Origin of the sequence: Streptomyces barkulensis (assembly GCF_002843305.1) — a bacterium.
Taxonomy (GTDB): domain Bacteria; phylum Actinomycetota; class Actinomycetes; order Streptomycetales; family Streptomycetaceae; genus Streptomyces; species Streptomyces barkulensis.
Map to the genome: position 1 here is coordinate 1 of NZ_PGSG01000030.1, position 56,285 is coordinate 56,285.

The following is a 56,285-nucleotide window of genomic DNA, read 5'->3' on the forward strand; positions in this document are numbered from 1 at the left end:
GGATCTGCACTGTTCACCTCGGCCCGGGTCAGAGCGGCCGGTTCTGCTGCTCGATGTACTGCTTCACGATGCTGAGCGGCGCGCCGCCGACGGACCCGGCGAAGTACGAGCCGGACCACAGGCGCTGTGCCCGCCAGTAGTGGCGGACGAGGTCGGGGAACTCCTGGCGGAGCCTGCGGGAGGACACGCCTTTGAGGGAGTTCACCAGCCTGGACACGGCAACCTTCGGCGGGAAGTTCACGAGGAGATGGACGTGGTTGTTCTCGCCGTTGAACTCGACCAGCTCGGCCTCGAAGTCCTCGCACACGGCCCGCATGATCTCCTCGCACCGCGTCAAGTGCCGGTCAACGAAGACGGAGTGCCGGTACTTCGTCACGAAAACCAAGTGGACATGCATGCGGAAGACGCAGTGACGACCAGTACGAACGTTCTCATCGATACCCATAAACCAACTGTGTACCATGATCCGCATGCAGCTTCGGTACAGCTTCCGCTTGTACCCGAGCGTCGGTCAGCGCATGGCGTTGGCGAGGGCGTTCGGGTGTGCGCGGGTGGTCTACAACGACGCGCTTCGCGCTCGGGAGACCGCCCGCAGCGAGGGGCTGCCGTTCCCGAAGACCGGCGACCTGTCGAAGGCGCTGATCACCGAGGCGAAGAGCACCCCGGAGCGGGCGTGGCTCGGCGAGGTGTCGGCGGTCGTTCTCCAGCAGTCGCTGCGCGACCTGGAGGCCGCGTACCGGAACTTCTTCGACGGCCTGAAGGGCAAGCGCCCGCGCATGGGCGCGCCCCGGTACAAGTCGAAGAGGGACACCCGGCAGTCGGTCCGGTTCACGGCGAACGCCCGCTGGTCGATCACCCCGGGCGGCAGGCTGCGTCTGCCGAAGATCGGCGACGTCAAGGTGAAGTGGTCCCGCTCCCTGCCGTCGACGCCGTCCACGGTGACCGTGGTCAAGGACGCGGCAGGCCGGTACTTCGCGTCCTTCGTCGTGGAGACCGGCCCGGAGGAAGTCCTGCCCCAGGTCGCGCCCGAGGTGGGCATCGATCTCGGGCTCGGACACTTCGCGGTCCTCTCCGACGGGACGAAGATCGACAGCCCGCGCTTCCTGCGCCGGGCCGAAAAACGCCTGAAGAAGGCGCAGCGCTCCCTCTCCCGCAAGGAGAAGGGCAGCAAGAACCGGGACAAGGCCAGGATCCGCGTCGCACGGGCACACGCCCGTGTCGCGGACGCGCGCCGCGAGTTCCACCACCAGCTCTCCACACAGCTGATCCGCGACAACCAAGCGGTCGCCGTGGAGGACCTGGCGGTGAAGGGACTCGCGCGCACGCGCCTGGCCAAGTCCGTGCACGACGCCGGATGGTCGGCGTTCGTGAGCATGCTGGAGTACAAGGCCGCCCGGTACGGACGTACCTTCGTGAAGATCGGCCGGTTCGAGCCGACCTCCCGGGTGTGCTCCGTGTGCGGCGTCAAGGACGGCCCCAAGCCCCTCCACATCCGAGAGTGGACCTGCCAGGCGTGCGGGGCGGTCCTGGACCGGGACATCAACGCGGCGGTCAACGTCGCCAAGGCCGCCGGACTGGCGGCATCAGCCTGTGGAGCGCAGGTAAGACCGGGACTCGTCCCGGCACCGCGCGGCGAAGCAGGAACCCACTCGACACCGCAGCCACAGGCGGCGCGGTAGGCGGGAATCGCCGTCCTTCAGGGCGGCGAGGATGTCAATGCGCATCCTCAAGATCAGCGAGGAGGCCGGGGAGGTCGCCGAGGCCGTGCACGGAGCGATGGGCTCCAACCCCCGCAAGGGGCACAGCCACACCTGGGACGACGTGCGGAAGGAACTGTGCGACGTGGCCCTCACCGCGATGGTCGCGCTGCGCACCCTCACTCCGGACGCGCAGAAGGTCTTCCGCGAGAACCTGGAGCGCGTCGCCACACGGGATGCGCCCCGCTGACCAACGCTTGTACGGCCCGGCCACACCGTCGCGGGGGCCGGCAGCGGATCGTCCTCCCCGCCCCGCCGGGAATCCGCCCGCCGCAGGTCCCGCAGGAGCGAGACCCTTCACCAGTGGTCTTTCCCGCACGCAGCGCTGCCCGGACTTCCAAGCGTGAGGAACCGGCCGCCCCGCTGTCCCCCGAGAACACGGGACCAGCGGGGCGGGTGAACCGGCGAGGCCGGACGGCGGGCTCAGAAGGCGTCGGTGGGGACGTAGGCGCCCCACACCTCCCGCAGGGTGTTGCAGACCTCGCCGACGGTGGCGCGGGCCCGCAGCGCCTCCTTCATCGGGTAGAGCACGTTGTCGCTGCCCTCGGCGGCCTTGCGCAGCTCGGCCAGCGCCCCGTCCACGGCCGCCTGGTCGCGCTCGGCGCGCAGCCGCGCCAGCCGCTCGGCCTGCTGGGCCTCGATGGCCGGGTCCACCCGCAGCGGCTCGTACGGCTCCTCCTCGTCGAGCTGGAACCGGTTGACGCCGACGACGACCCGCTCGCCGGAGTCGGTCTCCTGGGCGATGGCGTACGCGCTGCGCTCGATCTCGCCCTTCTGGTAGCCGTGTTCGATGGCGTTGACCGCGCCGCCCAGCTCCTCGACCTTGCCCATCAGCTCCAACGCGGCGGCCTCGACCTCGTCGGTCATCGACTCCACCACGTACGACCCGGCGAAGGGGTCGACGGTGGCGGTCACGTCCGTCTCGTAGGCCAGCACCTGCTGGGTGCGCAGCGCCAGGCGGGCGGACTTGTCGGTGGGCAGCGCGATGGCCTCGTCGTAGGAGTTGGTGTGCAGCGACTGGGTGCCGCCCAGCACCGCGCCCAGGCCCTGGACGGCCACGCGCACCAGGTTCACCTCGGGCTGCTGCGCGGTGAGCTGCACGCCCGCGGTCTGGGTGTGGAAGCGCAGCATCATCGACTTGGGGTTCTTGGCCCCGAACTCCTCCTTCATCACCCGCGCCCAGATCCGGCGGGCGGCGCGGAACTTGGCCACCTCCTCCAGGATCGTGGTGCGCGCGACGAAGAAGAACGACAGCCTGGGGGCGAAGTCGTCCACGTCCATCCCGGCCGCCACGGCCGTGCGCACGTACTCGATGCCGTCGGCGAGGGTGAAGGCGATCTCCTGCGCGGGCGTCGCCCCGGCCTCGGCCATGTGGTAGCCGGAGATGGAGATGGTGTTCCAGCGCGGGATCTCGGCCCGGCAGTACTTGAAGATGTCCGCGATCAGCCGCAGCGAGGGCTTGGGCGGGAAGATGTAGGTGCCGCGGGCGATGTACTCCTTGAGCACGTCGTTCTGGATGGTGCCCGTCAGCTTCTGCGAGGGCACGCCCTGCTCCTCGGCCACCAGCTGGTAGAGCAGCAGCAGCACGGCGGCGGGGGCGTTGATGGTCATCGAGGTGGAGACCTCGCCCAGCGGGATGCCGCCGAACAGCACCCGCATGTCGTCGATCGAGTCGATCGCCACGCCGACCTTGCCGACCTCGCCGTGGGCGATGGGGGCGTCGGAGTCGTGGCCCATCTGGGTCGGCAGGTCGAAGGCGACCGACAGGCCCATGGTGCCGTTGGCGATCAGCTGCTTGTAGCGGGCGTTGGACTCCACCGCCGTGCCGAAGCCGGCGTACTGGCGCATCGTCCACGGCCGCCCGGTGTACATCGTCGGGTACACGCCCCGCGTGTACGGGTACGAACCGGGCTCGCCCAGCTTCGTCTCCGGGTCCCAGTCCCGGAGTGAGTCGGGTCCGTAGACCGGCTCGATCGGCAGTCCGCTCTCGCTGAGCCGGTCCTTGCCGGTCCCGCGGCCAGTCTCGCGTGCCATGTTCGGTGCCTCCCGCTTCGTCGCCCTGTCCGATACGGACTGTAGCGATCGGCGGGAGAGCGGTGGGAGAGCCACAGCCTGGGACCTTGCTCACAAACGAGCGGGGTGGTGCGCGGAAGGGCCCGCGCGGGTGCCGTGCGCGGAACCGCCGGGGGGTGGTCCGGCGTCCCCGGTTCGGGCAGTCTGGCTGCCGGGAATCCACACAGGTGGGGAAAACCGGTGAAGGCCCGGCTGATTGGAGGGGGTTTCGATGTCCTGGGGGGAGTCCGTGCGGCGCGGGCCGGCGGGCCGTGCCGCGCTCGCCGCGGCGGCCGCGGTGCTGCTGGGGACGGGGTGCACGGCACAGCAGACGGACACACAGGCGCGGTCGCCCGCGGCGGTCACGGCACCGCCGCCCGCACCGTCCGTGACGCGGAGCACACCCGCGCCCGACCCGACGCCGTCGGCGAGCGAGGAGGGGGAACGGCGCACCTCGGCGCCACCCAACACGCCGACGGCGTCCGCCTCGCGGCCCTCGGCGCCGCCCGATACGCCGTCGGCGTCCACCGCGCCGCCCGCGCCGGCGCCGATGATGCGGGAGGGCGCGCGGGGCGGGAAGGTCCGCGAACTCCAGGCGCGGCTGCGCCAGGCCGGACACTTCGACCTCAACCCGACCGGCTACTACGGCCCGGTCACCACCGCGTCCGTGTCCGCCTTCCAGAAGCGGCGGGGTCTGACGGCGGACGGCCGGGTCACCCGGGCCACCTGGAACGATCTGACGGCGCGGACGAGGACCCCCACCCGGGCGGAGCTGTACCCGCCCACCACCCGGCCGGTGTCCGACCCCGATCCCAGGTGCCTGACGGGCCGGGCGCTGTGCATCAGCAAGGAGAGCCGGACGCTGGCCTGGATGATCGACGGGAAGATCGTCTCCGCCATGGACGTGCGCTTCGGCTCGGAGCTCACCCCGACCCGCGAGGGCGAGTTCGGCGTCACCTTCAAGAGCCGGGACCACCACTCCACGCTCTACGACACCCCGATGCCGTACGCGATGTTCTTCAGCGGCGGCCAGGCGGTGCACTACTCCGCGGACTTCGCCGCCAACGGCTACAACGGAGCCTCGCACGGCTGTGTCAACGTACGGGACAGGAAGAAGGTCGCCGCGCTCTTCGAGCAGGTGAGGGTGGGCGAGAAGGTGATCGTCTACTGACGCCCCCGGCGCCCTCGGGAAGCGGGGCGCGGGCCGGTGTGAAGAGGCGCGGGCGGGGCCGGGGGAACGTGCCCCGCCCGCGCTACGCGCATCCCGCAGGTACGGGGGGAACCTTGGGTGGCGCGCTCGCCGATGACCAGTCGGCTTGTTCTGTACTGCGTCCGTGGGCCGGAAAGTGTCACACCCGCCGGGCGGCGGGCTCCGGTGAGGCCGGTCACACGGTCGCCGGTGCGCCTTGAGGGGGCACCGGCCCGGTGGGGTTCAGGAGGCGGGACCGGCCGTCGCGGCGCCCCCGGAGGAGGCCGGAGCGTCCGGGAGCCGTCCGGGGTAGGCGGGGTCGGCGGGGTCCGTGGGGTCGGCGGGAGCGTCGGGGGCCGCGGGGTCGGTCGTCCCGTTCTCGGCGGGGAAGGCGTCGCCGTCCTCCTCGCCGGGCAGCGTGTCGCCGCTCTCCTCGGGGATGGCGTCCCCGCCCTCGATGCCGTCCCCGCTGCCGCCCTGGCCGCCGTCCGTGGCGGGGCGCTCGGAGTCGCCCGTGCCGGAGGAACCACCGGAGGAACCGCCCGACCCGCCGGACGCCCCGCCCGAGGCGGACCCGTCACCCGTACCGCCGCCGGCCGCCGCACCGGACCGGCCGCAGTAGCCGTCCACCTTCTCCGGGCCTCCCGCGGCCCGCTCCAGTTCGGTGCGTTCGCGCCGGCCCAGCTCACCGCCCAGCAGCTTCTCGCACAGTTCCCGCAGACGCGCTTCCGCCTGGGGCTGCCCGGCGTCGGCGTCCTGGGCCCGGTCGCCCGCGCCGTCCGTCTCCGGGGCCGGCGAGCCGCTCTCCGCCGACCGCCCGCCGGGGCCGGTGCCGGCCGGATCGCCGTCGCCCGGGGCTCCCTGGCCGCCGCGCTCCTCGTCCCCTCCTCCGCCGTGCTCCCGTCCGCCGTCCCTCTCCGGCCGGCCGGAGAGGGAGCCGGCGGTGCCGGTCGGCGGCGGGAGGAGTCCGTCCGGTCCGGCGGACACGCTCGCCGACGGGACGGGCGAGCCGTTCCCTCCCCCGAACGGTGCGGGCAGCATTCCGCTGCCGGCCGCGATGGCGACCCCGCCGAGCACCCCGCCGAGCGCCAGCCCGGCGATGCCCACCCGCAGGGGGCGGCCCAGCGACCGCAGCCGGGTCCGGCGCCCGGCGGCACCGGACCCGGCTCCGGGCCGTGCGCGGGCTGCCCGGAAGGCCGCCAGCGCGGCGGCCTCCCCGGGCAGCTCACCGTCGTCACGCGCGCCGGAGGCGGCGGCGCGACCTGCTGTGGCGGCAGCGGTCGCGGGGACGGCGGCGAGTCTGTCGAGGGCCTCGGCCAGCGCCGACGCGCCCGGTTCGCCCGCGGACGGCGAGGGGTGGGCCGACCGTCCGCGCAGCAGACGCTCCGCGGTCTCCTCGTCCAGCCAGCTGTACCGGTCGTCGGCCCTCACGTTTCCCTCAGCGTCCGTCTGGCCTTTTCCGTCACACTCCGTGCGGTTCCGGCCCTGGGTGCGGGCACCCCGTCACCGGCCCCTTCCTCCCCCTCCAGCAGTTCCGCCAGCTTCCGCAGACCCCGGTGCGCGGCGGTGCGCACCGCGCCCGGCCTCTTGCCCAGCACCTGCGCGGCCCCCTTGGCGTCGAGGCCGACGACGACCCGGAGCACGACGGCCTCGGCCTGGTCGCGCGGCAGCCGGGAGATCAGGGCCATGGTGTGACCGGTGCCGATCGACTCCAGGGCCTCGTCGAAGGTGTCGGATCCGGCGGGCAGCACCGCCAGTTCGTTGTCGTCGTCGACCGGACTGGAGACGGGCCGCCGCCCCCGCGCCCGGATGTGGTCGAGCGCGCGGTTGCGGGCGATCCGCGCCGTCCAGCCGCGGAAGCGGTCGGCGTCCCCGTCGAACCGGTCGATGTCCCGGGCGATCTGCAGCCACGCCTCGGAGGCGACGTCCTCCGCGTCCGCGTCCGGGACCAGCGTCCGCACGTATCCCAGCAGGCGGGGATGCACGGCGCGGTAGACGGTACGGAAGGCGCATTCGTCCCCCTCCCGCGCCGCCCGCACCGCTGCGGTGAGTTCCGCGTCTTCCCCCTGCACGCCTTAGTCCTGCCCCACTTCGCGATGTAGCGCTCGCCCGCGCCCCTGGCCGGGCGCGGTCCCGCCGTGATGCTTCGATCTGCGTCGATGCGAAGCAGAACGCTACGACCTAGTGTGCGCTCCCGTCCATGCGGACGGGTCGGTAGTTACCGAGTTGAAGGCGGCGGGAAGGACGCGCGAACGGGCGGCGAAGGAGGGGCGGAGGGATTGTGGGCGGACGAGGAGAGCGGGGAGTAACAGTTTTCGGCCTTCCGGCGCTGAGGTGTGTGACGGACCTCGCTCGGCGCGGCGGTCCGTACTCGACGACGGCCGGGGTCTCTCCTGTGGGGGGTGGCGACCCCGGCCGTCTTCGCACCCCGGCCCGGTCACGGGCCCGTCCTGTAACGGTTGAGTACCCGCGTGTTTCCCGGAGTGACACCTCCTCTACGGTGAGCGCTTACCGAAGGGTCCCGTGACGGACGCGGGGCGAGCGAGTCTTTGGACGAACGATCCAGACGACAAGGGGCGGGACTTGAGTCCGCGAAGAACACGAGCGCGCAGAACATTGAGTCTGAAGAGGCGGACCTGGCTGACCCTGGGGGCCGTCGCGGTGGGCGGAGCCGGTGTGGTGACCGTCGCCGTGGCCAATCCGCCCGAGGACAGGGGCAACCCCGCGACCGCGTCGCCGGTCAAGGTGTACTCCGTGAGCCTGAAGACCAGGGGCGAGGGGCACAGCGGTGTGACCCGCCGCGACACCAAGCCGTTCAGCCTGCTGGGCATCTCCTGGCCCCGGGCGACCGCGGAGATCGGCGGCCGGGCCGAGGTGCGCACCCGCGACATCGAGACCGGCCGGTGGACGCCGTGGCAGGAACTGGACCTGGACATCCACGTCCCCGAGGGCGAGGAGGGCCGGGAGGCCACGGCCCGCGGCGCTACCGCGCCCCGCTGGGTCGGCCCCTCCGACGGCGTCGAGGCCCGGGTGGTCTCCGCCGACGGGCAGACCAGTGACGAGTTCCCCGCCGGGATGCGGCTGGACCTGGTCGACCCGGGCGTGACGCCGCGCGAGGCGAAGGAGGCGAACGCGGCCGACCTCGGCCCGGCGGCCTTCGAGACGGCCGTGGACACGGGCATACGGCCCGCCGCCTACGTCGCCGAGGACCCGGCGCCCACCGCCACCGCGAGCGACCCGGCCGGCGCCTCGGCCTCACCCGCCGAGCCGGAGCCCACGGGGGCGGAGTCCACCGCTCCGGGCACCACCGAGCCCACCGCCACCGAACCGGAGCCCACCGGGCCGGGCGCCTCCGAGAGCCCGACGGCCAGCCCGTCGCCGGAGCCGACCGTGCCGACCGCGCCCGAGTCCACGGTCACCCGGCCGCCGATCGTCTCGCGCGCCGCCTGGGGCGCCGACGAGTCCATGGTCGAGGAGCCGTCGGCGTACCTGGAGGACGGCATCCAGGCGGCCTTCGTCCACCACACGGCGCTCGAGGACATCAACTACACCTGCTCCGACTCGGCCGCGATCGTGCGCTCGCTGATGACGTTCCACGTCAAGAGCAACGGCTGGAACGACCTGGGCTACAACTTCCTGGTCGACAAGTGCGGCACGATCTTCGAGGGCCGGCACGGCGGCGCCGACCTGCCCGTGGTGGGCGCGCACACCTACGGCTTCAACAGCTACTCCACCGGCATCGCGGTGATCGGCAACTACGCCGCGGGCGACGTGCCCACCCCCGACGTGACCGGCGCCGTCGCCAGGATCGCCGCCTGGAAGCTCGGCCAGTACGGCGTGGACCCCACCGGCAGGGTGACTCTCACCGCCATGGGGAACACCGGCGTGTGGGAGGAGGGTGAGCAGGCCACCCTGCGCACCATCTCCGGCCACCGCGACGGCTACAACACCGTGTGTCCGGGCCAGACGCTGTACGAGGAGCTGCCGGAGATCCGGCGCTTCGCCGCGAGCCCGGCCGCGAGCTCCGCGACTCCCACCGCCGACTTCAACCGCGACGGCATGGGCGACATGGCCGTGGGCACCCCCCGCGCCGCCGTGGGCGGCGATGCCGAGGCCGGCACCGTCAGCGTGGCGCCCGGTGGTGTGGACGGCCCGGTGGCCGCCGCCAGGATCACCCTCTCCCAGTCCAGCCCGGGTGTCCCCGGCGCCTCCGAGACCGGTGACAACTGGGGCAAGGCGGTCGCGTACGGCGACGTCAACGGCGACGGGCACGCCGACCTGGCGATCGGCGCGCCCGGCGAGGACGACACGGCGGGCAACTCCGACTCCGGTGCGGTGACCGTCCTGTACGGTCCCGGCTTCACCGAGGCCAAGTGGCTGGATGTGGCCGAAGCGGACCGCACCGAGGGGGCCCGGTTCGGCTCGACCGTCGCCGTCGGCGACTTCGACAGCGACGGCACCGCCGACGTCTTCACCGCGTCCGCCGACGGCCCGGCCGGCTGGTGGGCGTTCGACGTCGCCGGCGGCACCGTGCGCAAGGGCGCTCTGAAGACCGGCACCACCGGCGCCATCGACTCCCTGGCCTCCACCACCGGCGACTTCAACCGCGACGGCTACGCGGATGTGGTACTCAACCACCGGGACTCCGGCGGCACCGGCCGGCTCACGCTCCTCAACGGGTCGGCCGACGGCCTGACCTACGTGGGCATGTCGTCCGTCAAGGGCGGCCGTTCGGTCGCCGCGGCCGACATCGACGGCGACGCGTACGCGGACCTGATCGTCGGCCAGCCGTACGCGGCCGAGTCCAACGGCTTCCGCGGCGGCCAGATCACCGTGCTGCCCGGTTCGCCGGACGGGCCGACCACCACCGGCCGGAAGGTGATCCACCAGGACACCCCCGGTGTTCCGGGAGGCGCCGAGGCCGGCGACGCCATGGGCTGGTCGGTCTCGGCGGGCGACGTCGACGGCGACGGGCACGCCGACGTCTTCGCCGGCCTGCCCTTCGAGGACCTCACCCGCGACGGCGCGAGCCGCAAGAACGCGGGCATGTCGATCCTGCTGTACGGCACCTCCTCGGGGCTGAGCACCTCCGGTGCCCTGAGCCTCCATCAGGACGCCTCCGGTGTCCGCGGGGTCTCCGAGACCGACGACCGGCTCGGTGCGGGCGTCCTGCTCGCCGACATGTCCGGCTGGGGGCGGGCGGACCTGGCCGTCGGCGCTCCGGGGGAGAACTCCTTCGACGGGACGATCCTCCAGTTCGACGCCGGCAGCCGGGGCGTCTCCACCTCGGGCGCCGTCTACTACAGCCGCTCCGACATGGGTACGCCCTCGGGCGCCTGGCTGGGCTATCCGCTGGCTCCCTGAGCGAACCGGCGGTGCGCCGCCGGTGAACGGCGGTCGCCGAACGGCCGCCGGGCGGCCGCCCGGCGGCCCCGGCAGAGACAGGGGGAGAGGGACCGGACGGGGGACTTCCGTCCGGTCCCTTCCGCCTTCCTCCGGACGGGGCGGGGGTGTTCGCCTTCGCCCCGCACCGGATCCGCACGGGCGCAGCCCGCGTGGAACCGCCGTGTCGACGCGCCGCGCGGGAGCGTGGAAGGATCCCGTCCGTGAGTGATGCGGCGGATGGCGGCGACCGGCTCCACCCTGAGCACCCCGGGGATCTGAACGCTGCGGTTCTCGGTGTGCGGCGGGGCGACGAGGCCGCCTTCCGCGCCGTCTACCGCCGCCTCAACCCCGAACTCCTGCGCTACGCGACCGTCATCGTCGGCCAGGACGCGGAGGACGTCGTGGCCGAGACGTGGTTACAGATAGCCCGGGACGTGCTGCGCTTCGAGGGGGACGGCGCGTCCTTCCGCCGCTTCGCCCTCGCCGTCACACGGAACCGGGCCCGGGACGTCCTGCGTCGCAGGAGGAGGCGGGTACAGGAGATCGCCGTACCGACCGACGAGCTGCCCGAGCCGCGCGCGTCCGGCGCCCCCGGCGGGGAGGCCGCCCCGGACACCGCGGAGGTGGCCGGGGCGGAGCTGTCGACACGTGAGATCGTCTCCCTCATCGGAACCCTGCCCGTTCCACAGGCCGAGGCGGTACTTCTGAGAGTGGTTCTGGACCTGGACACGAAGAGCACGGCCGAGATCCTCGGCAAGCGGCCGGGGGCGGTGGCGATGGCGCTGTCACGCGGTCTGAGGAAACTGGCCCGGATGGTGGAACGGCCCGAGGCAACGGCGGTACGGAGGTGAACGACCCGATGCGGGACGGGGAGGAAGGCGCCCGTGTGACCGAGGCCGCGCTGCGCCGTCTGATCGCGGAGGGCTCCCGGTCCGGCCCCGGCCCCCGGGGCTCCGGCGACCCGCCCTCGGACGACAGCCTGCGCGCCCTCGCGGCCGTGCTCGGCGCCGCGGTGCCGGCGGTGCCGCCGCCGGGATCCGGTGTGCTCAAGGGCGAGGAGGAGGCCCTGGCCGCCTTCCGGGCGGCCCGCGAGGAGCGGGCGGCCGCCGCCACCGGAGCGGCGGCCGGTCTGCGGGGCCGCCTGGCCCGGCTGACACGGCGTCTGGGCCGGACGCGCACGGGTGCGCTCGGCGTGGTCGCGGCCGCCGTCCTCGGCAGCGGGGTGGCGGTGGCCTCCGGCGGGGTCCCGTTCCTGCCCGGGGGCGGCCCCGGCGGCTCGCCCGGAGCCTCCCGGGCGCCGGACACCGCCTCCGCTCCTCCCGTCCCCGCGTCCCCCAAGGCCCCCACGACCGGGGAGGCCGACCCGGCCCGGCCGCACCATGACGGCTTCGGGCCCGGCGCCGTACCCCCCTCCAAGGCGTCGCCGCGGATCGTCGCGCTGTGCCGGGCCCAGCGGCAAAACCCCGGCGGTGGGATCGGCCCGGACAGCCCGGACGGTGCCGGACGGAAGTCACTGGCCGCCGCCGCGGGCGGACGCGACCGGGTCGACGCGTACTGCGCCGCGGTCCTGGAGGGCCCGGCGGCACGGCCCTCGCCCGCCGACGGCGGCCGGGGCGACGGCAACGGCGGCGGGAACGGGAACGGCGGCGGGAACCCGGACGGGAACGCCGCGACGCCGGACATCCCGAACCGGGCCACCGGCGACAGCGGCGGCAACGGCGGCAACGGCGAGACCGGCAACGGCCAGGAGAACGCCAACCCCCGGAACCCCGGCAGCGGCAACGGCGACACCGGCGGCAACCCGGGCAACCGGAACGCCGGCGGCGCCGACGGCCGGGGCGGCACCGGCCGGAGCGGCGAGCGCCCCGGCAACGGCCCCGGCAGCGGCGGGGGAAGCGGTGGCCGGGACTCCGGGAACCCCGGCAACGGCGACAGCGGCGGCACCGGCGGCCGGGGCGACGGAGCCGGGAACGGAGCCGGCGGTACCCGGGCCGAAGCCGCACAGGACCGCGGCACCCCCGCGGACCGCCCCGCGCCCGCCCCGCCGGGGGGCACCGTCCGCTGACCGCGCCCGGGGCGCTCCGTTCACCGGGCGGAGCACCCCGTAGGGTCGGGCCATGGATCTCCGACTGCCCAGGCCCCGCGGACGGCTGGTCGCGGCGGCCGCCGCCGTCGCCGTCCTCGTGGGGGGCGGTGTGTGGGCGGCCCTCCCGGACGACGCCCCCGCCGTACGCCACACCGAGTACAGGCTCACCCTGCCCGAATCGCCGGACGACGTCGGCGACGGTGGCGGCGGGAACGGCGGGGACGGCGGGGACACCGTCCGGATCGACACCTCCTACTTCACCGCCGGCGACCCCGGCACCCGCCGCCCCGCGGTCCTGCTGGGCCACGGCTTCGGCGGCAGCAAGGCCGATCTGCGCGGCCAGGCCGAGGAACTGGCCCGCTCCGGCTACGCGGTGCTGACCTGGTCGGCCCGCGGCTTCGGCGCCTCCACCGGCCGGATCGGGATGAACGACCCCGACCGCGAGGTCGCCGACGTCAGCGCCCTGATCGACTGGCTGGCGAAGCGGCCCGAGGTCCGTCTCGACGGCGAGGGCGATCCCCGGGTGGGCGTGGCGGGCGCCTCCTACGGCGGCGCGGTCTCGCTGCTGGCCGCCGGGTACGACGAGCGGGTCGACGCCGTCGCTCCGCGCATCACCTACTGGGACCTGTCACAGGCCCTCTTCCCGGACGGCGTCTTCAAGGAGCTGTGGACCGGGATCTTCTTCACCACCGGCTCCACCGTCGCGGGCGACGGCGCCCCCACCGCCGGCCCGGTCTCCGAGCGGGCGGGCTGCGGCCGGTTCACCACGGAGCTGTGCGAGATGTACGAGCGGGTCGCCGTCGCCGGGGAACCGGACCAGGAGGCGCGCGAGCTGCTGCGCGAGCGCAGTCCGGTGGCGGTCGCCGACCGGATCGACGTACCGGCGCTGATCGTCCAGGGCCGCTCCGACTCCCTCTTCCCACTCGGCCACGCCGACGCCATGGCGAAGGCGATCCGTTCCAACGGCGCGCCGGTGGCGGTGGAGTGGATCGCGGGCGGCCACGACGGCGGCCCGTCCGAGGACGAGCGGCTGGACGACCGCACCCGTGCCTGGTTCGACCGCCACCTCAAGGACGAGAAGGGGACGGACACCGGCCCGGCCTTCCGCGTCACCCGCACCGGCGGCATGGACACCACCGACGGCGAGACACGGCTGCGGGCCGCCACCGCCGAGCGCTACCCCGGTCTGGCCTCCGGCGGCCGGACCGTGGAGCTGCGGGGGCGCGGGCAGACCTTCGCCAACCCGGCCGGCGGCGGCCCGCCCGCCGTCTCCGCCGTCCCCGGTCTGAGCGCCGCGGGCGGGGGGCTGTCGGATCTGGGGATCGGCCTGTCGGTGGACTACCCCGGCCAGCACGCCCGCTTCGAGTCGGCGCCGCTTCCCGAGGCCGTCCAGGTCACCGGCGCGCCCTCGGTGCGGGTGGAGGTCACGTCCTCCTCCGGGGAGGCGGTGCTGTTCGCCAAGGTCTACGACGTGGGCCCCGACGGACGCCAGGTGCTGCCCTCCCAGCTCGTGGCGCCGCTGCGGGTCACCGGGGCCGGGGAGGGCCGGAGCGTGGAGGTGCGGCTGCCTGCGATCGACCACCGTTTCGAGGCCGGGCACCGTATGCGGGTGGTGTTCTCCGCCACCGATCTGGCCTACGCCTCGCCGGTCGAGCCCGCCGCCTACACCGTCTCCCTCGCGGAGGACGGGCTGAGCGTGCCGACCGCGCCCGGCCTGTCCGTCGAGGCGGCGGGCACCCCGTGGTGGGTGTGGGGCATGCCGGCGGCCGGCGCGGCCGCGGCGGCGGCGCTGCTGCTGACCGGACGCCGCCGCAGGACCGCGCCGGCCACGTCCGCCGCGCCGCCCGCGCCCGCTCCCTCCGCCGAGCCCGGCACACCCGGCGCCTCCGCCGAGCCCTCCGCCGAGCCCGCCGCCCCGCGGACGGGCCCCGCGCGCGAGGACGTCCCGCTGGAGATCACCGGCCTGTCCAAGCGGTACGCGGGCTCGGCCGACCGTTACGCGGTGCGCGATCTGTCCTTCCGGGTGGAGCGCGGCCAGGTGCTCGGCCTGCTCGGGCCCAACGGCGCGGGCAAGACCACCACCCTGCGGATGCTGATGGGCCTGATCACTCCCGACAGCGGTGAGATCAGGGTCTTCGGCCATGTGATCCGCCCGGGCGCGCCCGTGCTGTCGCGGGTCGGCGCGTTCGTCGAGGGCGCGGGCTTCCTGCCGCATCTGTCGGGCCGGGCCAATCTGGAGCTGTACTGGCGGGCCACCGGCCGCCCCGAGGGGGACGCGCACACCGAGGAGGCTCTGGAGATCGCCGGGCTCGGCGACGCCCTGGAGCGCGCGGTGCGCACCTACTCGCAGGGCATGCGGCAGCGGCTGGCGATCGCCCAGGCCATGCTGGGCCTGCCGGACCTGCTGATCCTGGACGAGCCGACCAACGGCCTGGACCCGCCGCAGATCCGGGAGATGCGGGACGTGATGATCCGCTACGCGGCGGCCGGCCGTACTGTGATCGTCTCCAGCCATCTGCTGGCCGAGGTCGAGCAGACCTGCACGCATCTGGTGGTCATGGACCGCGGCGAGCTGGTGCGGGCGGGCCCGGTGGAGGAGATCACCGGCTCCGGCGACACCGTGCTCGTCGGGGTGCGGGGCCCGGTGCCCCAGGCGCTGCCGGAGAAGGTGGCGGCCCTGCCCGGCGTGGGTTCGGCCGTCGCCGTCGACGAGGGGCTGCTGGTGCGGCTCGACGGCGCCACCACCACGCGGCTGCTGGCCGAGCTCCTGCGGCTGGATGTGCCGGTGGAGCGCGCCGGACCGCACCGCCGTCTGGAGGACGCCTTCCTCACCCTGATCGGAGGAGAGTCCCGATGACCGCCACCGCCCCCACTCCCCCTCCCGCGCCCGCGCCGAACTCGCCGGGGGCGGACCCGTCGGGCGCGGACCCGTCGGGCGCGGCGCCCGGCTACCGCCCGCGGCACACCCTGCCGCTGCGGGTGGAGGCGGTGCGCCAGCTGCGGCGCCGCCGCACCCTGGTGACCGGCCTGGTGCTGGCCGCGCTGCCGTTCGTGCTGATCGCGGCCTTCGCGATCGGCGGCGAGCCCGAGCGCGGCGGCCGCCGCATCAACCTGATGGACACCGCCACCGCCTCCGGGCTGAACTTCGCCGCCATGGCGCTGTTCGTCTCGGCCGGTTTCCTGCTGGTGGTGCCGGTGGCGCTGTTCTGCGGCGACACGGTGGCCTCCGAGGCGAGCTGGTCCTCGCTGCGCTATCTGCTGGCGGCCCCCGTGCCGCGCTCAAGGCTGCTGCTGAGCAAACTGGCGGTGGCGCTGGCGTTCAGCGCGGCGGCGATGGCGCTGCTGCCGCTGGTGGCACTGGCCGCGGGCTCGGTGGCGTACGGCTGGGGCCCGCTGGAGCTGCCCACCGGCGGCACGCTGCCGACGGACGAGGCGCTGGGCCGGCTGGCGCTGGCGGTGGCGTACGTCTTCGTCGGCCAGCTGGTGACGGCCGGGCTGGCGTTCTGGCTGTCCACGGTCACCGACGCGCCGCTGGGCGCGGTCGGCGGCGCGATCGGGCTGACGATCGTGGGCAACATCCTGGACGCGGTCACGGCGCTGGGCGACTGGCGGGAGCTGCTGCCCGCGCACTGGCAGTTCGCCTGGGCGGACGTCTTCCAGCCGGAGCTGGAGACGGGCGGGATGCTGCGGGGCGCCTCGGTGTCCGTGGCGTACGCGCTGGTGCTGTTCGCGCTGGCCTTCCGCCACTTCCGCACCAAGGACATCGTCTCGTAGGCCGCCTGGCCGGCCCGCCTGCCGAGCGGTACGGGCCCCTCTCCCCTCCCCCTCCCGCCCTACGTCACCCGGTCCGCCAGGGCCCGGAAGTCCTCCCACTCCAGGGCGGGCGGGGAGGGGTCCCACAGCTTCTGCGCCACGGCCCGCAGCGGCATGCGCACTCCCCGGGCGACCTCGGCCGTCGTCTGCGCGCCCGACAGGTCGCACCAGACGGCCAGCCGTCCGCCCACCACCCGGTCCGGCCCGGTCAGCTCCTCCGGCTCGGGCTCGGTGCCGCGCAGTACCGCCGGGGTCCACTCCTCGTAGATCCGCTCCCCGGTCGGATAGGTGAACTCGTTGGGCTCGCCGAGGACGTAGTAGAGGTACTCGTCGTTGAGGTTGACCACCTCCCAGCCCTCGCGCAGGTACTCCCCGGGCGGCCGGGCGCCGATCTCCTTGCCCGTCCAGTAGGCGACCTGCCTGGGGCGGCTCGGTTCGACGACCCCGCCGGCGTGCTGCCCGTCGTTCCACACCTGCGGTGTGAAGCCCGCCTTCCGCACGGTCTCGGCGCGGTCGTTGAGCCAGGCCGCCGCCAGGTCCCGCACCCGGGCCCGGGAGCCGTGCTCCCGGCGGGCGGTCTCGGCCAGCTCCGGGTAGGCGGCCTCGGGGTCGGAGCGCATCAGCGCCCGGTACTCGTCGCCGCCCAGGTGCCAGTAGGGGCCGGGGCCCGTCTGGTCGCGGAAGAGGGGGGCGTACTCGCGCAGCAGGTCGTCCACCAGGCGTGCCGAGCGCGGGTCGGAGATGTCGATCGCGCCGGGGGCCGGGTCGCCGTCGGCGTCGCGGAGCCGGAGTTCGGGGTGGGCGTCGAGCACCGCGCCGAGGTGGCCGGGCGAGTCGATCTCGGGGATGACGGTGATGTGCCGGGAGTTGGCCAGCTCGATGATCCGGCGCAGTTCGTCCTTGGTGAGGTGGGGGTCGGAGACGACCTCGGGGTGGGAGTCGCTCTCCACCCGGAAGGCCTGGTCGTCGGAGAGGTGGAGCTGGAGCTGGTTGAGCTTGAGGTCGCCCATCTCGCGGATGCGGTCCTCGATCCACCGGGCGCCGAAGTGCTTGCGGGCGATGTCGAGCATGAAGCCGCGCTGCGGACGGTCGGGCCAGTCGCGGACGGTGCCGCGGGGGATCGAGCCGCCGCCGCGGAGGGCCTGCAGGAGGGTGCGGGTGCCGTGGAAGACGCCGGCGTCGGTGCGGCCGGTGACGGTGACCCGGCCGGTGTCGGCCCTCAGCACATAGCCCTCGCGGCCTCCGTACCCCTTGTCGGAATCGGCGGAGTCCAGTCTCAGCTCGATGTCGCCGGGCCCGGCCGGTCCGCCGGAGTGCTCCACGTCCAGTTCCCCGGCGAGCAGCTCGGCCTCGTCGGCGAGCGGTCCGCCGGGGTCGGCCACGACGCGGGTGCCGGGGGCGGGCTGCCAGCCGATGCCGGGCTCGGGCTCCCACCGGCGTACGGCGGGGACGGTGGCGGGGGCGGCGGGCAGGGTGACGGCCGGTACGCCGGGGGTCCTCCGGGCGCCCTCGCCCGACTCTCCGCCGCCGTCCCCCGCGCCGTCCGGCAGCACGAGGAGGGTGACGGCCGTGACGGCGGCGGCCGCCCCGGCCACGACCGCGACGGCGGCGGTCCTCCTGCGGGGATTGCGTCTGCGCCTGCGTCCCATGAGGTGACCGTATTGCCCCTTTCCAGTCCTCGTCCGTCAACCATGCGCCCGGAACTCGTCTCGTCCGGGTGAAAGGAATCTTCCCGCCGACCGACTCCTCCCACTTATCGTTACCGTGACGTCATCCTCCGTCACACGATCACCCCGGCCGGTCCGGCCGGCCCCGTCACTCGCACTCCCGTGTCCCGCGACGTCCCTGACGTCTCCCCGCGCCCGAGGAGCCCATGCGCCTGCCCCCTCAGCGAAGCGAGGCAACGCCGCTCCACCGCCTCAACAACGCCTCCCCCACCGACCTCCGAGGCGCCCTGCTCGCCTGCTGCGGCAGCCGGCGGTGGGCGGAGAGCATCGCCGCCCACCGCCCCTACCCGGACATCGAGGCGCTGGTCGCCGCCGCCGACGAGGCCAGCTACGACCTCACCGACGAGGATCTGGCCGAGGCCCTGACCGGGGAGTCCGCCGCCGGAGCCGGGCCGGGCGGCCCGCTGTACGGCGGGCGGCACATCGTCATCACCGGTCCCGGCACGCTCGCCGCGCACACCGCCCTGCGCGCCGCCCACGCCGCCTACGAGAGCCGCTTCGGCCACGCCTTCGTGCTGTGCGTGGACGGGGTGCGCGAGGAGGAGGCGCTCGGCCACGTCCTCGCCGCGATCCGCACCCGGCTGGGCAACGAGCCCGAACAGGAGCGCGCCGTGGCCGCCGAGGAACTGCGCCGCATCGCGCGCGGCCGGCTGCTGCGGCTGGCCCGGGAAGGGACGCTCCCGGGCCCGCCCCGGCGGCCGCCCCGCCCCGCCGGGACGGGCGCCTCCGTACCGGCTCCGGCCGGTACCACGTCCCCCGGCCGGGCTCCTAGCCCGTCCGTGCCTGATTGATCACATCTGACCCCCCGGAGGAACCACACCGGCAGTACGTCGTTACCATGGCCATCGGCCGGTGGACCGTACCCGGCCGGGCCAGACCGACACCGAAGCCGGCCGGCCCCGTAAACCGCTCCCGGAGGGTATTTCCGTGCCGGCTGGAACGCTGTACCGCGGCCGGGAAGGCATGTGGTCCTGGGTGGCTCACCGAGTCACCGGCGTCCTCATCTTCTTCTTCCTGTTCGTGCACGTCCTGGACACGTCGCTCGTCCGCGTCTCCCCGGAGGCCTACGACGAAACCGTGGCGGTCTACAAGACGCCCATCGTCGCGCTGCTGGAGTACGGCCTCGTGGCCGCCATCCTCTTCCACGCGCTCAACGGCCTTCGGGTCGTCGCCGTCGACTTCTGGTCGAAGGGCACCAAGTACCAGCGCCAGATGCTGTGGACCGTCATGGGCATCTGGATCGTGCTGATGATCGGGGCGCTGTACCCGGTCCTCGGGCACGCCGTGAGCGAGCTGTTCGGGAGCTGACGACATGGCCTACGACGTAGACAACCCCGCCCCCGTCATCGAGCCGCCCCGCGCCCGCACCGGCCGGACGGCCAAGAAGTTCACGCCCGGCAACTTCGAGATGCACGCCTGGCTGTTCATGCGGCTGTCCGGCATCGTGCTGGTCGTGCTGGTGGTCGGCCACCTGCTGATCCAGCTCGTCCTGGACGGCGGCGTCAGCAAGATCAACTTCGCCTTCGTGGCCGGTCGCTGGGCCTCGCCCTTCTGGATGACCTGGGACCTGCTGATGCTGTGGCTGGCGATGCTCCACGGCGCCAACGGTCTGCGGACCGTCATCAACGACTACGCCGAGCGTGACGGCACCCGCTTCTGGCTGAAGATGCTGCTGTACACCGCCACGGTGTTCACCGTCCTGCTGGGCACGCTGGTGATCTTCACCTTCGACCCGAACATCCGCTAGAGCCGGGGCTGAGGCGCTTTCATCATGAAGACCCACAAGTACGACACCGTCATCGTCGGCGCCGGCGGCGCCGGGATGCGCGCCGCCATCGAGGCGACCAAGCGCAGCCGCACCGCGGTGCTGACCAAGCTCTACCCCACCCGCTCCCACACCGGCGCGGCCCAGGGCGGCATGGCCGCGGCCCTCGCCAACGTCGAGGAGGACAACTGGGAGTGGCACACCTTCGACACGGTCAAGGGCGGTGACTACCTGGTCGACCAGGACGCCGCCGAGATCCTGGCGAAGGAGGCCATCGACGCCGTCCTCGACCTGGAGAAGATGGGCCTGCCGTTCAACCGGACCCCGGACGGCACCATCGACCAGCGCCGCTTCGGCGGCCACTCCCGCAACCACGGTGAGGCACCGGTACGCCGGTCCTGCTACGCCGCGGACCGCACCGGCCACATGATCCTCCAGACGCTGTACCAGAACTGCGTCAAGGAGGGCGTGGAGTTCTACAACGAGTTCTACGTCCTGGACCTGCTGATGAGCGAGGTCGACGGGGTCAAGCGCACCGCCGGCGTCGTCGCCTACGAGCTGGCCACCGGCGAGATCCACGTCTTCCAGGCCAAGGCCGTCGTCTTCGCCTCGGGCGGAAACGGCAAGTTCTTCAAGGTCTCCTCCAACGCGCACACCCTGACCGGCGACGGCCAGGCCGCCGCGTTCCGCCGGGGCCTGCCGCTGGAGGACATGGAGTTCTTCCAGTTCCACCCGACCGGCATCTGGCGCATGGGCATCCTGCTCACCGAGGGCGCCCGCGGCGAGGGCGGCATCCTGCGCAACAAGGACGGCGAGCGCTTCATGGAGAAGTACGCGCCCGTCATGAAGGACCTCGCCTCGCGCGACGTCGTCTCCCGCTCGATCTACACCGAGATCCGCGAGGGCCGCGGCTGCGGCCCCGAGGGCGACCACGTCTACCTCGACCTCACGCACCTGCCGCCGGAGCAGCTCGACGCCAAGCTGCCGGACATCACCGAGTTCGCGCGCACCTACCTGGGCATCGAGCCGTACACCGACCCGATCCCGATCCAGCCGACCGCGCACTACGCGATGGGCGGCATCCCGACCAACGTCCAGGGCGAGGTGCTGGCCGACAACACCACGGTGGTGCCGGGCCTGTACGCGGCCGGCGAGGTCGCCTGCGTGTCCGTGCACGGCGCCAACCGCCTGGGCACCAACTCGCTGCTGGACATCAACGTCTTCGGCCGCCGGGCGGGCATCGCCGCCGCCGAGTACGCCGCGACCGCCGACTACGTGGACCTGCCGGAGGACCCGGCCGCGTTCGTCCAGGGCCAGGTCGAGGCGCTGCGGTCCTCGGAGGGCAGCGAGCGGGTCACCGAGATCCGCAAGGCGCTCCAGGAGACCATGGACAAGAACGTCATGGTCTTCCGCACCGAGCAGACGCTCAAGGAGGCCGTCGAGGAGATCGCCTCCCTGCGCAAGCGGTACCGGAGCGTGTCGGTCCAGGACAAGGGCAAGCGGTTCAACACCGACCTGCTGGAGGCCATCGAGCTGGGCAACCTGCTCGACCTGGCCGAGGTGACGGCCGTCTCCGCGCTGGCCCGCAAGGAGTCCCGCGGCGGCCACTACCGCGAGGACTACCCCAACCGCGACGACGTCAACTTCATGCGCCACACCATGGCGTACCGCGAGGTGGGCGACGACGGCACCGAGTCGATCCGGCTGGACTACAAGCCGGTCGTGCAGACCCGCTACCAGCCGATGGAGCGTAAGTACTGATGGCCACTCCCGTCATGGAGAAGTCCCAGGCCGGTGCCGGCGGCACGGCCGGGGACTCCCCCTACATCACCGCGACCTTCCGGATCCGCCGATTCAACCCGGAGGTCTCCGACGAGGTCACCTGGCAGGACTTCGAGCTGGAGATCGACCCCAAGGAGCGCGTCCTGGACGCCCTCCACAAGATCAAGTGGGAGATCGACGGCACACTGACCTTCCGGCGCTCCTGCGCGCACGGCATCTGCGGCTCCGACGCGATGCGCATCAACGGCCGCAACCGGCTGGCGTGCAAGACGCTGATCAAGGACATCAACCCGGACAAGCCGATCACCGTCGAGCCGATAAAGGGGCTCACGGTCCTCAAGGACCTGGTGGTCGACATGGAGCCGTTCTTCCAGGCCTACCGGGACGTGATGCCCTTCCTGATCACCAAGGGCAACGAGCCGACCCGCGAGCGCCTGCAGTCCGCCGAGGACCGCGAGCGCTTCGACGACACCACCAAGTGCATCCTGTGCGCCGCGTGCACCTCCTCGTGCCCGGTGTTCTGGAACGACGGCCAGTACTTCGGCCCGGCGGCGATCGTCAACGCGCACCGCTTCATCTTCGACTCCCGCGACGAGGGCGGTGAGCAGCGTCTGGAGATCCTCAACGACCGCGAGGGCGTCTGGCGCTGCCGCACCACCTTCAACTGCACGGAGGCCTGCCCGCGCGGCATCGAGATCACCAAGGCCATCCAGGAGGTCAAGCGCGCGCTGATCACGCGCCGCTACTGACATCCCCCTCCGGTCCGCCCGCCACGGGCGGCCCGGGGCACGAAGGCGCCCGGCCGGGGAGACCCGGCCGGGCGCCTTCGCCGTGCGCACGGCCCCTGCCGGTCAGGCCGTGAAACGGCCGAGGACCAGCATCGTGACCAGCAGGGCCGCCAGCACTCCCAGGCCGGCGCAGGCCGCCCGGCCGTAGCTCCGGGACGCGAACACCCCGGCCACCGTCCCCAGGGTCACCAGCGGCACCGCGTACTGCGCGACGGCGATCAGGGCGGCGTCGAAGCGCAGGGGGCCGCGTACGCCGTCCTGGCAGGAGCCGCAGGCGATGGCGATCAGCGGCCCGATCACTCCCGTGAAGAAGCCCGCCACCAGCACCGTCACCGCGAGCCCGGCCGACGCGGCCCGGTCGGCCGCGGTGCGCCTGGGATGGCCGGGAGCCGGGGAGGGCGATGGGGAAACGGTGCCAGCGTTCATGCGGTGGACGCTAACGGCCCTCCCGGGGCACGGCATGCGTCCTCGTACTCAGAAAGGGGGCGGAGTTCCGGACCTGGGCGGCTCAGGCCTGCCTGGAGGCGAGTTCGACGACGGTGATGTCGGATTCGGCGCCCACCCGCACCGGCGGGCCCCAGGCGCCCGCGCCGCGGCTGACGTAGAGCTGGGTGTCTCCGTAGCGCTCCAGGCCGGCGAGGGTGGGGTTGGCCAGGCCGGCGAGGTGGTTGCCGGGCCACATCTGGCCGCCGTGGGTGTGACCGGAGAGCTGGAGGTCGACGCCGTGGTCCACCGCGTCGTGGATCAGGACCGGCTGGTGGGCCATGAGGACCACCGCGCGGGAGGCGTCGCGGTCGCCCAGCGCCCGTGCGAAGTCCGGGCCCTCGCCCTCGGCCTCGCCGGCGAGGTCGTTGACGCCGGCCAGGTCGAAGTGGCGCAGCTCGCGGCGGGCGTTCTCCAGCGGCTGAAGGCCCAGCTCACGGACGTGGTCGACCCATTCGCCCGCGTCGCCGAAGTACTCGTGGTTGCCGGTGACGAAGTACGAGCCGTCGCGCGAGCGGAGCCGCGACAGCGGCTCGGCGGCGCTGCCGAGCTCGGCGACGCTGCCGTCCACCAGGTCGCCGACGACGGCGACCATGTCGGCGTCGGCCCGGTTGATGGTGTCCACGATCCGCTGGGTGTGGGCGCGGCCCAGGACGGGGCCGAGGTGGATGTCGCTGACGACGGCGATGCGGTAGCCGTGGGCGGCGCGGGGCAGCTTGGCCAGGGGAACGGTGACGCGCTTGAGCTTCGGGCCGCGCATCACGCCGTAGGTGCCGTAGCCGACCGTCCCGGCCGCCGCGACGCCCGCGGCGGCGGCCACGGTGCGGGCCACGAACAGCCGGCGCGACGGACCGGCCGGCGGGCGCTCCCCCAGGCCGGTCCCGGCCACGGCCCCGGAGCGGGAGCCGGAGCCGGAGCCGGGGTCCGCGCCGTCGCGGTCCGCGACGGCCGTGCACACCGTCCCGGCCGGGGCGCCGCCGCCCGCGCCCTCCTCGGCGGACGCGGGCGCGGTGGCCAAGGAGGCGGTGGTAGCGGTGGCGGAGGCGGTGGTAGCGGAGGAGGAGGCGCCCTCCGCGACACCGCTCCCGCCGGCCGCCCGCCGCGCGTCCCGCCGCTCCAGCCATCGGCGCAGCAGTGGCCGCACGGCCTCACCGGCGAAGAGGGCCAGCGTCAGGTAGAGCACCATGGCGAGCCAGAGGAGGCCCGGCCAGGCGAGGATCTGCTTCAGCAGGAAGGGCACGTCCGCCCGTCCGGCGATCTGCGCCGCGACGGTGATCAGCGGCAGCAGGACGAGCAGGGGCGTGCCCACCCGTCTGTACCAGGTGCCGCGCGCCGCCACGTCACGCACCAGACGCCGCCACAGGTACCAGTGCACCGCCGCCAGGACGGCGATCACCAGCACCAGGACGCCCACGAACACCACGGCCATGCCCTGTTCCACTCCCCTGCCCGATTGTCTGTCCTCAGCCGAACGTACCGGCGGCCGTCATGCGTTCCTTCAGCCGTCGTGTGAGGCGCGCAGCGCCCGCAGACCGCGCAGCCCGATGATCCCTATGGCCGTGCCCAGCACCAGCGAGACCACGGCCAGCACCAGGTGGATCCAGAAGTACGTGGTCGGGTCACCGGCGTCGTCGAACGCCAGGCCGCCGCTGTCCTTCCACAGGTTCCTGGTGAAGTTGGTCCACACGAACCAGCTCCACGCTCCGAAGGCCAGCAGGAACCACGAGACGGGGCGAGAGAGTTTCACACCTACAAGTATGTCTATCGGCCCAACGGAATCACTGGCAGGGGCGTCTCCCGCCACCACGATGGTCCTCTCGGAGGTTCCTCTCCGTCGCCGAGCCGATACGTTCGCTCCGTGTCGAAGACTCACCGCGTAATCGCCCGCGCGCGCCGAGTGCGCAGCGCCCGCGGCCTCACCGCCGCCACCGCCCTTCTCCTGCCGTGCCTCCTCACGGGCACTCCGACCACGGCACACGCCGTGTCGGACGCCGTGTCGGACGCCGTGTCGGACAAGCCCAGGGAGCCCTCCCCGCCCTCGCGGATGTCCGCCGTCGGCGGGGAACGCCTGGGCCTGCCCGGTGTCCAGATAGAACCGCGGGCCGGGGCCGGCGCCCCCGAACTGCCCGACTCGATCACCTCGCGCGCGTGGATCGTCGCGGACGCCGAGACCGGCGACGTGCTGGCGGCCAAGAACGCGCACTGGCCGCTCGCCCCGGCCAGCACCATCAAGATGCTCTTCGCCGACACCCTGCTCCCGAAGTTCGACAAGGACCGGGTCCACCGCGTCTCCCGGGAGGAACTGCTCCGGGTCGGCCCGGGCAGCAGCATGGTCGGCCTCAAGGAGGGCCTGACCTACACGGTCGACGACCTGTGGAAGGGCGTCTTCCTCCGCTCTGGCAACGACGCGGTGCACGCGCTGGCCGAGCTGAACGGCGGCGTGGACAAGACCGTCCGCGAGATGAACGAGCACGCCGGACGGCTCGGCGCGACGGACACCCATGTCGTCAGCCCCGACGGCTACGACGCCGAGGGGCACGTCTCCTCCGCCTACGACCTCACCCTGTTCGCCCGCTCGGGGATGCAGAAGCCGGACTTCCGCGAGTACGCGGCCACCGTCCGCGCCCGGTTCCCCGGGGACGTGGAGAAGGGGGAGGACGGGAAGAAGAAGCGCGGCACCTTCGAGATCCAGAACACCAACCGCCTGCTGACCGGCGCCCCCGGCCTGGAGCCGTACGAGGGCATCGCGGGCGTCAAGAACGGCTACACCACCAACGCCGGTTCCACCTTCACCGGCGTCGCCCAGCGCGGCGACCGGGTGCTGCTGGTGACCGCCATGCACCCCGAGGGGGGCGGCCTGAGCGTCTACAAGGAGACCGCCGCCCTCCTGGACTGGGGCTTCGAGGCGGCCGGGAAGACCGAGCCCGTGGGCGAGCTGGTGCCGCCCGAGGGGGCCGGGAACGGGCTCGGCAAGAACACCGACGACAGGCCCGGCAACCAGGCCGGCGGGGCCGAGGCGCAGCCCGCCGGGCCCACCACGCCCACCGCGTCCAGAACGCACGGGGCGTCGGACGGCGCCGGTACGGCCCTGATGATCGTGGCGTCGCTCCTGGTCGCGCTCGGTGCGGGCGCGTACGGGGTGCACCGGCGCTGGCCGCTGCCGGGCCTGGCCGGTACGCCCCGCCCGGGGCGCGGCCCGCAGGGCCCGGCGGTCCTGGGCAGCCCGGAGAACCCCGGTGCCCTGGAGAGAATCGTGACGAGGCCGCCGGCCCCCGGGAGGCCGGAAGGCGCCGCCTCCGCGTCCCCGGGCACCGGGAAGGCTTCGGAGAGCGGGGACGGGGGTGGGGACGGGAAGGCCGCCGGATCCGGCGGAACCGCGCCCCCCGAGCCCCCGGCGCCCCCGGCGAAGGACGCCGGGACGCCCTGAGAAGTCCGAACAGTCCGAACAGTCCGAGCAGCACCGCGGCCCGCAAGGGCCGCGGCCGGCCCCCTGCTCCGCGCGCCGGGGCGCGTCAGAGCGAGGGGGCCGGAGGCCTGAAGAAGTTCGGCTGCGGGGGCAGGGGCAGGTGCGCGGAACCGCCGAAGGAGAACTCTCTCTGGAGCCGCCACACGCAGTCCTCGCCCTGCTCGTACAGCGCGAAGCCCGTCACCGTCCAGGCGGCCTCGAAGTCGGCCAGTTCCGCGTACGCCCGGTCCATCGCCTCCTCGGCGATGCCGTGGGCGACCGTGACGTGCGGGTGGTACGGGAACCGGAGATCGCGGGCGAGCGGGCCGTCCTCGGCCCGGATCCGCTCCTGGAGCCATCCGCAGGCCGAGGAGCCCTCGACGATCCGGACGAAGACCACCGGGGACAGCGGGCGGAAGGTGTCCGTACCCGACAGCCTCATCGGGAAGGACCGTCCCGCCGCCGCCACCCGGGCGAGGTGCTCCTCGATCTCGGGGCGGCACGCGGCGTCCACCTCGGTCGGCGGCAGAAGGGTCACATGGGTGGGGATGCCGTGGGCCGCGCTGTCACCGAAGCCGGCGCGCCGCTGCTGGAGCAGGCTGCCGTAGGGCTCCGGGACCGCGATCGATACACCGAGCGTGACGGTCCCCACGTGCTTCTCCTTCCTCGTCCCTGCCGTTTCCCTGTCCCCCTGACCGCCTGGTGCCCCGTCAGTGCTTGGCGGGTACGAAGCCCACCTTCTCGTACGCCGCGGCCAGGGTCCGCGACGCGACCTCGCGTGCCTTCTCCGCTCCCCTGGCCAGCACCGAGTCCAGCGTCTCGGGGTCGTCCAGATATTCCTGGGTGCGCTCCCGGAAGGGCGCCACCCAGGCGGCGACGACCTCGGCCAGGTCGGTCTTGAGGGCACCGTAGCCCTTGCCCGCGTACTGCTGCTCCAGTTCCGGGATCCCGGTACCGGTGAGGGTGGAGTAGATCACCAGCAGGTTGCTGACGCCGGGCTTGTCCTTCTCGTCGTAGCGGATCTCGGTCCCGGTGTCGGTCACCGCGCTCTTGATCTTCTTGGCGGAGGTCTTCGGCTCGTCCAGCAGGCTGACCACGCCCTTGGGGGAGGCCGCCGACTTGCTCATCTTGACCGTCGGTTCCTGGAGGTCGTAGATCTTCGCCGTCTCCTTGAGGATGAAGGCCGAGGGGACGGTGAAGGTGTGGCCGTAGCGGCTGTTGAAGCGCTCGGCGACGTCGCGGGTCAGCTCGATGTGCTGGCGCTGGTCCTCGCCGACGGGGACGCTGTCGGCCTGGTAGAGCAGGATGTCCGCGACCTGGAGGACGGGGTAGGTGAACAGGCCGACCGTCGTGCCCTCGGCGCCCTGCCGCGCGCTCTTGTCCTTGAACTGGGTCATCCGGGAGGCCTCGCCGAAGCCGGTGAGGCAGTTCATCACCCAGGCGAGCTGCGCGTGCTCGGGCACGTGGCTCTGGACGAACAGGGTGCAGCGCTCCGGGTCGAGTCCCGCGGCCAGGAGCTGGGCGGCGGCCAGCCGGGTGGAGGCGCGCAGCTCCTTCGGGTCCTGCGGGACGGTGATGGCGTGCAGGTCCACGACGGCGTAGAACGCGTCGTGGGTGTCCTGCAGATCGACCCACTGGCGGACGGCACCGAGGTAGTTGCCGAGGTGGAAGGAGCCCGCGGTGGGCTGGATGCCGGAGAGTACACGGGGACGGTCAGTGGCCATGGCGCCATTCTCGCAGAGGGCCGCCGCCGGGATCACCCGTGTTCCGCCTCCCGTGCGGGCCCGGGCGAGGTCCCGGCGAGGTCCCGGCCCGGCTCCCGGACATGGGCCGTACAGGCGTGCCGGCGCACCGGAACGCGCCGCGCCGGAGGGTTTCGGTGCGAAGCGGGCGTACGACGATAGAGATAGGCATCACACGCGGCGACCGCCGCACGATCGCCGGTGCACACGTCCACTCCGCCCACCCGACACGGAGCGTTCCATGGCCACCTCGGCAGAATCGTCCGCCTCCCCCGCCCCCGCCTCTCCCGGCTCCGCCGCGCCCAACGCACCCGCCGCGCCCGCCGCCTCCGCGGGCACCGCGGGCACCGCGCGTACCGCCTCCGCCGAACTGATCGCCGCCGCCGACGCGCACAGCGCGCACAACTACCACCCGCTGCCGGTCGTGGTCTCCTCGGCCGAGGGGGCGTGGATGACCGACGTGGAGGGCCGGCGCTACCTGGACATGCTCGCCGGCTACTCGGCGCTCAACTTCGGCCACGGCCACCCCCGGCTGCTGGCCGCCGCCCACGCGCAGCTGGACCGGCTCACCCTCACCTCCCGCGCCTTCCACCACGACCGCTTCGCCGCCTTCTGCACGGAGCTGGCCGAGCTGTGCGGCATGGAGGCGGTGCTGCCGATGAACACCGGCGCGGAGGCCGTGGAGACGGCGGTGAAGACGGCCCGCAAGTGGGGTTACCGGGTCAAGGGCGTCCCCGACGGCCGGGCGCGGATCATCGTGGCCGAGAACAACTTCCACGGCCGCACCACCACGATCGTCAGCTTCTCCACCGATCCCGAGGCGCGTGCCGACTACGGTCCCTACATGCCGGGCTTCGACATCGTCCCCTACGGCGACCTGGAGGCGATGCGGGCCGCGCTCGACGAGAACCCGGACGACACCGTCGCCGTGCTGCTGGAGCCGATCCAGGGCGAGGCGGGCGTGCTGGTGCCGCCGCCTGGCTATCTGGCGGGGGTGCGCGAGCTGACCCGTGAGCGGAACGTGCTGCTTGTCGCGGACGAGATCCAGTCGGGCCTGGGCCGCACGGGCCGGACGTTCGCCTGCGAGCACGAGGGCGTGGTGCCGGACGTGTACGTGCTGGGCAAGGCGCTCGGCGGCGGCATCGTGCCGGTCTCGGCGGTGGTCTCCTCGGCTGATGTGCTGGGCGTCTTCCGGCCCGGCGAGCACGGCTCCACGTTCGGCGGCAACCCGCTGGCCTGCGCGGTGGCGCTGGAGGTGGTCGCGATGCTGCGGACCGGCGAGTTCCAGCAGCGGGCGGCCGAGCTGGGCGAGCACCTCCACCACGAGCTGGGCCTGCTGGCGGGCGGCGGCGCGGTCGAGGCGGTGCGCGGGCGCGGTCTGTGGGCGGGCGTGGACGTCGTCCCGTCCCTGGGCACGGGCCGGGAGATCTCCGAGCGGCTGATGGGGCGGGGCGTCCTGGTCAAGGACACCCACGGCTCGACGATCCGCATCGCCCCGCCGCTGGTGATCTCCAAGGAGGACCTGGACTGGGGGCTGGAGCGGCTCGGCGCGGTGCTGGGCGCCTGAGTACGGGCGCGGGGTTCGCGCGGCGCCCCCGGCAAGCGCCCCCGGCGGGTCATCCGAGGGTGCCGCGCAGCACCGCGCACAGCGCCTCCACCGCCGGGGAGAGGCCGTGCTCGGGCGGGGTGCCGTAGCCGACGACGAGCGCGTCGCGGCCGGGACCGGGACCGGACCCGGAGCATCCGGGCCCGGGCTCCGGGGCGGCCGGGTGACGGAAGCGCGCCAGCCCCTCCAGGGCCACCCCCGCCCGCCGTGCCGCCTCCAGCACCGGCTCCCCGGTGCCGGGCGGCAGTTCCAGCACGGCGTGCAGTCCGGCCGCGATGCCGGTGACGTGTACCGCGGGGGCGTGCTCGGCGAGCGCGGCCACGAGCTGGTCGCGCCGGCGCCGGTAGCGCAGCCGCATGGCGCGCACATGCCGGTCGTACGCCCCCGAGTCCACGAAGTCGGCGAGGGTGAGCTGGTCGAGGACGCCGCAGGTCTCGGCCGTCTCGCGGCGGACGGCCAGGACGGGACCGAGCAGCGCCTCGGGCACCACCATCCAGCCCAGCCGCAGCCCCGGCGCCAGGCTCTTGCTGGTGGTGCCGAGGTAGACCACCCGCTCCGGATCGAGGTCCTGGAGCGCGCCGACGGGCTGGCGGTCGTAGCGGAACTCGCCGTCGTAGTCGTCCTCCAGGATCACTCCCCCGGTGGCCCGCGCCCAGTCGACGGCGGCCGTACGCCGGTCGGGGTGGAGGGGGACGCCGGTGGGGTACTGGTGGGCGGGAGTGAGGAGGGCGGCACGCGCCCCGGCGGTGTACAGGGCGGACACGTCGGCGCCGCGGTCGTCCACCGGCAGCGGCACGGTGCGCGCCCCGGCGCGGGTCAGCAGGTCGCGGTGGATCCACAGGCCGTACGACTCCACCGCCACCGTGGTGCCCAGCACCTCCCCCAGCAGCGCCAGCCCGCGCGCGAACCCGGCGCAGACCACGATCCGTTCGGGGTCGGCGCGCACGCCCCGCGCGCGGGAGAGGTATCCGGCCAGCGCGCGGCGCAGTTCGGGCCGGCCGCGCGGGTCGTCGTAGCCGAGGGCCGCGCTGGGCGCGGCGGTCAGGGCGCGGCGGGCGGAGGTGAGCCAGGCGGCGCGGGGGAAGGCGGAGACGTCCGGCCGCCCGGAGCGCAGGTCGTGGAGGATCCGCGGGGGCCTGCGGGCGGGGGCCGCTGGGCGCGGGGGCCGGCGCGGGACGGCGGGGCGTGCGCCCGGCGGGCCGGCCGGCGCGGCCGGTTCGGCGCGCGGCGCGACGCGGGTGCCCGAGCCCTGGCGGGCCGTCAGCCATCCCTCGGCGACGAGCTCGGCGTACGCGTCGGCCACGGTGTTGCGGGCGACGCCCAGGTCGGCGGCGAGCGAACGGGAGGAGGGCAGCCGGGTGCCGGGGGCGAGGCGGCCGGTACGGACGGCGTCGCGCAGGGCTCGCATCAGACAGGCGCGCAGGCCCCCCGGTCCCCCGAGGTCCAGATGGAGGTCGCTGCCGGAGCCGACGGCCCCTCCGACAGCCCCGTCGGCCGGATTGGCCCAGGATTCCCGCATGGAAGTGGACCATACCCCTGGGCTACCGCCCGCCTAGGGTCGTCACCATGACGACAGTTCACGAACACGGCCCGCGCATGAACCTCTGGAAGCTCGTCCCCGAGGTGTACAAGGGGATGGCCTCCTTCGAGGCAGCGGCGTCGAAGGGGCTGGACCCGGTCATCGCCGAACTGGTCAAGATCCGCGCCTCGCAGCTCAACAAGTGCGCCTTCTGCATCGACATGCACCTGACCGACGCCCGCAAGCTGGACATCGACCACCTCAAACTGGACCTGCTCGACGCCTGGGAGGAGGCCCAGGGCCTCTACACCGACAAGGAGCAGGCCGCACTCGCCCTCACCGAGGCGGTCACCCGGCTGGACGGCGGCACACCGCAGGGGCACTACGTTCCGGACGAGGTCTACGAGCGGGCGGCGAAGAACTTCGAGGAGACCGAACTGGCCCATCTGATCTCGCAGATCGTCTCCATCAACGCCTGGAACCGCTTCCAGGTGGCCACCCGCGCCGTCCCGGGCTCGCTCAGGGACAAGAGCCAGGGGTGACCGACGGCAGCCGGGGCGCGGTGGACGCCTTCCGCGCCCTCCACCTCCACCACGGCGACGCGCCCCTGGTCCTGCCCAATGTCTGGGACGCGGTGAGCGCCCGCGCCTTCGCCGGCGCGGGCTTCCCCGCGCTGGCCACCTCCAGCAGCGCTGTGGCCGCCACCCTGGGGTACGCCGACGGCGAGGGCACCCCGCCCGGCGAGATGTTCGCGGCCGTCGCCCGGATCGTCCGCGCGGTGGACGTCCCCGTCACCGCCGACATCGAGCGGGGCTACGGGCTGGCCCCGCGGGAGATCGCCGAGCGGCTGCTGGAGGCCGGGGCGGTCGGCTGCAACCTGGAGGACTCCGGACCGGCCGCACGGGGGTTGGCCGATCCGGGGCGCCAGGCGGAGCGGCTGGCCGCGGTGTGCGCGGCGTCGGGCGGACGGCTGCTGGTCAACGCCCGGATCGACACCTATCTGCGCGGCGCGGACGACCCGCTGACGGCCGCGGTGGAGCGCGGGCGGCTGTACGCGGCGGCGGGCGCCGAGTGCGTCTTCCCCATCGCCGCGCCCCCGGACCATCTGCCGGTACTGGCCGCGCGGATCGGCGCCCCGGTCAACGCCCTGTGCCGCCCCGGCTCCCCCTCCCCCGCCGAACTGGGCGCCCTGGGCGCCTCCCGCGTCACCTTCGGCGGCTCCCTCCACGCCCGCGCCTCCGCCGCCGTCGCGGAACTGGCGGCCGGACTGCACGGCGGCCGGGGTCGTCTTTGAGCCAACTTGCCGGCGGCCGTGCCGCAATCGCGGCGGTGGGTTGCGCACGCCCCGGCGGATGGTGACGATCTCTCAGGAGGCGCCGAGAACCGACACCCGCCGACCGCCCCACGGCGCCGTCCCCTCCAGGACCCCGAAGGCGACGCCGCGCGATGCGGGAGACGCCGGAAAGGACACATCGGTGGCAGCGTCCCCCCTGCGCTTACCGGGCCGCCGCCGTGCCCGGTTCCGGGAGATGCAGCGCGCCTGCGAAAGACGCCTCGCCGAGATCGGCATCGTCCCCGGCCACGACAACGCCGCGGACACCGCGGGCTTCGTGAACGCCGAGGGCATCACGGCCGTCTGCGAACAGGTGGGCCGCCGGCGCGGGCGCACCATCCGCCTCGTCCCGATGGAGCTGGAGGAGCCGCTGCTCCACGGCCTGTGGATCGCCCTGCCGGACACGGACGTCATCGTCTACCGGGCGAACACCAGCAGGCCCCACCAGGAGCACATCATCGCCCACGAGCTCTCCCACATCATCTGCGAGCACGACTTCGGCGCGCTCCCCGGGCCGGCCGTGCCGGCGCACCTCTTCCCGGAGGCCGATCCGGACCTCGTCCGCAGGTCGCTGAAGCGCTCCGCCTACGACGACAGGGCCGAGCAGGAGGCCGAGATGATGGCGTCGCTCATCCTGGCGCACGCCCGCCGCAAGGCCGCCCCCGACCCGGAGGACGCCGACGCCCTGCCGCCCGAGGAGGCCACCGTGATGGCCCGCGTGGAAAGCGTCGTCGGCCGCGGATGATCTACGACGTCCTGTCCCATCTGTGCGCCCTCGTCGGGCTCGCCGCGTTCTGCTACAAGCTCCCCGAACTCCTGCGGCGCAGGGGCGACCCGGCCCTGTGGGCCCTGGAGATCTACTTCCTGTGCTCCGGGATCAGCTTCCTCATCGACCTCAACTGGCTGCGTGACGACGTCTCCCGCCTGTTCGGCTACCCGAACCTCACCACGCTCCTGACCCAGGCCGCGGTGGTCGTGCTGACGGCCGCCCAGCAGGTCGTACTGGTCCACTGGTCGCATCCGCCCGAGCGGGCGGCGGCCCTGGCCCGGCGGCGCGTGCTGGCGTTCTCCGCCGCGCTGGCGGTCCTGGTGGTGCTGTTCTTCGTCGTGGAGCCCTACCGGCAGACCGCCTCCGCCGAGGGCACCCTGCTGAGCAACATGCAGGACCGCGACTACGCGGGATACCTGCTCCTCTACATCACCGTCTGCGCGGTGGGACAGGTCGGGGCCGTACGGCTGTCCTACCGCTACGCGCGCATCGCCCGCCGCACCTGGCTGCGCGCGGGCATGTGGACGGTCACCGCCGGCGCCTCGCTCATCCTGCTCTACTGCGCCATCCGCTACACCCAGATCACCGGCACCCAGCTCGGCCACGACATGAGCGCCTGGGAGCCCGCGTACTGGCTGGCCGGGAGCGTGGGGGCGCTGCTGCAGGTGTTCGGCTGGACGGTGCCGTCCTGGGGGCCCGCCCTCTCCGGCCGGCTGCGCGGCTACCGCTCCTACCTGCGGCTGCGCCCCCTGTGGTGGGCCCTGTACGAGGCGGTGCCGGCGATCGCGCTCGAACCGCCGCCCAGACGGCCGCTGGACCTGCTCCCGCCGGCCGGCCTCGACTACCGGCTCCACCGGCGCGTCATCGAGATCCTCGACGGCTGCCACGCCCTGGGCCCGTATCTGCCGCGCGGCGCGGAACGGGGCTCTCCGGCCTACGAGGCCCGGCTGCTGAGGTCCGCCCTCGACGCGCGGGCCGGGACCCCGGAGGGCCCCGCGCCCTCCTTACCCGCCGCACCGCCCCCGTCGGCCGAACACCGGGGCGGCTCCGGCGACTCGGGTGGCTCGGGAGACTTCGCGCAGGAGGTCGCCTGGCTGTCCGAGGTGGCCAGGGCCTTCGCCCGGCTCCCCGCCGCCCGCCCGGCCGCCTCACGGGCCGCGGCCGAACGGGCGGCCTCCGAACAGGCGGCCTCCGAACGGGCCGCAGCGCCGCAGGGAAGCGATCACCCCTGATCCCTGACTCCTGCCCCTGCCTCCCGATCCCCGCCTCCTGACTCCTGGCTCCGCCAGGACCGAACCCGCCAGGAAACCGATGGAACCCCGCCCGCCCTCCCCGCCGGACGTCCGCGCCATGACGGCCGAACTCCTCGCGCTCGACCGGACGCTGGGAGCACGCCACGCCGCCCCCCTGGCGCTGCGGTCCGTGCGGGCGGTCGAGGCGGCCGAGGCGGCTTACGGGGCGGACACGGCGATCTCGGGCCTCGCCGACCCGGCGGACCTCGCGGAGTTCTTCGAGGTCGCCGCCTGGATCCTGTTCGACGCCGAGCGGCACGGGCCGTCGTACCGCCTCAACCGGCGGGCGCTCGCCCTGACCCGCCGCCTGCCCGAGGAGGAGCGCTCCATCGAACTGTTGGTGCTCTCCGTGCTGAGCATGCAGCAGGCCCACCTCATGCGCCCCCGCGCGTCCCTGCGCACCTCCTCCGCCGTCCTGGCCGGGCGGGACCTGCCGCCGCGGGTGGCCGCCCTGTTCCATGTGCGCCAGGCACGCGCGTACGCCCAGCTCGGCGCGCGGGCGCGGGCGATGCGCTCCCTGGACGCCGCCCGGGAGATGTCCGCGGACGGCCCCTCGGAGCGGGACCCCGCCTGGAGCTGGTGGTTCGACCGCGCCGAACTCGACGGCCACCACGGGCTCGTCCTGGCCGACCTGGGAGACGCGGAGGGGGCCGCGGCCCTGCTCCACGCGGCCGTCGCGTCCGACGGCGGCCCCGCCTACCGCGCCCTGTTCGCCGCCGACCTCGCCCGCGTCCTGGCCCGCGCGGGCGCGTGGCGCGAGACGGACGCCCTGCTGTCCGCCCTGGCGGAGAGCGCTCCCCGCATGGGGTCCGTACGCGCCCTGAACTCCCTGCGGCAGGCGGTCGCCGCCGTCGGGGAGGGCCGCCGGGTGCCGCGCGCGCTGCGCGGCACCACCGAAGACCTGGCCGTGCTGCTCACACGGGAACTCCCGCGCGAGCGGACCGGCGAAGGAGAAGCCCACCCCCCGCCCACCGAGCCGACGGAGTCCCGATGACACCGCACACCTCCCGCCCCGCCCGCCGCACCCGCCTCGCCGTTCTGCTGGCGGCCCTGCTCTGCGCGGCGGGCGCGTCCACCGCGTTCACCACCACGCTCCAGGCGGGGGACGCCAGACCCGCCGCCGCCCGCGCCGAGGTGTCCGGGACGTCCGGGACGTCCGGGACGTACCAGTCCCCCCACACCAAGCCGTACGTGCGCACCCAGCTCTTCTTCGGCACCGGCCGCCACGGCGGCGAGCCGCCGATCACCGAGGAGCAGTTCATGGACTTCCTGAACGAGTACGTCACCCCGCGCTTCCCCGACGGCCTCACCCTCCAGGAGGGCTACGGCCAGTGGCGCGACAGGACCGGCTCCATCAACGGCGAGCGCTCCTACGAGCTGATCCTGCTCTACCCCCGCGAGCAGGCCGAGGCCCGCGACGCCGACATCGAGTACCTCCGCGACCGGTACACCGAGATGTACGAGCTGGAGTCCGTCGGCCGGGTGGACGAGCAGGTTCGCGCCGACTTCTGAGGCCCTCCGCCTCCCCATCCCGCCCCGCCCGTGTCCCGTCCCCCGCCGGATCGTTGTCCCGGCGGGGGACGGGTTCCGGCATCGAGGCCCTCGTCTGGCGCATGATGGTGGCGTCCCCCGTGAGGCAGGCAGTCCGGCACGAACGTGCACAGCCACAGAGAGGGGGCCCACCATGGGAGGTCTCGTGATGACGGCGCCGCTGCCCGACCAGGAGTCGCACGACATGCTCCGGACCTATGCGCAGATCGAACTGCCCGAGGGTCAGCGAGCCGAGCTCATCGGGGGGGAGATCGTCATCTCACCGACGCCCACGAACTACCACAACTGGATCTACAGCGAGCTGCACTATCTTCTCGCCCATCACTCCAGGGAACGCGGCTGGTCCGTCACCAACACCACCACCGTCGCCCTCCCGGCGACCGGCGAGCGCTACGTCCCCGATCTGCTGATCTGCGAGTCGGCCGTGCTGCGCGACGCCCGGGAGTGGCAGGTCCCCGCCGAGGACGTGCTGCTCGTCGGTGAGATCACCTCGATGTCCACGGTCCTGCGCGACCGCAAGAACAAGGCGCAGGGCTACGGCCGGTCGCGCGTACCGCTCTACCTGCTGGTGGACCCGCTGGACGGGGAGGGGAGCGCGACGGTGTTCGCCGAGCCGGACGGTTCCGGCCGCTACCGGGTGGAGCACCGCGTGCTGTTCGGGGAGAAGTTCACGCTCCCCGAGCCGTTCGGCCTGGAGATCGACACCTCCATCCTCCGCCCGGAGTGACCTCGCGCGCCGGCGCCGTCCCGGTCGCGGATGGCGCCGGCGACCGTACGGCCGTCGGCCGCTCCCACAGCCGGCCCACGGCGCCTGCGCGCCCTCTTCCCAGTGACGGAAGGCCGCTTCCAACGGGGTGTCACGGAAGTCCGGCAACCCCGACCCGTGTTCCTGGAGCTTCCGGTACGCCTTCGCCAGTTCCTCCACGGTCCGGAAGCATCCCGCATGGACCGCCGGCACCAGTACGTCCTCGATCGTGGCGCAGGTCAGGTCCCAGTCCGCCGCCATGGCCGGACCGCCTCTGTCGTCCATCAGGAGCGCGACCTGATGCCCGTGCTCCTGCAGCCGCACCCCGTGCGCGACCACCACGCATTCGCCCAGATCCTTGGGCTGACGTATCGCCTGCTCGAACTCCGCGTCCCGTAGCGCCTCAAGCACCTGTACAGCCCGGGCTTGTGACGCCTCACCGATCACCAGCCTCGGCAGCACCCTGACGTACCGACTGCTCTCGAGAGCCGCCCAGCGCTTCTCCAGCCCGGGGTACTTGCGACCCTTGCCACGGATCTCGTCGCAGACCTCCTGCGGCACCAGAACCGTCCACTCGGCGTATTCGAGGGCAGCTGTCAGCACCCGATTGAGGTTCGCCCCGGCGAAGTGCACGCACACCACCGCGTCCAGCACACAGACCGGGTCCCTCATCGAAGCGCCCCCAGCGCTTCCCTCCTCCGGTGCATCGCTCACCGCCGGTCGTTCCCGTCCTCACCCGGGTGCACCGGTCGCACCCTTTCCGCCGCTGCGACGGGCGATCAGGGCCGCCACGTCGAGCCGCTTCGGAGCAGGCGGCGGAGGCGGCGTGATCCCGGCCTCGGCCAGTTCCCGCTCGGTCGTACGCGGATCGTCGCCACCGAGTGCGGCCACGGCCCGTACACCGGTCTTTCCCGACCTGTACACCTTGACCGCCCGCTCCAGGATGCGCCGGGGCGGACGCACCCGTGACGCCGCCTCGCAGGCGGCCTGGTACTCGGGGCCCCAGCCGTAGGACCAGGCGAGCTGGCGCCCGGTCGGCCCTTCCAGTTCCCGGCTCTCCCCGGAAGTGAGCAGACCGAGCTGCTCGCACTGGGTGAGGACGACCTTCAGGCTGACCTCGTAGTGACGGGCGGCCATGGCGCACTCCTTGCGCCCGGGCCGGCCTGCGGCGTGCTCCGCCATCCACCGCCTGACCCCCTCCGCCGGCGCGAGCAGATGGCGGGCGAAGGCATCGCAACGGCGTTCCTCGAAGGTCCGCTCACCGTCGACCAGATGGGCCTCCATCCCGTCACCGAACAGGACGTGCCCCAGCTCGTGCGCGAGGGTGAACCGCTGGCGCTCCGGAACGTGGGCCGCGTTGACCAGCACCAGGGTGACTCCGCGGTCCGGGTCGAGCGCGGTGAACCCGGACACCTCCTCCGGGAGGTCGATGACGGCGGTGTCGACGCCGAGCGCGGTCTCGGCGGGCTCGGTCAGATCCAGTACGGGGCCCAGCCCGAGGGCCAGCTCCTTCCTGACCGCTTCGGCCAGAAGCCTGCCCTGGTCCTCCGCCGGGAGCGCGGCGGGCGGCAGAGCACACTCCGAACCCGACTGCCTGCCGCTCCCGCGCCGCTCCCCCACCGGCTCCATCGGCTCGAACGCGTCCATGCGGTCGTCCAGGGCCAGGATGTCCTCCGCGCGGCGGGTGGCCCGGCGAAGGCTCTCCTCCGCGTCCCGCACTGCTCGCGCGGCCACCTTCATGCGTTCGCGCACCGGGTTCCCCCGGGTGAGCAGCGTCAGGGGCACATCGAGCGCCCGGGCGATCCGGTCCACCTCCGCGAGCGTGAGAACCGGCCGCCCGCCCTGTTCGATACGGGCCAGCGTCGGCTGACTCAGCTCCGCGCGGGCGGCCAGTTCCCGCTGGCTCATTCCCGCATGACCGCGCTCATGGGCGATCCGCCGCCCGATCTCCCTCAGGTCCGTTCCCTCATCCATCCCCGCACCTCCTTGAATCAAGGATGCCTTCCTGATTCACGGACTGCTCCGGCTCCCACCCACCAGATCGCGCCGTACGTGCGTCTCGCCGCGCCGGAACCGTGACAGGGGCCCGTTCCGGAACGGCGGGCAAGTCCCTTTGACGCATCGGCTCCGGCTCGCCCCCCGCCGTACGGCACGGCGGCGGCCGCATGGGGCCCCCTCCCGTCAACGTTCCTGTCGCCAAATAAAGTTGAGCGGAGGGGACACCTTGCTTACGGTTGCCCGATGGCATCGGTCAGACAGCTCCAGATCACCTTCGACTGCGCGGAACCCGAGCGCCTCGCCCGCTTCTGGTGCGAGGTGCTGGGGTACGTCGTACCGCCGCCCCCGGAGGGGTTCGCCACCTGGGACGACTACAGCGGCTCGCTGCCGCCCGAGGAGCGGGATTCGTGGTTCGCCTGCGTCGACCCCTCCGGTGCGGGCCCGCGGCTGTTCTTCCAGCGCGTCCCCGAGGGCAAGACCGCCAAGAACCGGGTACACCTCGACGTGCGGGTCGGCACCGGTCTCGTGGGTGACGAGCGCCTGGCCGCGCTCGAGGCCGAGTGCACGCGGCTGGTCCCGCTCGGCGCGGTACGCGTACGGCTCCTGTACGACGGCCACGACTCGTGCATCGTGATGCAGGACATCGAGGGCAACGAGTTCTGCCTCGACTGACCCCCTCCGCGAACGGATCCACAAGGCCCCGGGGTCCCCATGGAACCCTCCGGCCGGTGTCAGTCCTGCGGGTTCGCTCGCCCGTGCGCGATGTCGACGACGATCCGGTTCTCGTCGGCCTTCACCCGGAACCCCGCCCGGCCGTCGCCCTCGGGGTCCACCCCGATCCCCACGCCCATCTCTCCCTCGAAGACCCCCAGATCGCGTATCTCGCGGACGACGGAGGTGCCTTCCCGGTCCTCGAAGGTGCTCCGCGGCGTGACTCCGACGAAGACGATCTTCAGCCGGTGCTCGCCGGTGATGCGGACCTCCTCGCCGAGCCCGCCGTGGCGCAGTGTGTCCACGTACTCGGCGAAGTAGTCCGGCACTCCGTCCGCGAACTCGAAGCTGACCCGGTCGTAAGCGTCGTGGCCGCTCACCCGTACATCCTTGAGCACCGGAGCAGCGGACGCGCCCGTCCACCGGCCCTCTCCCGACTTCCCGGACGTGTCCTGCGGGGCTCCCACCGGCCGGTCGCCCGCCTCCGGGGACGGTGAGGGGGCGTCGGAGCCGGAGACGGCCATGAGCAGGACGGCCGCGAGGGCGGTCGCGGACAGGACGGAACGGCACGGCATGGTGAACTCCCTGACGTGGGCGGCCGGATGAGAACGGGCGGGGAACCCGCAGGTAAACGGTCGCACAGGCACGGACCTTCTTCTCGGTGCGGACGACCGTTCCAGAAACCCGCCCAGCGTGGGGGGCTGGGTGGAGTCCGGCCCAAGCCGCCGCACGCTCCGGTCCACCAGGGTCCGGCGGGGAGGGCGTCCCCTCTCCCAGGACGGCGCTCAGGAGCCATCCGATTCGAGCCGCTTCAGCCAGGCGTCGAGGTGCGGACAGGCGGCGCGCAGCGCGTCGAGGCCGAGGAGTTCGATCGCGTCGGGGCCGTCCACGACCTTGTGGTACTCCGGGCACGCCTTGAGGATCCGCTTCGACGGAGCCGTGTCGGGACCGTCGTTGACGAGTTCGGGGCCACCCGCGGCCTTGACCTGTGCCGCCAGTTCGTCTCCCAGCTTCGGTGATTCGAGCAGCTCCGCGAGCTCGCGGGCCGCCGCGAGCACCCACGCCTCCGTCTCGTGCAGAACGAGGAACGGCAGGAAGCGGGCATCACCGATGCTCCGTGCCATGGCCTTCTCCACGTGCGCCACCCGCGCGTACGCGTCTCCGGCAGGCATGTCGGAATATCCCGGGGTGTCGGAGGGCAATCCGTAGAAGTCGAGCAGGGTGGTCACCGTGTCGACAGCCGAGTTCCGCAGCAGCGCCCGGATGTCACGCTCGATCCTCGACCACGTACTCACCCCACCGCGGTTGTGGGGCTGCCCGGCCGCGCGGCGCGTCTTGAGCACCACCGGGGTGAGCCACACACCGCGCTCGCTCAGTTCGGGCTGGAGGAGCCTCGCGACGACGTTCTCCTCCGTCTGGCCCTCCACCAGCACACAGGCCTGCCGCACCCCGGTCACCCCCGCCGCTTCCGCTCGGGCCTGGGGCGCCCGCCCAGGAGGTTCTTCAGCCAGAGGTCGCCCAGCGAGTAGTCGTCGAGCCATGCGGCCAGTTCCTCCGGGGCCGGACGCCGCAGTTCCGTCGCGCCGTCGGTGCGTTCGGCGACGACGAGTTCGTCGAGCGTGAACTCGTCGAGCAGCGTGACGGACTGGGTGGCCAGGAGGACCTGGCTGCGCACCGAGGCCGTCCGGAGCGATTCCGCCAGGACTCTGATCGCGGCGGGGTGCAGGCCGAGTTCCGGTTCGTCCAGGACCAGCAGCGCCGGGGGCTGCGGCTGGAGCAGGAGCGTGGTCAGGCAGACGAACCGCAGGGTGCCGTCGGACAGGGCCTCCGCCGGGAGGACGGTGTCGGAGCCGAACTGCTTCCACCGCAGGCGCACCCGTTCGCCGGAGTCCTCGGCGAGCACGAAGTCGCGGAAGAACGGCGCGACGGAACGGACCGTGCGCACGATCTTCCGGTACTCCGCCGAGTGCTCCTTCTTCAGTCTCATCAGGAAGGCCGCGAGGTTGCCGGCGTCCGGGTGCAGGGCCTCCGAGTCGGAGGCGTAACCCGCCTGCTTCACCGGCGCGTTGCGGGTCGTGTCGTGGAAGTGGTAGACGCGGCAGCCGCGCAGTATCGAGAGCGTGTGCCGGGCGACTCCCCCGACTCCGTGTGGACCGGACTCGGCCGCTTCCGGCAGCCGGGACTCCCGGTTGCCTCTGCCGATCTCCTCTCTCCACGGCTGTTCGTAGCTGATGGAGTCGTGGAACTCCACCACCTCGCGTTCGAAGACCAGCTCCCCCTGCGCGGCAGGCACCAAAACCGCCTCGTAGGCGTTGCCCAGGTGCCCGTCCTTGGCCTGCACTCGCAGCCCGATGCGTGCGGCGGTCCCTTTCGCGCCGTCATGCAGCATGGCCTCCGCCCCGCCGCGCAGGCCGACCTCCATCCGCAGGTCCCCGTCGGCGATGCGTCCGAGCAGTTCGACCGCGTCGATGAAGTTGCTCTTGCCCGCGCCGTTGGGGCCGACGAGGACGGTGATCGGTCCCAGGGTCAGCTCGGTCGCCCTGATCGACTTGTAACCGGTGACGGCGATGCTCTCGACCCTGCGTGACATGTGCTCAATCTATCGGCGTACGACTGCTCCGACGGCTCGGACATGCGTCCTCGCCTCCCGCTCCATGCCGGGTGGGGAGGGAGCGCCCTCCCCACCCGGCGGGGTGTACGTGGGGCCGTGCGGGTCAGCCGCGGTGGGCGGCCTGGGCCAGGAGGACCACGGCCACGGTGGAGACGGCCACCAGGAGGGTGGTCCAGGTGCACGACTCCAGGCGCCTACGGCGCGTGCGGTGTGACATCACTCCCGGCACCCCCTCCGGTCCGGGCAGCCGAACGGGGCTGTGTGGTCGGCGGGTTCGGCGGGTCGGGCCGGTTCGGCGATACGGCGGGCGTGGATGGTGAGGGCGGCGGTCTCGTACCTCCAGCCGCGCCCGGTGTCCGCCTCGGCCCGGACACGGGCCGGGTCGTGGAACGCCGGCGGGGCCAGGCAGCCGCGCATCCCGCGCAGTATCGCGGGCACGTCCTGCCCGAGCAGTACGCCGTGGAGCACGCGCGACAGGAGCCGGTACGGGTCCTGCTCCGGCCGTACGGTCCAGCACAGCCGGTACCAGTGCCCGGCGCCGGGAGGTGGCGCGGCGGCGGGTTCTGGCGCCTCCGGCGCGGGGTGGCACGGGCAGGCGCACACCAGGTGGCGGACGCCGGGGACACCGCTGTCGCGCGGTTCGCCGTCGGCGCAGTGCCCGTGTCGGCCGATCACACAGGACGGGGAGCGGTACTCCGTCTCGTTCACCACCGGGCGCCCCCGGCCGTCGCGTGGATGTTCCGGGTGTCCAGGTCCAGGCCCATGGTCGCCAGCCACAGCACCCGCCGTCGCCGCCGCGCCGCCTGCTCGTGGGCCGTCCGCTCATGGGCCGCCCAGTACGGTCGCACCAGCGCCGGGTCCGCCCCGGCCGGCGGCCGGGCCTGCTCGCGGCTGTACGGCGAACGCGGCGCCGGGATCCGGGCGACGGCCCTCGTGCCGGTCGGCGCGGGCCGGGCGGAGGCCGTCCGGCGCAGGGGCGCCGGGGCCTGGACGGGGGTCCTGCGGTGCCGGCCGCTGGCCGGAAGCAGCCGGGCGAACAGCGCTGCGAGGACGGGACGGCGTGCCCGTCCGAGGGCACGCGCGATAAGGTCGCGCACGTCATCAACTCCTGTGTAGTTGGTGGCCACGCCCCCGGACCGGTTGCGTCGGTCGCGGGGGTCTTTCCGTTCCGGCGTGAAGCAAATCACACCGTGATGCATCTAGATGTATCACGATATAGATAGAGCTAGCCATGCGAACTGTTGTATGGCTAGCTAGCTTCAAGGCATGAGCCTTGATCCGGAGTCGGGACGCCCGCTGTACATGCAACTGGCGGATGTGATCGAAGCGAAGATCGCGAGCGGTGAGTACGCGCCGGACCGGATGATCCCGACTCCGGCCCGCCTCTCCGAGGAGTACGGGATCGCCCAGATGACCGCGCGCCGCGCCATGCGCGAACTGCGGGAGCGCGAGCTCGTCTACACAGTGCCCGGCAAGGGTTCCTACGTCGTTCCCGAGCCCAAGACCTCAGACGGCTGACCCCTTGATCGACTTCGCCTCCGACGTACCCCGGTGGATGCAGGTGGCCGACGTGATCCGGCAGCGGATCGCCGACGGCACCTACCCGCCGCGCACCCGCGTGCCCTCGGTGATCCAGTTGCAGGCCGAGTTCGGCATCGCACAGGCCACCGCGCAGAAGGTGCTCACCCGGCTGCGCACGGAGGGCGCCACGTACACCGTGCCGGGGCTCGGCAGCTTCGTGGCCGAGACCGAGGAATAGGTCCGTAGACGAACGGCGGGCCCGGAACGCACCTCGCGTTCCGGGCCCGTGGCCGTGGGGGGCTGCCCCTCGCGGGGCGGCCGGCTCCTTACGGGAGCCACTTCTCCCAGGTGGACTTGTTCTCCTTGACCCACTTGGCCGCCGCGTCCTCCGAGGACATGCCGTCGCCGGCGATCCACTTGGCGACCTGGTTCTGCTGCTCGGTCGACCAGTTGAAGTTCTTCAGGAACTGCGCGGCGTCGCCGCCGTCCTTGACGAAGTCGGCGTTGAGGTACTTCTGCAGCGGGGTGTTGGGGTAGGCGCAGGCGACCTTCTCCGGGTCGGCGTCGCAGCCCTCGGTGTACTCGGGCAGCTTCACCTCGACGAAGTCGATCTCGGCGTTCAGCCACTGCGGCGTCCACCAGTACGTCAGGAAGGGCTTCTTCTCCTTGACGTACTTCTTGATCTGGGTGATCTGGGCGGCCTCGCTGCCCGCGTAGACCGTCTTGAGGTCCAGGTCGAGGTTCTTGATGATCGCGTCGTCGTTGGTGGTGTACGACGGCGAGCCCTCCAGGAGCTGGCCCTTGCCGCCGCTCTCGGTGGTCTTGAGCTCGTCGGCGTACTTGTTGAGGTTCTTCCAGTCGGTGACGTCGGGGTTCTCGTCCGCGAAGTACTTGGGCACGAACCAGCCGATGTGGCCGGTGACGCCGAGGTCGCCGGCCGCCACGACCGTCTCGCGCTCCTCGACGTAGCGCTTCTCCTTCTTGGGGACGCCGCCCCAGTCCTCCAGGATCGCGTCGACCTTGCCGCTGTCGAGCGCGTCCCAGGCGACCGGCTCGTCCATCTGCTGGAGCTTGACCTTGGCGCCCAGCTCCTCCTCCAGGATGTGCTTGGCGACGGCCGCGTTGGCCTCGGCGCCGACCCAGGAGGGGACGGCGATGGTGACGGTGTCGCCGCCGCCGGAGGAGGAGGCGCCGGTGTCCGCGGCGCCGCAGGCGCTGAGCGCGACCATGCCGAGGACGGCCGATCCGGCGGCCAGGGTGGTGCGTATCCGCTTGCTGTGCATGGGGAACGGTTCCTTCTGTCGTACGGAAAGGGGGGTGGGTTTCGGGGGTCTCGGGTCAGCTCCGGTCTCGGTTCAGCGCCGGTCGCGGGTGGCGGCGGGCTGGGTGACGCGGTCCAGGAGCACGCCGAGGCAGACGATCGCCGCGCCGGCGGTCAGGCCGATGCCCAGTTCGCTCTTCTGCAGGCCGTAGACGACGTCGTAGCCGAGCGCGCCGCCGCCCACCAGGCCGCCGATGACGACGATGGCCAGGACGAGGACGACCCCCTGGTTGACGGCCAGCAGCAGGGCGGGCCGGGCCAGCGGGAGCTGGACGTGGCGCAGTTGCTGGCCGGTGGAGGCGCCCATGGAGCGGGCGGCCTCCAGCGCGCCGGGGTCGGTCTCCCGGACGCCCTGGGCGGTGATGCGGATGACCGCGGGCAGCGCGTAGACCACGGCGGCGATGATCGCGGCGGTGCGGCCGACGTTGAACAGCGCCACCACCGGGATGAGGTAGATGAACTGCGGCATCGTCTGCATCACGTCGAGCACCGGCCGGATGGCCCGGTCCACCCAGGGCACCCGGGCGGCCAGGACGCCGATCGCGACGCCCGGCAGCAGGGTGACCACCAGTGCGGCGAGCACCTGGGAGAGGGTGTTGAGCGAGGTGGGCCACAGGCCCATCGCGCCGATCGCCGCCAGCGCGGCCACGGCGGTCGCGGCGGTGCGCCAGGTGCCGGTCAGCAGGGCGAGGGCGGCGGCGGCCAGGAGCAGCAGCCACCAGGGGGCGCCCTGGAGTCCGTCGCGCAGCGGGTTGAGCACCCAGCGGGCGAAGTTCTCCGACCAGGTGACGGTGCCGCCGATCAGGGGGATGCCGGAGCCGAGGTTGTCGGTGATCCAGTCGACGGCGGTGTTGACCGGGGCGGAGACGCTGACGGTCCACTGCTCGGGCCACTGCCGTCCCAGGGCGGCCGAGCCGGCCGCCGAGGCGGCGGCGACGAGGGCCGCGGCGGCGGCCCGTACCGTCCAGGCGCGCCCGCGGCTCGCGGGGGCCGAGGTGTCGTCCAGGCGCGCGCCCGCGGCGGCGGTGGTGCGGTCCAGCCAGATCGCGATGAGCACGATGGCGACGCCGGGGCCGAGCGCCTGGCCGACGTCCACCCGCGACAGGGCGGTGAAGACCTCGTCGCCCAGGCCGCCCGCGCCGATGACCGAGGCGAGGACGACCATCGACAGGCACATCATGATGGTCTGGTTCAGCCCCAGCAGCATCTGGCGGCGGGCCAGCGGCAGCCGGGCCGTGAGCAGCCGCTGCCAGGCGTTCGCGCCAAGCGAGGCGGAGGCCTCCAGCGCGGCCGGGTCGGCGCCGCGCAGGCCGAGCGAGGTGAGGCGGGCCATGGGGGGCGCCGCGTAGATGACGGTGGCGATCAGTGCCGAGGGCGTGCCGATGCCGAAGAGGAGCACGAACGGCAGCAGGTAGGCGAACGCCGGCATCACCTGCATGGTGTCGAACACCGGGCGCAGCAGCCGCTCGCAGCGGTCGGAGAGTCCGGCGGCCAGGCCGAGCGCCGCGCCGATCAGTGCGGCGGCGGCGACGGCGACGGCCATCAGAGCCAGGGTCTCCATGGCGGGCGCCCACAGGTCCAGCAGGCCGATCACGGCGAAGGTGCCCAGGGCGGTCGCGGCGGTGCGCAGGGCGCGGCGGCCGAGGTCCGCGCCGCCGGCGAACCAGGCGAGGGCGGCTGCGCCGGCCGTCACACCCGTCCAGCCGAGTCCCTGGAGGAGGGCGAGGACGCCGTCGACGGCCAGGACCGCGTTGTTGCTGACGTGCAGCAGGAAGTACAGGAACAGCCAGTGCGACTCGCGGTTGTCGACCAGCCAGGCGTCGAGTTCGTCCAGTGGTGGGCGGACGTCGTAGGTCAGGGCGTCCGGCCAGCTTCCGCTGCCCCACGCGGAGGCGGCCAGGGGTATCGCCACGAGGGCGAGGAGGGCGAGGACGAGGAGCCTGCGGGCGGCCGGGCGGGCGGCCGGACCGGGGCGGCCCGGCGGTCCTTCCCGGTCCGGCCCGGAGCCGGAGGCGGTGGCGGTGGGCGCGGTCCTGCCGGACTCCTCCGGCTTCCCGGTCTTCCTGAGCTTCCCCGGTTCCGGGGCCGGGGAGGAGGGGGCGGGGGTGGCGGTCGTCATACGGCGGCCACCTCCCCGCCGGCGGTATGGGATCCGCCGGGGTCCGGTGCGGTGCCCGGGTCCGTGCCCGCGTCCGCGTCCGTGCCCGGGTCCGCGTCCGCGTCCGCGTCCAGTCCGGCGACGACGGCCAGCAGCCGGGCGTGGTCGACGACGCCGAGGGTGCGGCCGTCCTCCACCACTCGGACGTGCTCGCCGCTGCGCGCCACGGCCTCGATCGCCTCGGCGACGACCGTGCCGGGGGCGAGGGCCACACCGGTGTCGGCCTCGCCCGCCAGCGCCGGGCGCATCGCGCGGCGCACGGAGATGACCTGCTCGCGCGGCACGTCGCGGACGAAGTCGCGCACGTAGTCGTCGGCCGGTGCGGCGACGATCTCCTCGGGGGTGCCGAGCTGGACGATCTCGCCGTCGCGCATCAGCGCGATGCGGTCGCCGACGCGCAGCGCCTCGGACAGGTCGTGGGTGATGAAGACCATCGTGCGGCCCTCCTCGCGGTGGAGCCGGATGACCTCCTCCTGCATGTCGCGGCGGATCAGCGGGTCGAGTGCGCTGAACGGCTCGTCGAACAGCAGGACCTCGGGGTCGACGGCGAGCGCGCGGGCCAGGCCGACGCGCTGCTGCTGGCCGCCGGAGAGCTGGCCGGGGCGGCGCTCGCCGAGTCCGGCGAGGCCGACCTTCTCGATCATCCCGGCGGCGCGGGCGCGGCGTTCGGCCCTGCCCACGCCCTGGATCTCCAGGCCGTAGGCGACGTTGTCGGTGACGGTGCGGTGCGGCAGCAGGCCGAAGTGCTGGAAGACCATGGCGGCGCGGGTGCGGCGCAGTTGCCGCAGCCGGGCCCGGTCCATGGCCAGGACGTCCTCGCCGTCGATGTGGAGGGTGCCGGCGGTGGGCTCGATCAGCCGGGTCAGGCAGCGCACCAGGGTGGACTTGCCGGAGCCGGACAGGCCCATGACGACGAAGACCTCGCCGCGGGCGACGTCGAAGGAGACGTCGCGGACGGCGGCGGTGCAGCCGGTGCGCTCGCGTACCTCGGCGGCGGACAGCCCGGTCAGGGAGGTGTCGCCGGGGACGCGGCCGGCCTTGGGGCCGAAGACCTTCCACAGGTTCCGGACGGAGAACACCGGGTCGCCGGCCTGCGGCGTCGCGGTGTCCGGCGCCGAGGGGGCGCCGGAGGGGTTGGCTGGGGCTGCGGTCACGCGGCACCTCCCGGTGTCGTGGTCTCGTCGGACTCGTCGCGGGACTCGTCGCCGGTCCCGCCGGGCTGGTCGCCGGGCTCGGGGCGGTCGTCGCGGAGCAGTTCGGCGGCCTTCTCGCCGACCATCAGCACTCCGATCATGGGGTTGACGGCGGGGATGGTGGGGAAGACCGAGGCGTCGGCGATGCGGACGCCGTCCAGGCCGCGGATGCGCAGCTTCGGGTCCACGACGGCCAGTTCGTCGTCGGCCGCGCCCATCCGGCAGGTGCCGGCGGGGTGGTAGACGGTGTGGGCGACCTTGCGGGCGTACTCGCTCAGCTCCTCGTCGGAGGTGATGTCCGGGCCGGGGCAGACCTCCCGCCTGAGCCAGGAGTCCAGCGGCGCGGTCCTCGCTATCTCGCGGGCGATGCGGATGCCGTCGACGAGGGTGCGGGCGTCGTAGTCCTCGGCGTCGGTGAAGTAGCGGAAGTCCAGGGCCGGTTTGACCGAGGGGTCGGCGCTGGTGAGGTGGAGCCGGCCGCGGCTGCGGGGCTTGGGGATGTTGGGGGTCATCGACACGCCGTGGGCGGGGCGTTCGTAGCCCAGCCGCTCGGGGTTGTCGGTGAAGGGGATCTGGTAGAAGTGGAACATCAGGTCGGGACCGGGCGAGTCCGGGTCCCGGCGGACGAACAGGCCCGCGTCGGAGTCCATCGCCGAGTTCTCGGGGATGGGGCCGTCGGTCTCCCAGACGATGACCGACTCGGGGTGGTCCAGCAGGTTCTCGCCGACGCCCGGCAGGTCGTGGACGACCGGGATGCCCAGGGCTTCCAGATCGCCGGCCGGTCCGACGCCGGAGTGCAGCAGCAGCCGCGGGGTGTCCACCGCTCCCGCGCACAGCACGACCTCGCACCGGGCGGTCACCAGCTTCTCCTCGCCGTCGGCGGTGCGGACGTGGACGCCGGTGACGCGGCGGCCCTCCTCCCCGCCGAACTGGAGGCGGTACGCCCAGGTCTCCAGCCACAGCTCCAGGTTGGGCCGGTCGCCGGCCTCCATGTGGGGGTGGAGGTAGGCGACGGAGGCGGAGGAGCGCTTGTTGGTCTCCGGGTGGTAGGCGAGGTCGAAGAAGCCGGCGCCCTCGGTGAACGGCCTGGCGTTGAAGCCCTCCACGCGCGGTACGCCGAGGGCCGCCTGAGCGGCGTCGACGAAGTCGCGGGCGATGGCGTTGCGGTCCTTCTCGTCGACGGCGACGATGTTGTTGCGCAGCCGGTGGTAGTAGGGCTCCATCGCGATGGCGTTCCAGCCGCTCGCCCCGGCGTCCTCCCACTCCTGCCAGTCCGAGGGCAGCGGCTTGAAGGAGATCAGGGTGTTGTGCGAGGAGCAGCCGCCGAGCACGCGCGCCCGGCTGTGCCGGATGTGGGAGTTGCCGCGTGGCTGCTCGGTGGTGGGGTAGTCGTAGTCGAGGTCGCCGCCGAGCAGGCCGAGCCAGCGGCGCAGGGTCAGTACGTCGGGGCGGTCGACGTCGGAGGGGCCGCCCTCGATGAGGGCGACGGTGGTGCCGGGGTCCTCGGCGAGCCGGGAGGCGATCACCGAGCCGGCCGTACCGCCGCCGATCACCACGTAGTCGTAGGTGGTCTTGCTGGGCATGAAGGTGGTGCTCCTACAGGGGTTGCGTCAGGGATGCGCGGGAGTGGGCCGGAGCGCCCGGAAGTGGGCGGGGCGCGGTCAGCCGGCGAACCAGCGCACCGGCGCGGGGCGCAGGTTCTCGTAGACGTGCTTGGTCTCGCGGTACTCGTCCAGCCCGGAGGGGCCGAGCTCGCGGCCGGTGCCGGAGCGGCCGAAGCCGCCCCACTCCGCCTGCGGCAGGTAGGGGTGGTAGTCGTTGATCCACACGGTGCCGTGGCGCAGCCGGGCGGCGACCCGGCGGGCGCGGGCGGTGTCGGCGGAGAAGACGGCGCCGGCCAGGCCGTACTCGGTGTCGTTGGCCAGGGCCACGGCCTCGTCCTCGGTGCGGAAGGTCTCCACCGTCAGAACCGGGCCGAAGACCTCCTCGCGCACCACGCGCATCGTGCGGTCGCAGCGGTCCAGGATGGTCGGCGGGTAGAAGTAGCCGGTGGCCGGGAGGGTGTCTGAGGGCCCCGGGCGCTCTCCGCCGCAGCGTACGACGGCGCCCTCGGCGACCGCGGATGCGACGTACTCCTCGGCCTTGTCGAGCTGCTGCTGGGAGACGAGCGGGCCGCACTCGACGCCGGGCTCGGTGCCGCGGCCGAGCCGGATACGGCGGGCGCGGCGGGCGAGTTCGGTGACGAAGCGGTCGTGGACGGTCTCCTCCAGGATGAGGCGTCCGCCGGCCGAGCAGACCTGGCCGCTGTGGATGAAGGCGGCGTTGAGGGCCTGGTCGACGGCGGTGTCGAAGCCCTCCTCGGTGGCGCAGGCGTCGGCGAAGACGATGTTGGGGTTCTTGCCGCCCAGTTCCAGGGCGACCTTCTTGACCGTGGCGGCCGCGGCGGCGGCCACCTTGGTGCCGCTGGCCAGGCCGCCGGTGAAGGAGACCAGGTCCACGCCGGGGTGCTCCGACAGGCGGGCGCCGACCGGGTCGCCCGCGCCGGTGACCAGGCCCGCCACGCCCGCGGGCAGGCCCGCCTCGGTCAGCAGCCGGATCAGGTGGACGGTGGACAGCGGGGTGATCTCGCTGGGCTTGACGACGAAGGTGTTGCCCGCGGCCAGCGCCGGGGCGATCTTCCAGCTCGCCTGGAGCAGCGGGTAGTTCCAGGGGGTGATCAGCGCGCAGACGCCGACCGGTTCGTGGACGACGACGCTGTGCACGTCCGGGCTGCCCGCGTCCACCACGCGTCCGCCGGAGGTGCTCACGGCCTGGTCGGCGAAGTAGCGGAAGGCGGCGGTGACGTCGTCGACGTCCACGCGGCCCTCCTCGATGGTCTTGCCGGTGTCCATGGACTCGGTGAGCGCGATCTGCTCGCGGTCCCGCTGGAGGAGGTCGGCGGTGCGCCGCAGCAGTGCCGCCCGCTCGGCTACGGGGGTGCGCGGCCAGACGCCGGTGTCGAAGGCGCGGCGGGCGGCCTCGACGGCGGCGTCGACGTCCTCGGCGCCGCCCTCGGAGACGACCGCGAGCACCGTCGCGTCGGCGGGGTCGAGGACCTCCCTGGTTCTTCCGGAGAGGGAGGGGCGCCACTCCCCGTCGATGTGCATGGTCTCGATTGCCGACACGTTCCGTACTGCCTTCCTCGCATGGTGCTCTTGCCGCCCGGCGGGCCGAGCGACCCGGTCCCATGCCCCATACCGAGGAGTTCAATCTTTTAATCCATGTCAAGTGGCATGCTTCACACATGGAACCATGATCATCAGGGTCCTATGTGAATGAATTTAAGGTAATGAACGGATATGGAGGACATTGCGGGCACTACATGACGCACCCGGATGAGTACGGGGAGCGGCCCGGCGCCGGAACGCCGAAGGCCCCGGCTCTCCGAGCCGGGGCCTTCGGTGCGCGGGTGTCCCGAAGCGGGATCGGCGCGGGGCCGGATCAGATGAGGCCGAGACCGCGGACGGCCTCGCGCTCCTCCTCCAGCTCCTTCACGGAGGCGTCGATGCGCGCCCGCGAGAACTCGTTGATCTCCAGGCCCTGGACGATCTCGTACTTCCCGCCGGAGCAGGTGACCGGGAAGGAGGAGATCAGGCCCTCGGGGACGCCGTAGGAGCCGTCCGAGGGGATGCCCATGGAGGTCCAGTCGCCCTCCGGGGTGCCGTTGACCCAGGTGTGGACGTGGTCGATGGCGGCGTTGGCGGCGGAGGCGGCCGAGGAGGCGCCGCGGGCCTCGATGATGGCGGCGCCGCGCTTGGCGACGGTCGGGATGAAGTCCTCGGCCAGCCACTTCTCGTCGTTCACGGCCTCGGCGGCGTTCTTGCCGGCGACCTCGGCGTGGAAGACGTCCGGGTACTGGGTGGCCGAGTGGTTGCCCCAGATGGTGAGGCGGCGGATCTCCGACACCGGGGTGCCGGTCTTCTTCGCGAGCTGCGACAGGGCCCGGTTGTGGTCCAGGCGGGTCATGGCGGTGAAGCGCTCGGCCGGTACGTCCGGGGCGGCGGCCTGGGCGATCAGGGCGTTGGTGTTGGCCGGGTTGCCCACGACCAGGACCTTGATGTCGTCCGCGGCGTGGTCGTTGATGGCCTTGCCCTGCGGCTTGAAGATGCCGCCGTTGGCCTCCAGCAGGTCGCCGCGCTCCATGCCCTTGGTGCGCGGGCGGGCGCCGACCAGGAGCGCGACGCTGGCGCCGTCGAACGCCTTGTTCGGGTCGTCGGTGATCTCGATACCGCTGAGCAGCGGGAAGGCGCAGTCGTCCAGCTCCATCGCGGTGCCCTCGGCGGCCTTGAGACCCTGCGGGATCTCCAGGAGGCGCAGCGCGACCGGCACGTCCGGGCCCAGCAGCTGGCCGGAGGCGATGCGGAACAGCAGCGCGTAGCCGATCTGGCCGGCGGCGCCGGTGACGGTGACATTGACGGGAGTGCGGGTCATGGCGGTCTCCGTTTACCTGACAGTGGCGGCTGGGTCTCCAACGTATCTCTACATCAAGAGACCTGGCGTCAGGCTATCCGACGGCCCGGCCCCGGAGGCAGCCGCCCGCCGGAGGGGGGAGCGGCGGGCGGCTGCGGAGGGGGACGTACCGCACCCGTGGGGGGTACGGGAATTCGCCTGCCCCGGATCCCCGCCGTCATACCGTCCGGAATCGGCCAACCTCCGCCCCGCGCGGGCGTCCGCGTCCGCTGCGACGGCCCGGCCGCGGTTCCGGCCGCGGTACGGCGACGGCCCGGCGTCGGCGCCTGCCCGGTCAGCGGATCGTGAAGTGGACGATGTCCTCCAGGAAGGGGATCTCCAGCACCGGGGCGGGCTGCGCCATCAGCGCCAGCAGCACGATCGCCGTGCCCAGCACGCCGTAGGTCACCACGTCCGTGAAGCGGGAGCGCACCGCGAGCATCCCCACCGACGGCACGGCCCAGCGCAGCACGGCGCCGGTGAGCAGGGACAGGCCGACGGTCAGCAGACCCGCGCGGAAGTGGCCGAGCGTCACCAGCAGGCCGGCGGCCGTCCCGGCCAGCACGCACAGCAGCGGCCACTGCCGCGCGGGCGCGGGGGCGTCCCCGGGGGCCGCCCGCCCGCCCCCCTCGGGGCGGGCGGTGTCACGGGTGATCAGCGGGAACCGCCGGGACCGGCGCCGGCCGGCGCCGGCACGCCCCCCGGCCTCCCGGCTCTGCTCGGCCTCCCGGCTCTGCTCGGTCTCCCGGCTCTGCTCGGTCTCCCCGGCCTCCCCGGTCTCTCGGGTCTCCCCGGTCCGCTCGGCCCCCGTCTCAGCCGACACGGTCCGCACCCGCGGCGCGCTCCGCCGCCTCCACCACGTTGGCCAGCAGCATCGCCCGTGTCATCGGGCCGACGCCGCCCGGGTTCGGCGAGAGCCACCCCGCGACCTCCGCGACGTCCGGGTGCACGTCACCGGCGATCTTCCCCGTCGCCGCGTCCCGGCTGACGCCCACGTCCAGCACGGCCGCGCCCGGCTTGATGTACTCGGGGCGGACCAGATGCGCCGCACCGGCCGCCGCCACCACGATGTCCGCCCGGCGCAGGTGCTCCCCCAGGTCCCGGGTGCCGGTGTGGCACAGGGTCACCGTCGCGTTCTCCGAGCGGCGGGTGAGCAGCAGTCCGATGGAGCGGCCGACGGTGATGCCGCGGCCGACGACGGCCACGTCCGCCCCGTCGATCTCCACCTTGTGGCGGCGCAGCAGCTCGACGATGCCGTTGGGGGTGCACGGCAGCGGGGCCCGCTCGTTGAGCACCAGGCGGCCGAGGTTCGTCGGGTGGAGCCCGTCGGCGTCCTTGGCCGGGTCCATCAGCTCCAGGACGCGGTTGGTGTCGATCCCGCGCGGCAGCGGGAGCTGCACGATGTAGCCGGTGCAGGACGGGTCCTCGTTGAGTTCGCGGACGACCGCCTCGATGTCCTCCTGGGAGGCGGTGCCGGGCAGCTCGCGCTGGATGGAGGCGATGCCCACCTGGGCGCAGTCGCGGTGCTTGCCCGCCACGTACTTCTGGCTGCCGACGTCGTCGCCGACCAGGAGCGTGCCCAGGCCGGGCTGGATGCCGCGCGCCTTCAGGGCTTCTACGCGGGCGGCGAGTTCGGTCTTGATCGCGGCTGCGGTGGCCTTGCCGTCGAGAATCTGGGCGGTCATGGGTGCCATCCTCCCGGATACGGGGGCCCGGTCTCCAATCGCGTCCGCACCACTCGGCTCCTTCGGCACGGAGAGTGAGAGGAGTGTCGCGGAACGCCTCGTTCCACGTCGCCGGCCGGGCCGGAGCGTTGCGGATTCGCCACAGCTCCCCGTCTTGTCTGGACAGCGTCATCCATCCCCACCAGCATGGTCGCGGGTGCCGTGCCCGCGGGGGCCGACGGGTGCGGCGCACGGGGGAGGCACGCTCTTGTACGACCCGTTCCTCACGCAGCGGAGCTGCGGGGGCGCCGCGGTGTTCCTTCGGACGTCCCCCTGGACATCCCATCGGCCCCGACCGTCCCCGTTTCCCGTCCGCTCGTAAGGAAGACGCTCATGAGCCACCCGCAGGACCCCTACGGCCCGCCGCAGCCCGGTTACGGCCACCCGCAGCAGGGGGCCGCCCCGCAGGGCGCGTACCCCCAGCAGCCCCAGAACCCGCAGTACCAGGACCCGCAGTACCCCCAGCAGCCCGGCGGAGCGTACGCCTCCTACTACCCCCAGCAGCCCCACGGCGGCGGCATGCCGCCGTACGCGGGCTGGGGCGCCCGGGTCGGCGCGACCCTGCTGGACGGCCTGATCATCGGCCTGATCCCCGGAATCCTGATATCCATCGGATACGCGCAGTTCCTCGGAGCGATCATCGACGCGGCCGACAGCTGCCCGATCGGTGACACGATCTGCGCGCAGAACGCGGCCGATGTGCCCGGCAGCGCCTGGCCGCTGATCGCCGTCGGCGCCCTGCTCTCCCTGGCCGGCCAGCTGTGGCTGGTCCACCAGGAGGGCAGGACCGGGCAGACCCCGGGCAAGAAGGCCCTGAAGATCAGCGTGCTGCGGGAGGCCGACGGGCAGCCGCTCGGCTTCGGCATGGCCTTCGTGCGCAAGCTGGCGCACTTCCTGGACGGCGCGGCCTGCTACATCGGCTACCTGTGGCCGCTGTGGGACGACAAGAAGCAGACCTTCGCCGACAAGGTGATCAAGAGCGTCGTCGTGAAGCGTCAGCAGTAGTCCCGTCCGCCGGTTCCTCCCCCGTTCCGGCGCGTCCGCGCATCTGCCGGGGATGCGCGGGCCGGTACGGGGAAGGGTGCTCCCTGAGGGAGTGGCGCGGCCCGCCCGGCGGGCGCCGCGCGAGGGCGCGGACATCGGGGGCCGTACCGCGGGGGGATCGCGGTACGGCCCCTCGGCGTCCGGTCACCGCACAGGCCGCCCCGAGGAACCGGAGGAACCGGAGGAGAACGCCATGAGCAGCTCCGACCCGAACACCCCGAACGACCCCTACCGGAAGAACCCGTACGACCGGCCGCCCGGCGGGCCGGGCGGCCCGCCGGGCGGGCACCACAGCCCCTACGGCGGCCCCGGGGACCAGCCGCTGGCTCCGCCGCCCGGCCCGATGGGCTCCCCCGGCGGGCCACCCGGCGGGCCGCCCGGAGCGATGCCGGGCAAGGTCAACTCGTCCCGCATGATCTTCTTCATCACCGGCGGGCTCCAGGCCCTCTTCTCACTGCTGGCGATCGTCACCTTCGCCGCGGCCGAGGACGACCTGGAGGAGACCTACGGCGACCTGGGCGTGGGCACCGGGATCTACTACACGCTGTTCGTCTTCTTCCTGCTCCACGCGATCGCCGGCATCGTGCTGGCCGTGAAGTTCCCGCAGGGCGGAGGCGGACTGCGGATCTGGGGCATCGCCTGGTCGGCCGTCCTGGTGCTGGTCGGCCTGCTCACGCTGCCGCTCGG

General features: G+C 73.2%; 51 protein-coding genes and 1 pseudogene (1 of these 52 running past the window's edge). 27 read left to right on the top strand and 25 right to left on the bottom strand.

Features of this window, described 5'->3' with window-relative positions; all coding sequences use genetic code 11:
- Positions 1-28 precede the first annotated feature (28 nt).
- Positions 29-445, bottom strand: coding sequence for an IS200/IS605 family transposase (gene tnpA / locus CUT83_RS07495; RefSeq protein ID WP_093850225.1), 417 nt, complete (start codon positions 443-445; stop codon positions 29-31).
- A 25-nt stretch (positions 446-470) separates the two neighbouring features.
- On the opposite strand from tnpA, the gene CUT83_RS07500 reads away from it, so the two are divergent.
- Positions 471-1,679 carry an RNA-guided endonuclease InsQ/TnpB family protein gene (locus CUT83_RS07500; RefSeq protein WP_101255106.1) on the top strand — a complete coding sequence of 403 codons (1,209 nt, stop codon included), beginning with the start codon at positions 471-473 and terminating at the stop codon, positions 1,677-1,679.
- 37 nt (positions 1,680-1,716) lie between these two features.
- Positions 1,717-1,947, top strand: a pseudogene (locus CUT83_RS07505) (MazG-like family protein); the annotation flags it as partial.
- Positions 1,948-2,180: 233 nt separating this feature from the next.
- Here the strand turns inward: CUT83_RS07505 and CUT83_RS07510 are convergent.
- The gene (locus CUT83_RS07510; RefSeq protein ID WP_101255108.1) at positions 2,181-3,791 is read right to left on the bottom strand and encodes an acyl-CoA mutase large subunit family protein; all 1,611 of its coding nucleotides are present in this window, start codon (positions 3,789-3,791) and stop codon (positions 2,181-2,183) included.
- Between the two features lie 250 nt (positions 3,792-4,041).
- Here CUT83_RS07510 and CUT83_RS07515 point away from each other — a divergent pair, with 250 nt between their 5' ends.
- The gene (locus tag CUT83_RS07515) at positions 4,042-4,980 is read left to right on the top strand and encodes a L,D-transpeptidase family protein (RefSeq protein WP_101255109.1); all 939 of its coding nucleotides are present in this window, start codon (positions 4,042-4,044) and stop codon (positions 4,978-4,980) included.
- 261 nt (positions 4,981-5,241) lie between these two features.
- On the opposite strand, the gene CUT83_RS07520 is transcribed toward CUT83_RS07515, so the two are convergent.
- Positions 5,242-6,429 carry a hypothetical protein gene (locus tag CUT83_RS07520; protein WP_101255110.1) on the bottom strand — a complete coding sequence of 396 codons (1,188 nt, stop codon included), beginning with the start codon at positions 6,427-6,429 and terminating at the stop codon, positions 5,242-5,244.
- Complete coding sequence (locus tag CUT83_RS07525; protein ID WP_093851108.1) at positions 6,426-7,070, bottom strand: RNA polymerase sigma factor; 645 nt, start codon at positions 7,068-7,070, stop codon at positions 6,426-6,428. Before CUT83_RS07525 ends, CUT83_RS07520 begins: the two co-directional genes overlap by 4 nt.
- A 544-nt stretch (positions 7,071-7,614) precedes the next feature.
- On the opposite strand from CUT83_RS07525, the gene CUT83_RS07530 reads away from it, so the two are divergent.
- From CUT83_RS07530 to CUT83_RS07550, 5 genes are all read left to right on the top strand, one after another.
- Positions 7,615-10,362 carry an FG-GAP-like repeat-containing protein gene (locus CUT83_RS07530; protein ID WP_240957993.1) on the top strand — a complete coding sequence of 916 codons (2,748 nt, stop codon included), beginning with the start codon at positions 7,615-7,617 and terminating at the stop codon, positions 10,360-10,362.
- Between the two features lie 242 nt (positions 10,363-10,604).
- Positions 10,605-11,234 carry an RNA polymerase sigma factor gene (locus CUT83_RS07535; protein WP_101255112.1) on the top strand — a complete coding sequence of 210 codons (630 nt, stop codon included), beginning with the start codon at positions 10,605-10,607 and terminating at the stop codon, positions 11,232-11,234.
- A gap of 35 nt (positions 11,235-11,269) precedes the next feature.
- Entirely contained in the window at positions 11,270-12,448 is a 1,179-nt protein-coding gene (locus CUT83_RS07540; RefSeq protein ID WP_143688507.1) for a hypothetical protein, read from the top strand.
- A 52-nt stretch (positions 12,449-12,500) separates the two neighbouring features.
- A complete protein-coding gene (locus tag CUT83_RS07545; RefSeq protein ID WP_101255114.1) occupies positions 12,501-15,326 on the top strand; it encodes an alpha/beta fold hydrolase in 2,826 nt (941 codons plus the stop codon).
- Positions 15,323-16,243, top strand: coding sequence for an ABC transporter permease (locus CUT83_RS07550; RefSeq protein WP_101255115.1), 921 nt, complete (start codon positions 15,323-15,325; stop codon positions 16,241-16,243). The genes CUT83_RS07545 and CUT83_RS07550 overlap by 4 nt, the downstream gene beginning before the upstream one ends.
- Before the next feature lie 59 nt (positions 16,244-16,302).
- Here the strand turns inward: CUT83_RS07550 and CUT83_RS07555 are convergent, their stop codons facing one another.
- Positions 16,303-17,931 (bottom strand): beta-N-acetylhexosaminidase, encoded by a 1,629-nt coding sequence (locus CUT83_RS07555; protein ID WP_101255116.1) that lies wholly within the window; start codon positions 17,929-17,931, stop codon positions 16,303-16,305.
- Between the two features lie 224 nt (positions 17,932-18,155).
- On the opposite strand from CUT83_RS07555, the gene CUT83_RS07560 reads away from it, so the two are divergent.
- From CUT83_RS07560 to CUT83_RS07580, 5 genes are all read left to right on the top strand, one after another.
- Complete coding sequence (locus tag CUT83_RS07560) at positions 18,156-18,800, top strand: 2-oxo-4-hydroxy-4-carboxy-5-ureidoimidazoline decarboxylase (RefSeq protein ID WP_101255117.1); 645 nt, start codon at positions 18,156-18,158, stop codon at positions 18,798-18,800.
- Positions 18,801-18,936: 136 nt separating this feature from the next.
- Complete coding sequence (sdhC, locus tag CUT83_RS07565) at positions 18,937-19,317, top strand: succinate dehydrogenase, cytochrome b556 subunit (RefSeq protein WP_101255118.1); 381 nt, start codon at positions 18,937-18,939, stop codon at positions 19,315-19,317.
- Between the two features lie 4 nt (positions 19,318-19,321).
- The gene (locus CUT83_RS07570) at positions 19,322-19,756 is read left to right on the top strand and encodes a succinate dehydrogenase hydrophobic membrane anchor subunit (protein ID WP_101255119.1); all 435 of its coding nucleotides are present in this window, start codon (positions 19,322-19,324) and stop codon (positions 19,754-19,756) included.
- A 24-nt stretch (positions 19,757-19,780) separates the two neighbouring features.
- Positions 19,781-21,535 (top strand): succinate dehydrogenase flavoprotein subunit, encoded by a 1,755-nt coding sequence (sdhA, locus tag CUT83_RS07575; RefSeq protein WP_101255120.1) that lies wholly within the window; start codon positions 19,781-19,783, stop codon positions 21,533-21,535.
- Entirely contained in the window at positions 21,535-22,305 is a 771-nt protein-coding gene (locus CUT83_RS07580; protein WP_101255121.1) for a succinate dehydrogenase iron-sulfur subunit, read from the top strand. Before sdhA ends, CUT83_RS07580 begins: the two co-directional genes overlap by 1 nt.
- Positions 22,306-22,407: 102 nt before the next feature.
- Here the strand turns inward: CUT83_RS07580 and CUT83_RS07585 are convergent, their stop codons facing one another.
- The 3 genes from CUT83_RS07585 to CUT83_RS07595 all read right to left on the bottom strand — a co-directional run bounded on the left by CUT83_RS07585 (position 22,408) and on the right by CUT83_RS07595 (position 24,574).
- Complete coding sequence (locus CUT83_RS07585; RefSeq protein WP_101255122.1) at positions 22,408-22,770, bottom strand: hypothetical protein; 363 nt, start codon at positions 22,768-22,770, stop codon at positions 22,408-22,410.
- 82 nt (positions 22,771-22,852) lie between these two features.
- Positions 22,853-24,256 carry a metallophosphoesterase gene (locus tag CUT83_RS07590; protein ID WP_101255123.1) on the bottom strand — a complete coding sequence of 468 codons (1,404 nt, stop codon included), beginning with the start codon at positions 24,254-24,256 and terminating at the stop codon, positions 22,853-22,855.
- A 69-nt stretch (positions 24,257-24,325) separates the two neighbouring features.
- Positions 24,326-24,574, bottom strand: coding sequence for an SCO4848 family membrane protein (locus tag CUT83_RS07595; RefSeq protein WP_101255124.1), 249 nt, complete (start codon positions 24,572-24,574; stop codon positions 24,326-24,328).
- Positions 24,575-24,766: 192 nt separating this feature from the next.
- On the opposite strand from CUT83_RS07595, the gene CUT83_RS07600 reads away from it, so the two are divergent.
- Entirely contained in the window at positions 24,767-26,254 is a 1,488-nt protein-coding gene (locus CUT83_RS07600) for a D-alanyl-D-alanine carboxypeptidase family protein (protein WP_420882430.1), read from the top strand.
- An 85-nt stretch (positions 26,255-26,339) separates the two neighbouring features.
- Here the strand turns inward: CUT83_RS07600 and CUT83_RS07605 are convergent, their stop codons facing one another.
- Positions 26,340-26,924, bottom strand: coding sequence for a 2'-5' RNA ligase family protein (locus CUT83_RS07605; protein WP_101255125.1), 585 nt, complete (start codon positions 26,922-26,924; stop codon positions 26,340-26,342).
- A 58-nt stretch (positions 26,925-26,982) separates the two neighbouring features.
- Positions 26,983-27,996, bottom strand: a complete 1,014-nt coding sequence (trpS, locus tag CUT83_RS07610) for a tryptophan--tRNA ligase (RefSeq protein ID WP_093851184.1) — start codon at positions 27,994-27,996, stop codon at positions 26,983-26,985.
- 259 nt (positions 27,997-28,255) lie between these two features.
- Between trpS and rocD the strand changes: the two genes are divergently transcribed.
- Complete coding sequence (rocD, locus tag CUT83_RS07615; protein ID WP_101255126.1) at positions 28,256-29,581, top strand: ornithine--oxo-acid transaminase; 1,326 nt, start codon at positions 28,256-28,258, stop codon at positions 29,579-29,581.
- A gap of 49 nt (positions 29,582-29,630) precedes the next feature.
- Here rocD and pdxR read toward each other — a convergent pair whose 3' ends face one another.
- Positions 29,631-31,139: a MocR-like pyridoxine biosynthesis transcription factor PdxR gene (pdxR, locus tag CUT83_RS07620; protein WP_101255127.1), complete on the bottom strand. Its 1,509-nt coding sequence runs from the start codon at positions 31,137-31,139 to the stop codon at positions 29,631-29,633.
- Positions 31,140-31,186: 47 nt separating this feature from the next.
- On the opposite strand from pdxR, the gene CUT83_RS07625 reads away from it, so the two are divergent.
- The 7 genes from CUT83_RS07625 (at position 31,187) to CUT83_RS07655 (ending at position 36,811) form a co-directional block, all read left to right on the top strand.
- Positions 31,187-31,681, top strand: coding sequence for a carboxymuconolactone decarboxylase family protein (locus tag CUT83_RS07625; RefSeq protein WP_206282641.1), 495 nt, complete (start codon positions 31,187-31,189; stop codon positions 31,679-31,681).
- Entirely contained in the window at positions 31,678-32,433 is a 756-nt protein-coding gene (locus CUT83_RS07630; RefSeq protein ID WP_101255129.1) for an isocitrate lyase/PEP mutase family protein, read from the top strand. Before CUT83_RS07625 ends, CUT83_RS07630 begins: the two co-directional genes overlap by 4 nt.
- A 181-nt stretch (positions 32,434-32,614) precedes the next feature.
- Entirely contained in the window at positions 32,615-33,217 is a 603-nt protein-coding gene (locus tag CUT83_RS07635) for a M48 family metalloprotease (protein ID WP_143688508.1), read from the top strand.
- Positions 33,214-34,473 carry an MAB_1171c family putative transporter gene (locus CUT83_RS07640; protein WP_194074700.1) on the top strand — a complete coding sequence of 420 codons (1,260 nt, stop codon included), beginning with the start codon at positions 33,214-33,216 and terminating at the stop codon, positions 34,471-34,473. The genes CUT83_RS07635 and CUT83_RS07640 overlap by 4 nt, the downstream gene beginning before the upstream one ends.
- Positions 34,474-34,552: 79 nt before the next feature.
- Positions 34,553-35,527 carry an NsdA family TPR-like regulatory protein gene (locus CUT83_RS07645; protein ID WP_101255131.1) on the top strand — a complete coding sequence of 325 codons (975 nt, stop codon included), beginning with the start codon at positions 34,553-34,555 and terminating at the stop codon, positions 35,525-35,527.
- The gene (locus CUT83_RS07650; protein ID WP_101255132.1) at positions 35,524-36,045 is read left to right on the top strand and encodes a DUF3574 domain-containing protein; all 522 of its coding nucleotides are present in this window, start codon (positions 35,524-35,526) and stop codon (positions 36,043-36,045) included. Before CUT83_RS07645 ends, CUT83_RS07650 begins: the two co-directional genes overlap by 4 nt.
- 172 nt (positions 36,046-36,217) lie before the next feature.
- Entirely contained in the window at positions 36,218-36,811 is a 594-nt protein-coding gene (locus CUT83_RS07655) for a Uma2 family endonuclease (protein WP_101255133.1), read from the top strand.
- Between the two features lie 750 nt (positions 36,812-37,561).
- On the opposite strand, the gene CUT83_RS07665 is transcribed toward CUT83_RS07655, so the two are convergent.
- Positions 37,562-38,803 (bottom strand): XRE family transcriptional regulator, encoded by a 1,242-nt coding sequence (locus CUT83_RS07665; RefSeq protein ID WP_101255135.1) that lies wholly within the window; start codon positions 38,801-38,803, stop codon positions 37,562-37,564.
- 267 nt (positions 38,804-39,070) lie between these two features.
- Between CUT83_RS07665 and CUT83_RS07670 the strand changes: the two genes are divergently transcribed.
- Positions 39,071-39,499: a VOC family protein gene (locus CUT83_RS07670; RefSeq protein WP_101255136.1), complete on the top strand. Its 429-nt coding sequence runs from the start codon at positions 39,071-39,073 to the stop codon at positions 39,497-39,499.
- 59 nt (positions 39,500-39,558) lie between these two features.
- On the opposite strand, the gene CUT83_RS07675 is transcribed toward CUT83_RS07670, so the two are convergent.
- From CUT83_RS07675 to CUT83_RS07695, 5 genes are all read right to left on the bottom strand, one after another.
- Positions 39,559-40,113, bottom strand: coding sequence for an AMIN-like domain-containing (lipo)protein (locus CUT83_RS07675; RefSeq protein ID WP_101255137.1), 555 nt, complete (start codon positions 40,111-40,113; stop codon positions 39,559-39,561).
- A gap of 210 nt (positions 40,114-40,323) precedes the next feature.
- The gene (locus CUT83_RS07680; RefSeq protein WP_240957992.1) at positions 40,324-40,995 is read right to left on the bottom strand and encodes a DUF4276 family protein; all 672 of its coding nucleotides are present in this window, start codon (positions 40,993-40,995) and stop codon (positions 40,324-40,326) included.
- Complete coding sequence (locus tag CUT83_RS07685) at positions 40,992-42,128, bottom strand: AAA family ATPase (RefSeq protein ID WP_101255138.1); 1,137 nt, start codon at positions 42,126-42,128, stop codon at positions 40,992-40,994. Before CUT83_RS07685 ends, CUT83_RS07680 begins: the two co-directional genes overlap by 4 nt.
- Before the next feature lie 237 nt (positions 42,129-42,365).
- Entirely contained in the window at positions 42,366-42,857 is a 492-nt protein-coding gene (locus CUT83_RS07690; protein ID WP_165869496.1) for a hypothetical protein, read from the bottom strand.
- Positions 42,854-43,246: a hypothetical protein gene (locus tag CUT83_RS07695; RefSeq protein WP_101255140.1), complete on the bottom strand. Its 393-nt coding sequence runs from the start codon at positions 43,244-43,246 to the stop codon at positions 42,854-42,856. Before CUT83_RS07695 ends, CUT83_RS07690 begins: the two co-directional genes overlap by 4 nt.
- Before the next feature lie 169 nt (positions 43,247-43,415).
- Between CUT83_RS07695 and CUT83_RS07700 the strand changes: the two genes are divergently transcribed.
- Together CUT83_RS07700 and CUT83_RS07705 are read left to right on the top strand one after the other, a co-directional pair.
- On the top strand, positions 43,416-43,667 hold the full coding sequence (locus CUT83_RS07700; RefSeq protein WP_093851134.1) for a GntR family transcriptional regulator: 252 nt from the start codon (positions 43,416-43,418) through the stop codon (positions 43,665-43,667).
- A 4-nt stretch (positions 43,668-43,671) separates the two neighbouring features.
- A complete protein-coding gene (locus tag CUT83_RS07705; protein ID WP_240957991.1) occupies positions 43,672-43,908 on the top strand; it encodes a GntR family transcriptional regulator in 237 nt (78 codons plus the stop codon).
- Between the two features lie 88 nt (positions 43,909-43,996).
- Here CUT83_RS07705 and CUT83_RS07710 read toward each other — a convergent pair whose 3' ends face one another.
- From CUT83_RS07710 to CUT83_RS07745, 8 genes are all read right to left on the bottom strand, one after another.
- Positions 43,997-44,953 (bottom strand): ABC transporter substrate-binding protein, encoded by a 957-nt coding sequence (locus CUT83_RS07710; protein WP_101255141.1) that lies wholly within the window; start codon positions 44,951-44,953, stop codon positions 43,997-43,999.
- A 72-nt stretch (positions 44,954-45,025) separates the two neighbouring features.
- Positions 45,026-47,110 (bottom strand): ABC transporter permease subunit, encoded by a 2,085-nt coding sequence (locus CUT83_RS07715; RefSeq protein ID WP_101255142.1) that lies wholly within the window; start codon positions 47,108-47,110, stop codon positions 45,026-45,028.
- Positions 47,107-48,228 (bottom strand): quaternary amine ABC transporter ATP-binding protein, encoded by a 1,122-nt coding sequence (locus CUT83_RS07720; protein WP_240957998.1) that lies wholly within the window; start codon positions 48,226-48,228, stop codon positions 47,107-47,109. The genes CUT83_RS07715 and CUT83_RS07720 overlap by 4 nt, the downstream gene beginning before the upstream one ends.
- Positions 48,229-48,299: 71 nt before the next feature.
- Complete coding sequence (locus tag CUT83_RS07725) at positions 48,300-49,925, bottom strand: GMC family oxidoreductase (RefSeq protein WP_101255144.1); 1,626 nt, start codon at positions 49,923-49,925, stop codon at positions 48,300-48,302.
- A gap of 78 nt (positions 49,926-50,003) precedes the next feature.
- On the bottom strand, positions 50,004-51,488 hold the full coding sequence (locus CUT83_RS07730) for an aldehyde dehydrogenase family protein (protein WP_173915041.1): 1,485 nt from the start codon (positions 51,486-51,488) through the stop codon (positions 50,004-50,006).
- A 334-nt stretch (positions 51,489-51,822) separates the two neighbouring features.
- Positions 51,823-52,812 (bottom strand): malate dehydrogenase, encoded by a 990-nt coding sequence (locus CUT83_RS07735; protein WP_101255146.1) that lies wholly within the window; start codon positions 52,810-52,812, stop codon positions 51,823-51,825.
- Positions 52,813-53,125: 313 nt separating this feature from the next.
- Positions 53,126-53,653 carry a DUF3017 domain-containing protein gene (locus tag CUT83_RS07740; RefSeq protein ID WP_240957989.1) on the bottom strand — a complete coding sequence of 176 codons (528 nt, stop codon included), beginning with the start codon at positions 53,651-53,653 and terminating at the stop codon, positions 53,126-53,128.
- Entirely contained in the window at positions 53,643-54,515 is an 873-nt protein-coding gene (locus CUT83_RS07745; RefSeq protein ID WP_101255148.1) for a bifunctional methylenetetrahydrofolate dehydrogenase/methenyltetrahydrofolate cyclohydrolase, read from the bottom strand. The genes CUT83_RS07740 and CUT83_RS07745 overlap by 11 nt, the downstream gene beginning before the upstream one ends.
- 372 nt (positions 54,516-54,887) lie before the next feature.
- Here CUT83_RS07745 and CUT83_RS07750 point away from each other — a divergent pair, with 372 nt between their 5' ends.
- A complete protein-coding gene (locus CUT83_RS07750; protein WP_101255149.1) occupies positions 54,888-55,559 on the top strand; it encodes an RDD family protein in 672 nt (223 codons plus the stop codon).
- Between the two features lie 232 nt (positions 55,560-55,791).
- Positions 55,792-56,285, top strand: the 5' portion of a protein-coding gene (locus tag CUT83_RS07755; RefSeq protein ID WP_143688509.1) for a hypothetical protein. 88 nt of this gene lie beyond the right edge of the window; 494 of the gene's 582 nt are visible here — the first part of the coding sequence; its start codon is at positions 55,792-55,794; its stop codon lies off the right edge, out of view.

Bases quoted from the DNA above. Each gene is read 5' to 3' on its own strand.
- tnpA (WP_093850225.1), bottom strand. From the start codon at position 445: ATGGGTATCGATGAGAACGTTCGTACTGGTCGTCACTGCGTCTTCCGC.
- CUT83_RS07500 (WP_101255106.1), top strand. From the start codon at position 471: ATGCAGCTTCGGTACAGCTTCCGCTTGTACCCGAGCGTCGGTCAGCGC.
- CUT83_RS07510 (WP_101255108.1), bottom strand. From the start codon at position 3,791: ATGGCACGCGAGACTGGCCGCGGGACCGGCAAGGACCGGCTCAGCGAG.
- CUT83_RS07515 (WP_101255109.1), top strand. From the start codon at position 4,042: ATGTCCTGGGGGGAGTCCGTGCGGCGCGGGCCGGCGGGCCGTGCCGCG.
- CUT83_RS07545 (WP_101255114.1), top strand. From the start codon at position 12,501: ATGGATCTCCGACTGCCCAGGCCCCGCGGACGGCTGGTCGCGGCGGCC.
- CUT83_RS07550 (WP_101255115.1), top strand. From the start codon at position 15,323: ATGACCGCCACCGCCCCCACTCCCCCTCCCGCGCCCGCGCCGAACTCG.
- CUT83_RS07555 (WP_101255116.1), bottom strand. From the start codon at position 17,931: ATGGGACGCAGGCGCAGACGCAATCCCCGCAGGAGGACCGCCGCCGTC.
- CUT83_RS07560 (WP_101255117.1), top strand. From the start codon at position 18,156: ATGCGCCTGCCCCCTCAGCGAAGCGAGGCAACGCCGCTCCACCGCCTC.
- CUT83_RS07570 (WP_101255119.1), top strand. From the start codon at position 19,322: ATGGCCTACGACGTAGACAACCCCGCCCCCGTCATCGAGCCGCCCCGC.
- sdhA (WP_101255120.1), top strand. From the start codon at position 19,781: ATGAAGACCCACAAGTACGACACCGTCATCGTCGGCGCCGGCGGCGCC.
- CUT83_RS07580 (WP_101255121.1), top strand. From the start codon at position 21,535: ATGGCCACTCCCGTCATGGAGAAGTCCCAGGCCGGTGCCGGCGGCACG.
- CUT83_RS07585 (WP_101255122.1), bottom strand. From the start codon at position 22,770: ATGAACGCTGGCACCGTTTCCCCATCGCCCTCCCCGGCTCCCGGCCAT.
- CUT83_RS07590 (WP_101255123.1), bottom strand. From the start codon at position 24,256: ATGGCCGTGGTGTTCGTGGGCGTCCTGGTGCTGGTGATCGCCGTCCTG.
- trpS (WP_093851184.1), bottom strand. From the start codon at position 27,996: ATGGCCACTGACCGTCCCCGTGTACTCTCCGGCATCCAGCCCACCGCG.
- rocD (WP_101255126.1), top strand. From the start codon at position 28,256: ATGGCCACCTCGGCAGAATCGTCCGCCTCCCCCGCCCCCGCCTCTCCC.
- pdxR (WP_101255127.1), bottom strand. From the start codon at position 31,139: ATGCGGGAATCCTGGGCCAATCCGGCCGACGGGGCTGTCGGAGGGGCC.
- CUT83_RS07625 (WP_206282641.1), top strand. From the start codon at position 31,187: ATGACGACAGTTCACGAACACGGCCCGCGCATGAACCTCTGGAAGCTC.
- CUT83_RS07640 (WP_194074700.1), top strand. From the start codon at position 33,214: ATGATCTACGACGTCCTGTCCCATCTGTGCGCCCTCGTCGGGCTCGCC.
- CUT83_RS07645 (WP_101255131.1), top strand. From the start codon at position 34,553: ATGGAACCCCGCCCGCCCTCCCCGCCGGACGTCCGCGCCATGACGGCC.
- CUT83_RS07650 (WP_101255132.1), top strand. From the start codon at position 35,524: ATGACACCGCACACCTCCCGCCCCGCCCGCCGCACCCGCCTCGCCGTT.
- CUT83_RS07655 (WP_101255133.1), top strand. From the start codon at position 36,218: ATGGGAGGTCTCGTGATGACGGCGCCGCTGCCCGACCAGGAGTCGCAC.
- CUT83_RS07665 (WP_101255135.1), bottom strand. From the start codon at position 38,803: ATGGATGAGGGAACGGACCTGAGGGAGATCGGGCGGCGGATCGCCCAT.
- CUT83_RS07670 (WP_101255136.1), top strand. From the start codon at position 39,071: ATGGCATCGGTCAGACAGCTCCAGATCACCTTCGACTGCGCGGAACCC.
- CUT83_RS07675 (WP_101255137.1), bottom strand. From the start codon at position 40,113: ATGCCGTGCCGTTCCGTCCTGTCCGCGACCGCCCTCGCGGCCGTCCTG.
- CUT83_RS07685 (WP_101255138.1), bottom strand. From the start codon at position 42,128: ATGTCACGCAGGGTCGAGAGCATCGCCGTCACCGGTTACAAGTCGATC.
- CUT83_RS07700 (WP_093851134.1), top strand. From the start codon at position 43,416: ATGAGCCTTGATCCGGAGTCGGGACGCCCGCTGTACATGCAACTGGCG.
- CUT83_RS07710 (WP_101255141.1), bottom strand. From the start codon at position 44,953: ATGCACAGCAAGCGGATACGCACCACCCTGGCCGCCGGATCGGCCGTC.
- CUT83_RS07715 (WP_101255142.1), bottom strand. From the start codon at position 47,110: ATGACGACCGCCACCCCCGCCCCCTCCTCCCCGGCCCCGGAACCGGGG.
- CUT83_RS07725 (WP_101255144.1), bottom strand. From the start codon at position 49,925: ATGCCCAGCAAGACCACCTACGACTACGTGGTGATCGGCGGCGGTACG.
- CUT83_RS07730 (WP_173915041.1), bottom strand. From the start codon at position 51,488: ATGCACATCGACGGGGAGTGGCGCCCCTCCCTCTCCGGAAGAACCAGG.
- CUT83_RS07735 (WP_101255146.1), bottom strand. From the start codon at position 52,812: ATGACCCGCACTCCCGTCAATGTCACCGTCACCGGCGCCGCCGGCCAG.
- CUT83_RS07745 (WP_101255148.1), bottom strand. From the start codon at position 54,515: ATGACCGCCCAGATTCTCGACGGCAAGGCCACCGCAGCCGCGATCAAG.
- CUT83_RS07750 (WP_101255149.1), top strand. From the start codon at position 54,888: ATGAGCCACCCGCAGGACCCCTACGGCCCGCCGCAGCCCGGTTACGGC.